This window comes from Myxococcus sp. RHSTA-1-4 (genome assembly GCF_020037125.1).
Classification (GTDB): domain Bacteria; phylum Myxococcota; class Myxococcia; order Myxococcales; family Myxococcaceae; genus Myxococcus.
The window spans coordinates 172,620-228,698 of the sequence record NZ_JAIQDG010000006.1 but is presented as its reverse complement, the minus strand read 5'-3'; the positions used below and the strand labels follow the sequence as shown (position 1 = coordinate 228,698).

The 56,079-nt window shown below is 70.7% G+C and carries 49 protein-coding genes (2 of these 49 running past the window's edge); 18 read left to right on the top strand and 31 right to left on the bottom strand.

Going from position 1 to position 56,079, the window contains the following annotated elements; genetic code table 11:
* The 3 genes from K8638_RS11660 to K8638_RS11650 all read left to right on the top strand — a co-directional run.
* Positions 1-1,387, top strand: partial view of a type I polyketide synthase gene (locus K8638_RS11660; protein WP_223754549.1) — the 3' portion only. Its footprint begins 2,510 nt before the window's first position; the window shows 1,387 of its 3,897 coding nt (coding positions 2,511-3,897); its start codon lies beyond the left edge, outside the window; the stop codon is at positions 1,385-1,387.
* Positions 1,387-1,785 (top strand): STAS/SEC14 domain-containing protein, encoded by a 399-nt coding sequence (locus K8638_RS11655; protein ID WP_223754548.1) that lies wholly within the window; start codon positions 1,387-1,389, stop codon positions 1,783-1,785. Before K8638_RS11660 ends, K8638_RS11655 begins: the two co-directional genes overlap by 1 nt.
* A 117-nt stretch (positions 1,786-1,902) precedes the next feature.
* Positions 1,903-3,531 carry a glycosyltransferase gene (locus K8638_RS11650; RefSeq protein WP_223754547.1) on the top strand — a complete coding sequence of 543 codons (1,629 nt, stop codon included), beginning with the start codon at positions 1,903-1,905 and terminating at the stop codon, positions 3,529-3,531.
* A 31-nt stretch (positions 3,532-3,562) separates the two neighbouring features.
* On the opposite strand, the gene K8638_RS11645 is transcribed toward K8638_RS11650, so the two are convergent.
* Positions 3,563-4,303 (bottom strand): M50 family metallopeptidase, encoded by a 741-nt coding sequence (locus K8638_RS11645; protein WP_223754546.1) that lies wholly within the window; start codon positions 4,301-4,303, stop codon positions 3,563-3,565.
* 145 nt (positions 4,304-4,448) lie between these two features.
* Between K8638_RS11645 and K8638_RS11640 the strand changes: the two genes are divergently transcribed.
* Complete coding sequence (locus K8638_RS11640) at positions 4,449-6,626, top strand: S46 family peptidase (protein ID WP_223754545.1); 2,178 nt, start codon at positions 4,449-4,451, stop codon at positions 6,624-6,626.
* Entirely contained in the window at positions 6,626-7,285 is a 660-nt protein-coding gene (locus K8638_RS11635; protein WP_223754544.1) for a hypothetical protein, read from the top strand. The genes K8638_RS11640 and K8638_RS11635 overlap by 1 nt, the downstream gene beginning before the upstream one ends.
* Before the next feature lie 54 nt (positions 7,286-7,339).
* Here K8638_RS11635 and K8638_RS11630 read toward each other — a convergent pair whose 3' ends face one another.
* The 21 genes from K8638_RS11630 to K8638_RS11530 form a co-directional block, all read right to left on the bottom strand.
* Complete coding sequence (locus K8638_RS11630; RefSeq protein ID WP_223754543.1) at positions 7,340-8,125, bottom strand: DUF6209 family protein; 786 nt, start codon at positions 8,123-8,125, stop codon at positions 7,340-7,342.
* A gap of 164 nt (positions 8,126-8,289) precedes the next feature.
* Positions 8,290-8,799, bottom strand: coding sequence for an RNA polymerase sigma factor (locus K8638_RS11625; protein WP_223754542.1), 510 nt, complete (start codon positions 8,797-8,799; stop codon positions 8,290-8,292).
* Between the two features lie 144 nt (positions 8,800-8,943).
* Positions 8,944-10,584, bottom strand: a complete 1,641-nt coding sequence (locus K8638_RS11620) for a sigma 54-interacting transcriptional regulator (RefSeq protein WP_223754541.1) — start codon at positions 10,582-10,584, stop codon at positions 8,944-8,946.
* Between the two features lie 94 nt (positions 10,585-10,678).
* Positions 10,679-11,650 carry a type II secretion system protein GspN gene (gspN, locus tag K8638_RS11615; protein WP_223754540.1) on the bottom strand — a complete coding sequence of 324 codons (972 nt, stop codon included), beginning with the start codon at positions 11,648-11,650 and terminating at the stop codon, positions 10,679-10,681.
* Between the two features lie 3 nt (positions 11,651-11,653).
* Positions 11,654-12,211: a type II secretion system protein GspM gene (gspM, locus tag K8638_RS11610; protein ID WP_223754539.1), complete on the bottom strand. Its 558-nt coding sequence runs from the start codon at positions 12,209-12,211 to the stop codon at positions 11,654-11,656.
* Positions 12,212-12,213: 2 nt separating this feature from the next.
* A complete protein-coding gene (gene pilM, locus K8638_RS11605; RefSeq protein WP_223754538.1) occupies positions 12,214-13,818 on the bottom strand; it encodes a pilus assembly protein PilM in 1,605 nt (534 codons plus the stop codon).
* A gap of 1 nt (position 13,819) precedes the next feature.
* Positions 13,820-15,202, bottom strand: coding sequence for a general secretion pathway protein GspK (locus K8638_RS11600; RefSeq protein WP_223754537.1), 1,383 nt, complete (start codon positions 15,200-15,202; stop codon positions 13,820-13,822).
* Positions 15,202-15,873, bottom strand: a complete 672-nt coding sequence (locus K8638_RS11595; protein ID WP_223754536.1) for a type II secretion system protein GspJ — start codon at positions 15,871-15,873, stop codon at positions 15,202-15,204. Before K8638_RS11595 ends, K8638_RS11600 begins: the two co-directional genes overlap by 1 nt.
* A complete protein-coding gene (locus tag K8638_RS11590; protein ID WP_223754535.1) occupies positions 15,870-16,778 on the bottom strand; it encodes a prepilin-type N-terminal cleavage/methylation domain-containing protein in 909 nt (302 codons plus the stop codon). Before K8638_RS11590 ends, K8638_RS11595 begins: the two co-directional genes overlap by 4 nt.
* Complete coding sequence (locus K8638_RS11585) at positions 16,775-17,512, bottom strand: prepilin-type N-terminal cleavage/methylation domain-containing protein (protein ID WP_223754534.1); 738 nt, start codon at positions 17,510-17,512, stop codon at positions 16,775-16,777. The genes K8638_RS11590 and K8638_RS11585 overlap by 4 nt, the downstream gene beginning before the upstream one ends.
* The gene (locus K8638_RS11580; protein WP_223754533.1) at positions 17,509-17,961 is read right to left on the bottom strand and encodes a type II secretion system protein GspG; all 453 of its coding nucleotides are present in this window, start codon (positions 17,959-17,961) and stop codon (positions 17,509-17,511) included. Before K8638_RS11580 ends, K8638_RS11585 begins: the two co-directional genes overlap by 4 nt.
* 42 nt (positions 17,962-18,003) lie before the next feature.
* Entirely contained in the window at positions 18,004-18,426 is a 423-nt protein-coding gene (gene gspG, locus K8638_RS11575; protein WP_223754532.1) for a type II secretion system major pseudopilin GspG, read from the bottom strand.
* A gap of 61 nt (positions 18,427-18,487) precedes the next feature.
* Complete coding sequence (locus K8638_RS11570; protein ID WP_223754531.1) at positions 18,488-18,640, bottom strand: hypothetical protein; 153 nt, start codon at positions 18,638-18,640, stop codon at positions 18,488-18,490.
* 14 nt (positions 18,641-18,654) lie between these two features.
* Positions 18,655-19,911 (bottom strand): type II secretion system inner membrane protein GspF, encoded by a 1,257-nt coding sequence (gene gspF / locus K8638_RS11565; protein WP_223754530.1) that lies wholly within the window; start codon positions 19,909-19,911, stop codon positions 18,655-18,657.
* 40 nt (positions 19,912-19,951) lie between these two features.
* Positions 19,952-21,772 (bottom strand): type II secretion system ATPase GspE, encoded by a 1,821-nt coding sequence (gene gspE / locus K8638_RS11560; protein ID WP_223754529.1) that lies wholly within the window; start codon positions 21,770-21,772, stop codon positions 19,952-19,954.
* Complete coding sequence (gene gspD, locus K8638_RS11555; RefSeq protein WP_223754528.1) at positions 21,769-24,369, bottom strand: type II secretion system secretin GspD; 2,601 nt, start codon at positions 24,367-24,369, stop codon at positions 21,769-21,771. The genes gspE and gspD overlap by 4 nt, the downstream gene beginning before the upstream one ends.
* 25 nt (positions 24,370-24,394) lie before the next feature.
* A complete protein-coding gene (gspC, locus tag K8638_RS11550; RefSeq protein WP_223754527.1) occupies positions 24,395-25,309 on the bottom strand; it encodes a type II secretion system protein GspC in 915 nt (304 codons plus the stop codon).
* A gap of 194 nt (positions 25,310-25,503) precedes the next feature.
* Positions 25,504-26,910, bottom strand: a complete 1,407-nt coding sequence (locus K8638_RS11545; RefSeq protein WP_223754526.1) for a sigma-54 dependent transcriptional regulator — start codon at positions 26,908-26,910, stop codon at positions 25,504-25,506.
* A 46-nt stretch (positions 26,911-26,956) separates the two neighbouring features.
* Complete coding sequence (locus tag K8638_RS11540) at positions 26,957-27,976, bottom strand: ParB/RepB/Spo0J family partition protein (RefSeq protein WP_223754525.1); 1,020 nt, start codon at positions 27,974-27,976, stop codon at positions 26,957-26,959.
* A gap of 100 nt (positions 27,977-28,076) precedes the next feature.
* A complete protein-coding gene (locus K8638_RS11535) occupies positions 28,077-29,423 on the bottom strand; it encodes a TldD/PmbA family protein (RefSeq protein ID WP_223754524.1) in 1,347 nt (448 codons plus the stop codon).
* 17 nt (positions 29,424-29,440) lie between these two features.
* The gene (locus K8638_RS11530) at positions 29,441-30,922 is read right to left on the bottom strand and encodes a TldD/PmbA family protein (RefSeq protein WP_223754523.1); all 1,482 of its coding nucleotides are present in this window, start codon (positions 30,920-30,922) and stop codon (positions 29,441-29,443) included.
* A 177-nt stretch (positions 30,923-31,099) separates the two neighbouring features.
* Here K8638_RS11530 and K8638_RS11525 point away from each other — a divergent pair, with 177 nt between their 5' ends.
* The 3 genes from K8638_RS11525 to K8638_RS11515 are packed head-to-tail and all read left to right on the top strand — an operon-like array spanning position 31,100 to position 35,052.
* A complete protein-coding gene (locus K8638_RS11525; protein ID WP_223754522.1) occupies positions 31,100-33,175 on the top strand; it encodes an FHA domain-containing protein in 2,076 nt (691 codons plus the stop codon).
* Positions 33,176-33,215: 40 nt separating this feature from the next.
* Entirely contained in the window at positions 33,216-34,547 is a 1,332-nt protein-coding gene (locus K8638_RS11520) for a cyclic nucleotide-binding domain-containing protein (protein ID WP_223754521.1), read from the top strand.
* A 7-nt stretch (positions 34,548-34,554) separates the two neighbouring features.
* Positions 34,555-35,052 (top strand): hypothetical protein, encoded by a 498-nt coding sequence (locus K8638_RS11515; protein ID WP_223754520.1) that lies wholly within the window; start codon positions 34,555-34,557, stop codon positions 35,050-35,052.
* Positions 35,053-35,059: 7 nt separating this feature from the next.
* Here K8638_RS11515 and K8638_RS11510 read toward each other — a convergent pair whose 3' ends face one another.
* Entirely contained in the window at positions 35,060-36,640 is a 1,581-nt protein-coding gene (locus K8638_RS11510) for a cellulose synthase (protein WP_223754519.1), read from the bottom strand.
* A 151-nt stretch (positions 36,641-36,791) separates the two neighbouring features.
* Here K8638_RS11510 and K8638_RS11505 point away from each other — a divergent pair, with 151 nt between their 5' ends.
* Entirely contained in the window at positions 36,792-37,763 is a 972-nt protein-coding gene (locus K8638_RS11505) for a homoserine kinase (RefSeq protein ID WP_223754518.1), read from the top strand.
* A 15-nt stretch (positions 37,764-37,778) separates the two neighbouring features.
* On the opposite strand, the gene K8638_RS11500 is transcribed toward K8638_RS11505, so the two are convergent.
* The 3 genes from K8638_RS11500 to K8638_RS11490 form a co-directional block, all read right to left on the bottom strand.
* Positions 37,779-38,252, bottom strand: a complete 474-nt coding sequence (locus tag K8638_RS11500) for a nuclear transport factor 2 family protein (protein WP_223754517.1) — start codon at positions 38,250-38,252, stop codon at positions 37,779-37,781.
* A gap of 74 nt (positions 38,253-38,326) precedes the next feature.
* On the bottom strand, positions 38,327-38,854 hold the full coding sequence (locus K8638_RS11495; RefSeq protein WP_223754516.1) for a DUF2505 domain-containing protein: 528 nt from the start codon (positions 38,852-38,854) through the stop codon (positions 38,327-38,329).
* A 66-nt stretch (positions 38,855-38,920) separates the two neighbouring features.
* Positions 38,921-41,287 (bottom strand): hypothetical protein, encoded by a 2,367-nt coding sequence (locus K8638_RS11490; RefSeq protein ID WP_223754515.1) that lies wholly within the window; start codon positions 41,285-41,287, stop codon positions 38,921-38,923.
* 25 nt (positions 41,288-41,312) lie between these two features.
* Here K8638_RS11490 and plpQ point away from each other — a divergent pair, with 25 nt between their 5' ends.
* The 4 genes from plpQ (at position 41,313) to K8638_RS11470 (ending at position 46,452) form a co-directional block, all read left to right on the top strand.
* Positions 41,313-41,711: a motility regulator PlpA gene (plpQ, locus tag K8638_RS11485; RefSeq protein ID WP_223754655.1), complete on the top strand. Its 399-nt coding sequence runs from the start codon at positions 41,313-41,315 to the stop codon at positions 41,709-41,711.
* A complete protein-coding gene (locus tag K8638_RS11480; RefSeq protein WP_223754514.1) occupies positions 41,708-42,268 on the top strand; it encodes a DUF192 domain-containing protein in 561 nt (186 codons plus the stop codon). The genes plpQ and K8638_RS11480 overlap by 4 nt, the downstream gene beginning before the upstream one ends.
* 118 nt (positions 42,269-42,386) lie before the next feature.
* Complete coding sequence (locus K8638_RS11475) at positions 42,387-44,732, top strand: PhoX family phosphatase (protein WP_223754513.1); 2,346 nt, start codon at positions 42,387-42,389, stop codon at positions 44,730-44,732.
* Positions 44,733-44,766: 34 nt separating this feature from the next.
* Complete coding sequence (locus K8638_RS11470; protein ID WP_223754512.1) at positions 44,767-46,452, top strand: hypothetical protein; 1,686 nt, start codon at positions 44,767-44,769, stop codon at positions 46,450-46,452.
* 55 nt (positions 46,453-46,507) lie between these two features.
* Here the strand turns inward: K8638_RS11470 and adhP are convergent, their stop codons facing one another.
* On the bottom strand, positions 46,508-47,530 hold the full coding sequence (gene adhP / locus K8638_RS11465) for an alcohol dehydrogenase AdhP (RefSeq protein ID WP_223754511.1): 1,023 nt from the start codon (positions 47,528-47,530) through the stop codon (positions 46,508-46,510).
* 209 nt (positions 47,531-47,739) lie between these two features.
* Here adhP and K8638_RS11460 point away from each other — a divergent pair, with 209 nt between their 5' ends.
* The 4 genes from K8638_RS11460 (at position 47,740) to K8638_RS11445 (ending at position 51,673) form a co-directional block, all read left to right on the top strand.
* A complete protein-coding gene (locus K8638_RS11460; protein ID WP_223754510.1) occupies positions 47,740-48,312 on the top strand; it encodes a hypothetical protein in 573 nt (190 codons plus the stop codon).
* A complete protein-coding gene (locus K8638_RS11455) occupies positions 48,312-48,659 on the top strand; it encodes a helix-turn-helix transcriptional regulator (protein WP_223754509.1) in 348 nt (115 codons plus the stop codon). The genes K8638_RS11460 and K8638_RS11455 overlap by 1 nt, the downstream gene beginning before the upstream one ends.
* A gap of 795 nt (positions 48,660-49,454) precedes the next feature.
* The gene (locus K8638_RS11450) at positions 49,455-51,290 is read left to right on the top strand and encodes a hypothetical protein (protein ID WP_223754508.1); all 1,836 of its coding nucleotides are present in this window, start codon (positions 49,455-49,457) and stop codon (positions 51,288-51,290) included.
* Entirely contained in the window at positions 51,287-51,673 is a 387-nt protein-coding gene (locus K8638_RS11445; protein ID WP_223754507.1) for a YHYH domain-containing protein, read from the top strand. The genes K8638_RS11450 and K8638_RS11445 overlap by 4 nt, the downstream gene beginning before the upstream one ends.
* Positions 51,674-51,707: 34 nt before the next feature.
* On the opposite strand, the gene K8638_RS11440 is transcribed toward K8638_RS11445, so the two are convergent.
* A complete protein-coding gene (locus tag K8638_RS11440) occupies positions 51,708-52,895 on the bottom strand; it encodes an EAL domain-containing protein (RefSeq protein ID WP_223754506.1) in 1,188 nt (395 codons plus the stop codon).
* Positions 52,896-53,003: 108 nt separating this feature from the next.
* Entirely contained in the window at positions 53,004-54,227 is a 1,224-nt protein-coding gene (locus K8638_RS11435; RefSeq protein WP_223754505.1) for a hypothetical protein, read from the bottom strand.
* Between the two features lie 72 nt (positions 54,228-54,299).
* On the opposite strand from K8638_RS11435, the gene K8638_RS11430 reads away from it, so the two are divergent.
* On the top strand, positions 54,300-55,328 hold the full coding sequence (locus K8638_RS11430; RefSeq protein ID WP_223754504.1) for a zinc-binding dehydrogenase: 1,029 nt from the start codon (positions 54,300-54,302) through the stop codon (positions 55,326-55,328).
* A gap of 9 nt (positions 55,329-55,337) precedes the next feature.
* On the opposite strand, the gene ybaK is transcribed toward K8638_RS11430, so the two are convergent.
* Both ybaK and purK read right to left on the bottom strand, forming a co-directional pair.
* Complete coding sequence (ybaK, locus tag K8638_RS11425; RefSeq protein ID WP_223754503.1) at positions 55,338-55,814, bottom strand: Cys-tRNA(Pro) deacylase; 477 nt, start codon at positions 55,812-55,814, stop codon at positions 55,338-55,340.
* 4 nt (positions 55,815-55,818) lie between these two features.
* A protein-coding gene (gene purK / locus K8638_RS11420) for a 5-(carboxyamino)imidazole ribonucleotide synthase (protein WP_223754502.1) crosses the window boundary here: on the bottom strand, positions 55,819-56,079 show its final stretch. Its footprint extends 882 nt past the window's final position; only the last 261 of its 1,143 coding nucleotides appear in the window; the start codon falls outside the window, past its right edge — the gene reads right to left on this strand; its stop codon occupies positions 55,819-55,821.

Sequence of the window (56,079 nt, the reverse complement as noted above, 5' to 3'; positions counted from 1 at the left end):
CGTCGCGGAAGCGCGGGAGGGCCACGCGGTGCTCTCCACGATGCGGCACCCCCAGGAGGACGTGCAGGACGACCGGCGATTGCTGGAGGTCGTGGGGCGGCTGTGGACCGTGGGCGTCAATGTCGATTGGAGCGGGCTGTATGGGGAAGCACGGCCCCGGCGGACCCCGTTGCCGACCTATCCGTTCCAGCGGCAGCGCTACTGGGTGGACGCCCCGGGCGTTTCCCAGGGGCGGGATGTTTCTCCAGCGGAGGCGCCAGCCGCTGAGCCCGTGCGCGCGGCGCCAGCCCTCGAGCCCTCGCGAGTGGCTCCGGTCGTCGCGCTCCGGACCGCCACCGAGCATCGCGTTGCGGAGGCATGGCGGTCGCTGCTCGGAGTGGAGTCGGTGGGGCCGCACGACAACTTCTTCGAGCTGGGCGGGCACTCGTTGCTGGCGCTCCTGCTCATGGCCCGGCTGAAGGACCTGCCCGGCGCGGCGAGGCTCACGCTTCGGGCCCTGCTCCAGGCTCCCACCGTCGCCGGGCTGGCCGCGCTCCTGGACGAGGGGACCGCTCCCACCGCGGAAACGAGGGGCTGGGTGCCATTGCATCCCGGGCGCGCGGGGGCGTCACCGTTGTTCCTCTCGCACGCAGCCGGTGGGCACCTGCTCTCCTACGAGCCGCTGGCGCGCAGGCTCGGCGAGCACCGGCCCGTGTATGGCTTCGAGGCCGTGGGACTGTCCGGTGAGGAAGCACCGCCGCGCCGGCTGGAGGACCTCGCCGCGCGCCAGGTGGAGGCGCTCCTGGCCGAGCATCCCCACGGGCCCTACCTGCTCGGAGGCAGCTCGCTGGGCGGTGCCACCGTCTTCGAGATGGCACACCAGCTCCTGGCCCGGGGCCACGAGGTACATGGCGTGTTCATGCTGGACACCCCGGGGCCCGAGCAGGGCGGGCCGGAGGCCGCGGATGAGGCGGAGACCGTGGCCTTCGCCCTGCGGCTGAAGGGCGTGGGGGGTGTCTCTCCGGAGGACGTGGAGGGCGCCGCGCCGGGGCAGCGGCTCGCGTACGTGGTGGAGCGGGGTCGAGCGGCGGGCCTGCTTCCCGGCATGTCCCTGATGGAGGCGCACCGGGCCATGCGAGTGCTCGCGGCGAACATGCGGGCGCTGCGGGAGTACCGGCCGCGTCCGCTGGACGTGCCGGTGTTCTTCTTCCGGGCTCGCGAGCAGCGGCCGGGGGACCCCGCGCGCGACGCGCTGCCCTGGTTCCAGTGGGCGGCGCGGGGAATGGAGGTCCACTCGGTTCCCGGTGACCACGACACGCTGTTGTTGCCACCGAATGTCGATGCACTCGCCAGGGTGCTGGAGCAATGCATCCAGCGCGTGGAAGCCCCTTCGAGGAGGGCAGGGTGATGACGCCGGCACGTGAATGGTCCATCGGGCCACGCCACCACTTCCGCTTGGAGGAGCCCGGCGTGCTGTGGCTGAAGGTCCGGGGCGAGACGACGCTGGAGGATGCCCACGGCACGGTGGCCACCTACCGCGAGCTGGGCACACGCAAGCCCTTCGTCTTCGTGGCGGACATCACCGAGGCGACGTCTCTCTCCAGGGAGGCGCGGCGCTATTCCGCGCGCCACCTTCGCGCGGAGTGGTTCCGGGACGTGGCGTACATCGGCGCGCGCCCGGGCATGAAGGTCCTGCTGCGGGTGCGCTTCTTCCTGCTCTCGCTCCTGCGCGGGTCGAGCGCCCGGGTCTTCTTCTTCGGCACGGAAGCGGCTGCCCGAGCGTGGCTGGGGCAGGGTTCTCGATGAGGGGCTGCGGGAGGTAGCAGGCGGGCAGCCCCTCCCATTGCCTGCTCCCTCCCCGCCAGAGACACGTGCCGGGCGCGACCGAGCGCGCCCATCTTCTTCATGCAGGGACTTCCCTGCATGACGCTGGAGGTCACCGGCACGATGGCGCGCGCGATTGTGAATGGAACGTCCGTTCCGGACGAGGAGGCGGGCCTCCGGGCGTTCCCCGACTACCCATGGGGGCGTGGCGGCATGCTGAAGCCCTCCGAGGTGCACGTCCGTGCCGAGCCCATCACCTGTTTCGAGCCGCTCCTCGGGGCGGCGGGCTGGCGTGCGCTCCAGGAGCGCGTCGAACAGGCGCGTGGCCGCATGGCGGGGCGCACCTTCTGGAACGTGAACTCCACCGCGCGGGGTGGAGGCGTGGCGGAGATGATTCCCCGGTTGCTGGCCTATGCGCGTGGAGCGGGCGTGGACGCGCGATGGATGGTGTTGGAGGGGACTCCGGACTTCTTCCGGGTGACGAAGCGGCTGCACCATGCGCTGCACGGCTTCACGGGGGACGGCTCGCCGCTGGGCCCGGCGGAGCGTGCTCTCTACGACGAGGTGCTGCGCGACAACGCGGAGGAGCTGCTCGCCCTGGTGCGGCCGGGGGACGTGGTGCTGTTGCATGACCCGCAGACCCTGGGGCTCGCGCCGGAGCTCGTCGAGGTGGGAGCTCGCGTGGTGTGGCGCAGCCACATCGGGTGTGACATCCCCAACGCCGAGGTGGAGCGCGGGTGGGCGTTCCTGGCGCCGGGGCTCGCCGCCGTGCACCTCGCGGTCTTCAGCCGTGCGGCCTACGTGCCGCCCCAGTGCGTGGACAAGGCGCTCATCATCCGGCCCTCCATCGACATCTTCGCGGTGAAGAACCAGCCCATGACGCCGGAGGTCGCGCGTGCCATCCTCGCTCACACCGGGCTGGTGCGGGAGGAGCCCGGCGCCGTCGAGCCTGTCTTCATCTGTGGCGACGGGGTGCCGGCCCGGGTGTCGCGCGGGGCGGACATCCTCCGGTTGGGCGCCCCGCCCGCGCAGGACACGCCGCTGGTGGTGCAGGTGTCTCGGTGGGATCCACTGAAGGACCCCATCGGGGTGCTGCGGGGCTTCGCGCTGCTCGCGCGCGCCAATCCGGGCCTGCGCGCGGAGCTGGTCCTCGCCGGCCCCGCGGTGACGTCCGTCGCGGACGACCCGGAGGCCGCGTCCGCCTTCAATGACGTCATCGTCCGGTGGCGGGAGCTGCCGCACCTGCTGCGCCAGCGCATCCACCTGGCGTGCCTGCCCATGGTGGACTCGGAGGAGAACGCCGCCATCGTCAACGCGCTCCAGCGGCACGCCACGGTGGTGGTGCAGAAGAGCCTGCAGGAAGGCTTCGGGCTCACCGTCACGGAGGCCATGTGGAAGGAGCGCCCCGTGGTGGCCAGCGCGGTGGGGGGCATCCAGGACCAGATTGTAGACGGGGACACCGGCCTGCTGGTGAGAGACCCGAGCGACCTCTCGGAGTTCGCCTCCGCGGTGCGCAGGGTGCTGTGTGACCACGAACTCGCCGCGCGACTGGGGGCGCGGGCCCACCAGCATGTGCTCGCCCAGTTCACCGGCTCACGGCACCTCACGGACCTCGCGCTCCTGATTGACCGGCTGGACGAGCGGGCCGCGGGCGCCGCTTCGCGCCGCGGTGGCGCGCCGACAGGTGCGCTCCCGGCTGGCGCGGCCGAGGTTCATGCCGCCTCATGATTCCCTCATTGATTCGGGTGGTGGAGGTTGCCTACACCCGCCGCGCCCGCGCGGACACCTTCGGCAGCTGTACCCCGCCGCGCGGCTTCGCGTGCATGGACCAGTACGCCGCCACGGCCAGCAGTCCCACGGCCAGCAGCGTCCACAGCACGGCCCACGCAAACGCGGGCACCCAGGTCAGCTCCGCCAGCAGCGCCGCATCACTCCGCGAGCGCACCGCGCTGTTCCACAGGTCGTCCCTCAAGTCGAACACCGCGTACAGCGCGGTGAACGCCGCGATGAACAGGTTCAGCACATCCACCGCGCCGCCGGGCAGGTACTTCGCGCCCAGCCCCATCACCAGCGCCGTACCCAGGCAGAAGAGCAGGGTGAACCCATCCCCCGCGTACAGCACCCCCATCACCCCCAGCCACACGCACGCGGCGCCCAGCACCCAGCGGCGGAACTGGAAGCGGAATGTCGCCAGCAGCAGCCCCGCCCCCGCCACCGCGCTCCCAAGGTAGCCCCCCGAGTACACGGCCACCTGCGGCAGGAAGCCCGGCGGCACCCGGGACAGGCAGGAGCCCGACTCGTTCGCCGCCAGGTGAATCTTGTCCACCGAGCCCCCCACCAGCAGGGTGGCCAGCGCGTGCCCGCTCTCGTGCATCATCACCACCAGCAGCTTCAGCGGCCAGAACACAGGCGAGTCCCAGAAGTACCACCCCACCCCCAGCATCAGGACGAGGAGGGCCAACCGGCCGAAATCAAGCTGCGCTCCGCTGGCCGTCTTCATGGCTCGCTCCCCTCCTGGGACACCCCAACACTTAAGCCCGGTCCCTCTTCCTGGAAAATCCCCGCCCCCCGTTGGCGCGGGGCGTTGAAGAAAGGGGGGATGGGGGGTCGCGTGCGGGCGCCGGACGGGGTAGGGAAGGGGCACCATGAAGAAGACACTCCTCCTCCTGTCGCTCGTGGCGGCTCCGGCTCTGGCCGGGGAAGGCAAGTGGACCCCCCAGCAGGTCCTGGAGCTGGACCCGGCGTGGCTTCGCGCCCAGGGCCTCCAGGTGCCTCCCAAGAAGCTCTGGGACCCCCAGCGCGGCACCGGTCTGCTCGCCGGCGCGGTGAACGTCGGGGGCTGCACCGGCGCGTTCATCGCCGCCTCCGGTCTCGTCATCACCAACCACCACTGTGCCTTCGGCATCATCCAGGAGCACAGCTCGCCCCAGCGGGACCTCATCACCGACGGCTTCCTCGCCTCCAAGCGCGAGGACGAGCTGCCCGGCAAGGGCTCCCGCGTGCAGGTCCCCCGCAGCTTCAAGGACGTCACGAAGGACGTCCTCGCCGCCGTGCCCGAGGGCGCCGACGACCTCGCGCGCTTCAAGGCGATTGAGCGCAAGCAGAAGGAGCTCGTCGCCGAGTGCGAGAAGCGCCCCGCCACCCGCTGCCAGGTGGCCTCCTTCGACGGTGGCCTCAACTACACGCTGGTGGACGCGGTGGAGCTGGCGGACGTGCGGCTCGTCTACGCCCCGCCCCGCGCGGTGGGCGAGTACGGCGGCGAGGAGGACAACTGGATGTGGCCCCGCCACACCGGTGACTTCGCCATCCTCCGCGCGTACACCGCGCCGGACGGCGCCTCCGCCCCCTACAGCGACAAGAACGTCCCCTACCGGGCGGAGTTCTTCTTCCCCCTGGCCACCGAGGGCGTGAAGCCCAACGACTTCGTCATGGTGCTGGGCTACCCGGGCAGGACGTACCGCGCGCTGCTCGCGGAGGAGATGGCGGAGCGCCAGTCCCGCCTCTACCCGCGCATGCGCGACGTGTTCGGCGAGGCCATCCGCATCCTCGAGGAGGAGGGGGACAAGGACGCCACCGGGAAGATTGCCGTCGCCTCCCTGCTCAAGAGCCTGCACAACGTCCACAAGAACGCGGGCGGGCAGCTCGCCGGCCTGAAGCGCGGCCGCATCGTGCAGAAGCAGCGCGACGCGGAGGAAGCCGTGGCCGCCTGGGCCCGGAAGGGCGCCGCCAAGTGGGAGCAGGCCCTGAAGGCCCGCGAGGCGCTGCTGGCCGACCAGGCCGCCACCGCGAAGGTGTTCGAGCGCGAGTTCCTCCTCGGCGCCGCGAGCCGGCTCGCCAGGGGCCCGGCGCTGGCGGTGACGGTGTCGCGCCTGGCCGCGGAGCGCGCGAAGCCGGACCTGGAGCGGCGCCCCGAGTACATGGACCGCGAGCTGGCGCGCCTCAAGGACCGCCTCGAGCGCGAGCAGAAGAACGTCTTCCTCCCCGCGGACAAGAAGCTCTTCCAGGCCTTCGTGCGCCGCGCGCAGGCGCTGGGCCCCGAGGAGCGCATCGCCTCCGTGGACAAGCACTTCGGCAAGACGTACTCGGAGAAGGACGTCGCGGCGAAGCTTGACGCCATGTACGCGGGCACGAAGGTGCTCACGCTCGCCGAGCGCATGAAGATGGCGGGCGAGACGGTGGCGCAGCTCGAGGCCCGCAAGGACCCGCTGCTCGCCTTCGGCCTGGACCTGGCGAAGGAGATGGCCGCGCTGGACGAGGTGCTGGACCGCCGCCAGGGCGCGGCGATGCGGCTGCGGCCGGAGTGGCGCAAGGCGGTGCTCGCGCACGCGGGCAAGCCCGTGGCCCCGGACGCCAACGGCACCCTGCGCGTCACCTTCGCCAGGGTGCAGGGCTACGCGCCGCGCGACGGCGCCGTGTACACCCCGCAGACCACGCTGTCCGGCCTGCTGGCCAAGCACACCGGCGAGGAGCCCTTCGACGTGCCGGCCAAGGTGTCCACCGTGGCCGAGGCGAAGCGCTTCGGCACGTGGATGGACTCGCGGCTGAAGGACGTGCCGGTCAACTTCCTGTCGGACGCGGACACCACCGGCGGCAACTCGGGCAGCCCCACCGTGAATGGCAGGGGCCAGCTCGTGGGCGTCAACTTCGACCGGGTCTGGGAGAACGTGGCCAACGACTTCGGCTACAACCCGGACGTGGCCCGCAACGTCAACGTGGACGTGCGCTACATCCTCTGGATGCTGGACCAGGTGGAGAACGCGGACGCCCTCCTGCGGGAGCTGGGCGTGCGCAAGGGCCCGCCCGTGGCGAGGGAGACGCGCTGATGTCGGACGCCGCGGACGGCTCGCCGCCGTTTCCGGTCTTCAAGCCGGACGAGCGGGTGTGCGCCAACTGCAAGCTGTTCAGCCCGCACTCGGTGGAGGAGCGCCGGGGGTGGGTGGGCGCCTGCCGGCTGCACTCGTGGCGCGGGCTGTTCCCTCCGTCCGCGCCCATCTGCGACAAGTACGTGCCCCGGGGGAGCGCCACGCCCCCCGCGGCCAGCACCCCCGCGCGTGAGAGGGCCGCGCGCAACGTGGCGCCGGTGGTGGTCCGGCGCCGCGTGGACCCGAATGAAGTGGTGGACCTGGAAGGGCTGAGCATGACGCGTGAAGAGCTGATGGACATCTTCCGGGAGGCGTCCGGCATGGGCGAGGCGCCGCCGCTGGCCAACAAGTGGGAGGGCGGCACGCTGCGGCTCGTCCCCGCCAACCCGGAGCTCCAGGCGAAGGACCTGCCCATCGACAACCTGTTCCACAAGGTCGTCATGGTGCGCGACAGGCTGCGCGTGCTGGAGCAGAAGCTCAACGCGCACCCCAAGCTGACGGACGCGGAGAAGGTGGAGCTGCAGAGCTACATCACCCGCGTCTACGGCTCGCTGACCAGCTTCAACCTCCTCTTCAAGGACAAGGCCGACCAGTTCGTCGGCTCCAAGGGCGACGAGTAGCCCAGGAGCCCGCGGGCCGCGGGGACGGCTTCCCCCGCGGCCCGGAGCCAGGCCTCACGGCACCAGCGTGAAGTGGTAGTTCTGCCCGTAGGCGGAGTCCCACTGGTGGCAGCCCTGCCAGTCGTAGCCGTGGAACCACATCTCCAGGTGGCTCGCACCGGCGGGCAGGGCGAGCGTGGCCGGCGCCTGCGCGCGCGTGTTGAAGCCCGACACCGGCGCCAGCGTCTTCGCCGGCTGTACCGCGCCGCCGTCGAAGCGGTACTGCACCTCCACGTCCCACGCGTCGTAGCCGTTCTTCGTGGCGCGGCAGTTGGACAGGCGGACGATTTCGTAGTCCACCACCACGTTGCCGCCCTGCTTCAGCGTCCCGTAGACGGTGGCCGCCCAGTTCGCGCTGAAGACGATGCGCGGGCTGCCCACGTCGAAGCGGAAGTTGTTGCCGTAGTTCGAGTCCCACTCACTGCAGCCCCACAGGCTGGTGACCTGGAACCACAGCGCCAGGCCGCCGTCCTCCGGCAGGTCCAGCACCGCCTCCGGTGACTGGCCGGGGTAGTTCGGCCGGCCGCCCGCGTAGAAGCTGCCCACGGTGCCGTCGTTGAGCTGGTAGTAGCCGGTGACGGCCCAGCCCGGGCCGCCGTCATTGGCGGTGCCCCGGCAGCCCGGCAGCCGGTCCGTGTCGTAGACAATCTTCACCTGCCCGCCGGGCACCAGCGGCGCGGACTGGACGATGCTCCAGTTCGCGGCCGCGTCGTTGAAGGTGAGGGTGGGGATGGACGTCTGCGCCACCGCCGCCGTGCCGAGGAGCAGCAGCGGGAGGAGCAGGAGCGAGGAACGGCGCATGGAGTGACTCCCGGGAAGCAGGGTGCGAGCCGGCCCGGGAGCCCCCGGGCCGGGAGGGCGGGAGGGCCGGGCTTCCCTCACCGGGGACCCACCGCTCCTTCACCCGCATGCTTAGCAGGAAGGGCCCACGTCCCACCCGGGGTGCGGCGCCACCCCACGCGGAGTCACGGCTGCTGGCCGCGCTCCTCCATGAGGGACAGCGCGCGCTGCCGGGCGCGGTGCAGGGTGCTCTTCACCGTGCCCTCGGGGATGCGCAGCAGGCGGGCAATCTCCGGGTAGCTGAGGCCGCGCACCTCGCGCAGGTAGAGCACCTGCCGCTGCTGCTCGTTGATTTCCTCCAGCGCGGCGCCGAAGTGGCGCTCCATCTCCGAGCCCACCGCCTGGACTTCGGGCGACAGCGGCTCCTGCGGCTCATGGCTCAGCCGCTCGCGGCGCTTGCGCGCGCGCAGCCAGTTGATGCTGCTGTTGACCATGACCCGGTGCAGCCAGGTGCTCCAGGCCGCCCGGCCTCCGAAGCCCGGCGTCCTGCGCGCCAGCCGTGCGAAGACGTCCTGCACCACGTCCTCCGCGTCGTCGGTGTCTCCGACGATGCGCCGGGCGATGGCGAGCGCACGCGGGCGGTGCTCCATGTAGAGCTGGGAGAGGGGAGGAAGCGAGACGAAGGCGGCGTGCATGACGGGTGGTCTCCTGGACACCCCGGATGGGGACAGGAGTGGGAACGGACCAGCCGCCAGAAAGGTCTATCGCCGCGTGGCAGAAGGGATTCTTCACCTGGCGTGTCGGGTGGCCGACACGCCCACCTCCCCCTCGTGCCGGTGCTACTCCTGCTCGTCCTGCTTCGTCAGGCCCCAGTCCTTCAGCCGCTTGAAGAGGGTGGAGCGGGCCACGCCCAGCTCGCGGGCCACGCGCTCGCGGTTGCCGTTGCACCGCTTCAGCGCCGCCTCGACAATCTGGCGCTCCAGCTTCTCCAGCATCTGCTCCAGCGTCATGCCCGGCGGCAGCTCCGGCACGGAGATGCCCGTCTCGCGGTTCACCTCCACGTCGAAGGACAGGTCACTCGCGTCGATGACGGGCCCCTTGCGCAAGAGCAGCGCGCGGTGCACCACGTTGCGCAGCTCGCGGATGTTGCCCGGCCACGAGTGCTGCTGCAGCCGCTCCAGCGCCGCCGGCGTGAGGCGCACCGCCTGCCCGCGCGGTGAGTACGTGCGGACGAAGTGCTCGGCCAGCGCGCCCAGGTCGCTCTTGCGGCTGCGCAGCGGCGGCAGGTGCAGCGGAATCACGCAGAGCCGGTAGTACAAGTCTTCGCGGAAGCGGCCCTCGCGCGCCGCCGCCAGCAGGTCCCGGTTGGTGGCCGCCACCACCCGCACGTCCACCTGGATGGGGCGGCTGGCGCCCACGCGCTTGATTTCACCGCCCTCCAGCGCGCGCAGCAGCTTGGCCTGGAGGTCCAGCGGCAGCTCGCCAATCTCGTCCAGGAAGAGCGTGCCCCCGTCGGCCTCCTCGAAGGCGCCCTTGCGCGCGCCGGCCGCGCCGGTGAAGGAGCCCTTCTCGTGGCCGAACAGCTCGCTCTCGATGAGCTCCTTGGAGATGGCCGCGCAGTTGACGGGGATGAGGGGCCGGTTCGCCCGCTGCGAGCAGGCGTGGATGGCGCGCGCCACCAGCTCCTTGCCGGTGCCGGACTCGCCCAGCACCGTCACCGCCGCGGACGAGGGCGCCACGCGCTCGATGAGCTCCGCGAGCTGCCGCACCGACGGGTCCGAGCCGATGATGCCGTGGAAGTCCGCCACCTCGCGGCGCGCCGCCGGGGCCGCGGCCTCCAGCACCAGCTCCGTCTCGCCCACGCGCAGCACGGTGGGCAGCGGCACCTCCGCCTCGAACACGCGCACCGGGCCCAGCCACGTGCCGTTGGTGGAGCGCAGGTCCACCACGTGGAAGACGCCGTCCCGCCGCGTCACCTTCAGGTGCCGGCTGGACGCGAAGCGGTCCTGCAGCACCAAATCGCACGCGGCATCCTTGCCCGCCGTGAAGCTGTCGCCCGTCAGCCGGTGCACGGACTCGTTGGGGCCCTGCTTCACCCGCACCTGCGCTGGCTGCCAGCGCGTGGCCCGAGCGTCCGGGGCCTGCACGGACGTGGTGTGCCCTACCTCGGTGGTGACGTCCGCGCCGTCACCACCCGCGCGCAGGCGGAACACCGCGCGCCACTGCCCCAGCGCCAGGTCCGCGCCGTCCGCCAGCTCGCCCTGGGTGACGGACTGGCCCGCGACGAGGGTGCCCTTGCCGGACAAGTCCTCCACCCGGCAGCGCTCTCCGTCCCACAGCAGGGCCACCTGCTGGCGGCTCACCTCGGTGTCGGGAATGGCGACGTCGCAGTGCTCTCCGCGCCCGAGCACCAGCCGGGCCCGCTCCACCGCCACCCGCAGCACCTCCTCGCCACGACGAAAGAACACCAGCTCCGGCATCCCAGCCCCTCCCGACAGGTCGGTACGCCAGCGCTTTACACGCCGGGTGTTCTCCTTTCAACCCCACGCCCCGGGTAGGGGGCGGGGGCGTGCTTCAGCGGCGCGGCAGGAAGGTGGGCCGGTTGAGGAAGCCGCCGAGCCGGGCGGCGCGGAAGCTGGGGTCCTTCTTGTCCGGCGGGAGGATGGTGACGCCCGCGCCGAGCAGGCCCAGCCGCTTCTGGAACTCGGGGTCCAGCTTGAGGTTCACGTCCATGCCGGGCTCGCTGTACGCCACCTTCTTGCCCAGCTTGAGCGTGCCGGTGGCCAGGGCCTCCAGGTCGTCGCTCTTCAGCCGCAGCGTCTGCACGGTGCCCAGGCCCTTCTCGAACTGGATGCGGCCGGTGAGGGCGCCCAGGTTGATGGCCGGCAGGTCCATGGGAACCGCCTGTCCGCCGCCCATGGGGAAGGCCACCTTGCCGCTCTTGATGACGAGCCCCTGCGTGTCCACGGTCAGCTCGCCGTTCGCCTGCGACAGGTCCGCCTGGCCGCCGTTGCCCGGCATCTTCAGGGAGAGGGTGGCGTTCAGCTCGCCATCCATGTCGATGCCGGTGAGGGCCGGCAGGTTGCCTCCGGACGCCTTGAGGCCGTCCACGTCGACGCGCACCTTCGTGTCTCCCAGCAGGCCCACGGACACGTCCACCGTGCCCCCCATGGCGTTGGCGTGCACCGCCACGCCGGGCGGGAAGAGGGCGGGGCGCACCGCCACGCTGTCGAGCACCAGCGCGTCACCCAGCTCCGCCGGGCCGAGCATGCCGCCCTCGCCGCTGGCCAGGGCCGCGAGGGTCTCCGCGCTCAGCGGCTGCGGCGGCTTGCTCAGGCGCACCTGGGTGGCGGTGATGCCCCCCAGCCCCGGACGCAGCGAGCCGATGCGCACGGCGAGCCCCTGCGCCGCGGCCTCGGTGACGATGCGCGAGCGGATGGCGTCGTACGGGAAGGTGATGAACAGGCCGAGGATGAAGGCCACCACCGCGAACGCGGCGTAGCCGAGGAAGACCTTCCAGCGGGCGGGCTTGGTGTCAGGAGGCATGGCTTATTGCTTCATCCGGTAGGTGGCGACGGTGGTCCACGCCGTCAGCGTGTCCGAGGCGGGCCTCGGCTCGATGCGCAGGTACTTCACCTTCACCACGCCCGGGCCGCTCTCCACCGTCTTCAGGAAGTCCGTCAGCTTGCGCAGGTCCACGTCCGTGAAGGTCAGCTCCACGGAGCTCTCGATGATTTTTCCGTCCCCCACGCCCATGTCGCCCTTGGGCGTCATGTTGGGCACCTGGAGGCCGGCCGCCGTGGCCTTGTCCTCGATGTAGCTGATGAGCTGCACGTTGCTGGAGGTGAGCTGCTGCTCCACGGACTGCCGCGTCGCCTGCGCCTCGCGGAAGCTGGCCGCCAGCGACTGCACCTCCTGGAGCTTCGCCAGCTTGTCCTGCGTGCGCTTCCGGTAGCCGGACGCGCTGTTGGAGAACGACACCACCACCACGAAGAGGAGGAACGCCAGGAGCGCCGCGCCGGCGATGGACACCATCTTCCGCTCGCGGTCGCTCAGCCGCTCGAACCACGTCGTCACTGGAGCGAAGACCTCTGAAATCCTGGCCATGACTAGCTCTCCCCGCCCTGCGCCCCGGGGCACTGGACCTCGACGTCCAGGCGGAAGGACACCTTGTTGCCGTCCCGCGTCTTCTCCACCTTGCCCTGCCGCACGTCCTTGAAGCAGGCGTGGCCCTTGAGCGCGTTGGACAGCGTGTCAATCTGCTTCGACGAGTCCGTCTCACCCTGGAGGATGACCCGGTTCAGGTCGATTTGAATCCGGTCGAACTTCACCGGCACCTCGTCCGGCACCCGCTGCGTCACCTCCGCCAGCAGGTTGACGGCCGTCATCCGGGGCAGCGCGGACGCCGGGCTCTCCACGCCCTTGAGCATGCTGAGCGCCCGGTTGTAGTCCTTCTCGCACTTGCCGAGGATGCGCTGGGTGGTGTCGCAGAGCACCGCGTCCACCTGCGCCTCGCGGCGCGCCAGCACCGAGTTGCGCACCACGCCGAAGGCGATGAGGAGCAGGAGGAGCGTGGCCGCGAACGAGGCCAGGAGCCCCAGCTTGTCCTTCATGTAGTCGAAGTCACCCTTGTAGGCGAGCTCGCCCCGGCGGAGGTTGAAGCGCGGCGCCTTCGCGCCCGCCGCGTTGCCCCGCAGCGCCAGCGCGTACGCCTGCGCCGCCGCCGGCTGCACCGCCGCGGGAATGGCCTCGGCCGTGTCCGCCGGCAGCGCCAGCACCCGCACCGGCAGGTTGAGGTCCTTCGAGAGCTGCTCGGCCAGCCCGGGCAGACGCGCGGTGCCGCCGCACAGCACCACCGCGCCCACCTGCTGGCGGGTGCGGGCGGTGAAGGCCTTCAGGGTGGGGCGCAGCTCGCGCAGCACGGGCTGCAGGCCACGCACGAAGGCGCCCGCGGCGCGCTCCGCGTCCGGGCCCTGCGCCGCGCTGGCCACCGCCCCGTGCTGCTCCTTCCAGTGGTGCGCTTCCGGCACCGACGTCTGGAACTCGTTGGCCAGGGCCTTGCTCAAGTCGCGTCCGCCGCCCGCGAAGGTGCGCGCGAACACCACGCCCTGGCCCGGCCGGCCAATGGACACCGAGGTGCGCTCGTGGCCGAGGTCCACCACCGCCACCGCGCCGCCCTCGCCCAGGCCCTCGAAGAGGCCGGGGTACTGCTGGAGCAGGTTCTGGTAGGCCAGCCCCGGGTGCGTGACGATGCGCGGGTCCACCTTCAGCTCCGCGAGCAGGGCCAGGAGCGACTGCAGCTCCTCCTTGCGCACCACGCCCACCAGCAGGTCGCTGGCCTTCTCCTTGGTGTCCGTCTCCTTCTGGCCCACCACCTGGTAGTCGTAGACCGCGTCGGAGATGTCGAAGGGCAGCTGGCTGCCAATCTCGAACGGCAGCGTGGCTTCGATGCGCTTGCCGTCGGAGAACGGCAGGCTCAGCGCGTGCGTGGTGAGGGACGGGCCGGGCAGGGCGATGACGACCTGGTCCGCGTGCCCCGGCGGCAGCTGGCCGAGCAGCTCCTGCACCGCGGCGCGCAGGGTGTCCGCGCGCTCTCCCTCCTGGGCGCGCCGCACCTCGGCGAACCCACGCACCATGTGTCCCTTCGTCTTCGCCTCCAGCACCACGCCCTTCACGGAGTGGCTGCCGAGGTCCAGGCCAAGAATGCGGGCCATGCTATTCCTCTCTCCAGTACAGGAGCCGTCCCAGCGTGTCGTCCAGCCGGACCACGGCGGTCAGCGTCTTCTGGACGTTGCCCGCCTCTCCCACGGATTTGATGGTGAACGTCTGACTCTTGTCGCCGATGAGGCGGTTGCCCGCCACGTTGGACTTCACGGCCGGGTTGACGGTAACGCCCGCCGCCTCGACCACGGCGACGAAGTCCTGCACGGACATGCCGAAGAAGCTGAACATGCGCGCCGCGCGGATACGGGTGATGAGCTCGTTGAGGAACACCGGGTCGTGCAGCCGCGGGTCCGGCCGCGCCGGGTCCGCCACCGACAGGATGGCCAGCCCCATCATCACCGGGTCGTCCGTGTTGATGTTGGGCCGGCGGTTGATGTCCGGGTACACCGTGAGCCTGTCCCTGAAGGCCGCCATGAACTGGTCGTTCACCCCGTGCACCCGGTACAGCTCGTCCAGGCTGTCGAAGCGCGCGTTCTTCGGCTCATAGCTCGGCTCGTAGCGGCTGTAGGGCGCGCCCTCGTCCGAGAAGCCGGACGGCATCGGGTTGACGGGGTCCGCCGGGTTGATGGCCGAGCCCGTCTCGTCGTCGTCCGCCCAGTCCTTGATGGCCAGCAGCACGTCCTGCGGGGTGCTGCGCACCTTGTTGGCGTCGTCGCGCTCCCAGAGGAACTCGAAGCGCTTGTCGTTCATCATGTCCAGCATCCGCTGCGCGGTGGGCAGCTGGTCGCCCGCGCCCGCGATGAGGCGGTGGACGTTGAGCTTCTCCTCCTCGTCGGAGATGGTGGCCAGGAAGCAGCCCTCGAAGCCGCCGAAGGAGCGCTTCGTCATCTGCGCCGCGACCTCGCGCGAGGCCGGGTCCTGCTCCCCGTCGTCCATCTTGAAGTTCTCGTCGTCCTCCGCCGCCTTCAGCGGCGCCGTCTCTCCGCCCTCGCCGCCGCCCTCCTCGCTCTTCACCAGCCCCCGGAGCATGTGGCAGTCCACGCGCGCCATCTTGTAGAGCTGGAGGTTGAGCGTGGACGGCTGCGCCGTCTGCTGGCCCTGCTGGGCCTGCTGCGGCATGAACTGCTTGAGCAGGTCCATGGGGTTGGGGATGGGCGTCTGGTCCACCTGCTTCTGGAAGCGCAGGAGCAGCCGCGACATGGCGATGCCCGAGCGCGCCATGTAGTACGCGCGCACCTCGTCCCGCTGGTTGGCCGCCAGCTGCAGGTCCACCCGGCTGTTGTAGGCGAACTCGGTGGCCACCACCGTGAGGATGGCGATGGAGACAATCGCGATGATGAGCGCCACGCCGCGCGAGCGCCGCTCCCGGCGGGCCGCGGGAGGCAGGCCCTTGCGGCGCCGGCGGGGCGCCAGTCTGGAAGAGAAGAGGGGCATCAGTACCTCGGCAGCTCCGTGTTGAGCATGATGCGGGCCTGGGTGGTGTACGTCGCTTCCTTCCCCGTCTCGTCCACGGCCGTGACGGTGATGCGCACCCGCGTCGGCAGCAGGGCCTTCTGCTCGGTGCGCCGCGTGTCCCACTCGTTGTCCCACTCCTTCTTCTCCGAATCCCAGTACGCGAACTCCAGCCCCTTCACTCCCTCGAAGAGCACGTCCGTGGAGCCGCCCCGGTCCATGCGGTCGTCCACGTTGGGGTTGACGCGCCGCTTGAGGTCCTGCCGCCCCTTCGCCTCGCGGTCGGTGGAGGCCTCCACGAAGTACTCCACCACCGCCTGGTCGGACTCCTTCACGTCCGTGTACAGGCGCTGATGGGAGAAGGTGGTGAACAGCAGCCTGTCCCGCTCGCCCACGAAGTTGGTGGGCCTGTCGTTCTGGTCGCGGAAGCGCTTCAGGTCATACCTGTCACTCACGAAGGCGGAGCCAATCTCCCGCGCCATGCGGTTCATGGCCACGCGCACCTGGCGGTAGCGGTCCGCGTCCGTCTCCACCGTCTCCTTCGCCGTCAGGCCCGTCTGGAAGGCCATGGCCACCACGGTGCCCATCAGGGCGGTGATGGCCACCGCCACCATGACCTCCATCAGCGTGAAGCCCCGGGAGCGGCGCCTCATTGGTTCCTCCTCAGGTTGGGGAACTGGCCGAGCGGGTTGCCGCCTCGCGGCGTGCCGCCCGGGACGGTTCCGCCCGTGCCCGGCTGGCCGCCGTTGCGCTGCTGGAGGAACTGGTCCCTCCGCATGAGCGGGGCGCGGGTCTGCGGGTGCAGCATGGTGCCGTTGGGGCCGGGAATGGGGTTCTCCACGATGAGGCCCGTGTTCGGGTCCACCCACTGGTTCTGCGCCTCGGGAGGCTGCTGGCCCTGCTGTTGCGCGAACGCGGCGCCGCCGTTGCGGTCCGAGCCCGGCCCCAGGGACACCACGTGCGTCACCAGGTCGATGCTCTCGACCTGCGTGCCCTCCTGCCAGTAGACGGTGAGGTGCACCTCGCGCACCGTCTGGGTGATCTGCTGCACCATCTGCGTGAACATCGGCTGGGCCATGCCCATGGCCGCGCCGCCCAGACCGCCCATGCCCGCGGGCTGCGGCCCGCCGGACGAGGCGCCGTCCTTCCCGCCGCCGCCCGCGCCACCCCCGAGCATGGCGGCGATGCCGGCCATCGGGTCTCCATCCGCGCTCTCGCCGATGGGCAGGTTGAAGATGGCGCCGATGAGCTGGTCCGGCGACACGCCGTCCAGCTTGGGGGCGATGATGCGCGCGCGCCACTTGAACTGGGGCCAGCCCTCGTCGGAGAAGTCTCCGGACTCCTCGTCGTCGTCGTTGGAGAAGCCGTCGTCGTAGAGCTTCTGCTCGATGTCCGTCATCTTCGAGCGGGCCAGCAGCGACGCCACGGTGAGCCGCTTGGTGTAGACGTGGTTGGCCACCGCGCCCGCGTTCAGGTCGAAGATGGCCATGAGCGCCAGCCCGAGGATGGCGAGCGCCACCACCACCTCCAGCAGGGTGAAGCCACGGTTGCGCCTCATCGCGGCACCTCCAGCGCCTCGGCCGAAATCTGCACCTTGCCGGTGAGGGGTGACACGTCCAGCGTCCAGACGTTGTCGCCCTGCTTCACGTACACGTAGGCCTTCTCCGTATAGCCCTGCGGGAAGAAGTAGAGGTACGCCACGCCGCTCTCCACCGGCTCGCGCTGCTGCCGCGTCCACACCGCCACCTTCACGTCCGCCGGCAGCTCTCGCGCCGGCACCTCTTCCGACGTGTAGGAGGAGAAGCGGGCCGCGTTCTCCACGCGCTGCTTCTCGCCCTCCAGCAGCTCCTGCGCGGAGGGCTGGTCACCGCCGGACACCAGGTAGTTGCGGCGCGTCTCGCCACTGTTGCCGCGGCGGTTGGAGCGCGCGTCCTGCTCACGCTCGCGGTTCTCCTCGCGCAGCGCCGTGTCCCTGTCCCGCGCCGTCGTCACCGCGCCCTCCGCGCACTCGGCGTGGTAGCGGGTGGGCTCCTCGCTCTTCGGGTCCGGAATCTCGAACACCAGCCGGCACGTCTGGCCGCGCAGCGCGGCCGAGTCGTAGAGCGAGCGGATGAGCCCCGCCAGCTCCCCCGCGGCGCCCTTCGCCTTGGCCCCGGTGATGGAGCCGATGCCCATCACCGCCGCGGAGAACAGCATCGCGACGATGATGATGGCGATGGAGATTTCGATGAGGGTCAGCCCGCGCTGCGCCCGGTGGGACGCGCGCCGGTGACGGCGGGTGGCGGGTGTCATGGCTGCTGCTCCCAGTGGGCGGCCAGCACACCGCCGCTGCTCAGGTCCGCGTCCACGCCCGTGCCGCCCGGCTTCCCGTCCGCTCCGTAGGAGACGACGGCGCCGGTGCTCCCATCCATCCAGTACACGTACGGGTGGCCCCAGGGGTCCACCGGAGGCGCGTCCAGCAGGCGGGCCCGGATGAGCGGCGTGAAGCCCTCCTCCTTCGAGGGGAAGCGGCCCATCAGCCGGTGGTGCGACTTGAAGAAGCCCTCCAGCTTGCGGATCTCCGCGCGGGCCCGCTGCTGCTCGCGGGTCAGCGAGGAGTCATGCGTCAGCCAGACCAGGAAGAAGGCCAGGCTCGTGGCGACCAGGAAGACGAGCCCCAGGATGAGCCGCCCCATCCGCTGCGGGCGGGACGTCCCTTCCTGGGGCGGCGGCGGGGCTGTGGTGGAAGCGTGCTCGTTCATACCCAAGGCCCCATTCAACACGCGCTGTGCGCTACTTCTTCACTACTTGTTGGCCGCGGCGGCGGCGTCCGCGGAGGAGATGTCCGCGTCATTGCCCTCGCCGCCGGCGGTGCCGTCCGCGCCGTAGGAGATGATGACGGGCTTGCCGCCCTCGTTGATGTACACGTAGTCGTTGTTCCAGGGGTCCTTGGGCATCTGCTCCAGGGCCTGCGCCTCCACGAGCGCCTGCAGGCCGGAGGCCGTGTCCGGGTACTTCCCCTTCTTCGTGTAGTACAGCTTCATCGCGCCCTGGATGTTCTTGATGTCCAGCGAGGCGCGGTCCCTGCGGGCGGCCTCGAGCTGCGGAATCACCGCCACGCCCACCGCCGCGGCGATGAGGCCGAGGATGGTGATGACCACCATGATTTCAATCAGCGTCATACCGCGGCTGCGACGGCGCTGCTTCCTCTGGGTCTTCTGGCTCATATGTCGTTCCTCTCTCGAGTGACTTTCTGGCACGCCACCCGTGGGTTTTCGTGTCGTCCTGTCAGGGAGTCCGGGGCCCGTCGGCCACTCCCGCCTCCGGGGGCGCCGGCTGGGGGCCGTACAGCCGGGCCCCCACCGTCAGCAGCGCCGCCGCGAGGGCAAGCATCGCCGCCAGGGTGACGCGCTGGATCCAACGGTCCATCGTGTCGTTCATCGTTCCGTCGCTCCTCAGCGGATGGCCGAGTTCACCTGCAGAATCGGCATCAGGATGGAGAGCGCGACGAATGCAATCACCGCGCCCATGAACACGATGAGGAGCGGCTCGAGCAGCGAGGTGAGGGCGCTGATGCGCACGTTCACCTGGTTCTCGTAGTTGTCCGCCACGCTGGTGAGCATCTCCTCCAGCTGGCCGGAGCGCTCACCGATGGCGACCATGTGGTACACCAGCGGAGGGAACTCCCCGGAGCGCTTGAGCGGGTTGGCGATGCTCTCGCCCTCGCGGATGGAGTCGCGGGCCTTCTCCACCACCTCCGCGAGGACGGTGTTGGTCATGATGGCCTTGACGATGTCCATGGCCGCCAGCAGCGGGACGCCGCTCTTGAGCAGCGTGGACAGCGTGCGGGCGAAGCGGGAGATGGACAGGAGCCGCACGAGGTTGCCGATGACGGGCGCCTTCAGCGTGAAGCGGTCCCACTTCGGCTTGCCCTTGGGGCTCTTCGTCCAGCGCATGAACAGCCAGCCGCCCAGCACCATCAGCGGGACGATGATGAACCACCAGGCCTGGAAGAAGTTGCTGGTGGCGATGAGGATGCGCGTGTTCAGCGGCAGCGTGGCCTTCATCGTCTCGAAGATCTTCGTCACCTTCGGCACCACGAAGACCATGAGGGCCACGAGGATGCCGCCGCCCACCACCATCATGATGGCGGGGTAGAGCATGGTGCTGAGAATCTTCTGCTGCAGGCGGGCCTGGTTCTCCGTGAAGTCCGCCAGGCGCGTGAGCACGGCGTCCAGCGCGCCGGAGGCCTCGCCCGCGCGCACCATGTTCACGTAGATGCTGGGGAAGATTTTCGGGTGCTGGCCCATGGCGTCCGCCAGGGACGAGCCTTCATTGACGCGCTGCTTGATGTCGGAGAGGGCGCGCTTGAAGCGCTCCTTCTCCACCTGGTCCACCAGCGCGCTGAGCGACTCCACCAGGGTGACGCCCGCGCCCAGCAGTGTGGAGAGCTGCCGGGTGAAGATGGCCACGTCGTCCGTGTTGACGCGGCCGCGGCCCAGCTTGCGCAGGTCGATGTCGCGCGCGACGAGGGACGCGTTGGCGCCCCTGGACACGGCGGCGCGGCTGCCCTCCGCCTGCGCCAGCACGTCCGTCAGGAAGATGCCGTCGGTGCGCAGCTTGGAGCGCAGCGTCTTGGGCGAATCCGCCTCCAGCAGGCCCTTGACCTGCTTGCCCGCGGAGTTGAGACCTCTGTACTCGAAGACCGGCATGGCTCGTGAACCCCGGCCCCTCCCAGGGAGGAGCTGTCGGTTACATGTCCTCCTGGGTAATGCTCAGCACCTCGGCGATGGTCGTCTCGCCCAGGGCAATCTTGCGCGCGCCGTCATCCAGGAGCGTCGTCATGCCCTTGCCCGTGGCGGACTTCTTGATGGTCGCCGCGTCCACGTTCTTCAGCACCAGCTGGCGGACGTCGTCGTCCACCGGGAGGAACTCGTAGATACCGGTACGGCCCCGGTAGCCGTTGCGGTTGCAGGACGGGCAGCCGGTGGCCTTGTAGATGCGGTCCGTCCCGTAGCGCTCCTTGAAGGAGGCGAGCGAGTGGCCCAGCTCCTTGAGCTCCGCGTCCGTGGGCGTGTAGGGCACGCGGCAGTCCGGGCACACCCGGCGCACGAGGCGCTGGGCGAGGATGCCGGTGAGCGACGAGGCCACGAGGAAGGGCTCCACGCCCATGTCCACCAGACGCGTCACCGCGCCCGCGGCGTCGTTGGTGTGCACCGTGGAGAGCACGAGGTGGCCCGTGAGTGACGCCTGGATGGCGATTTCCGCCGTCTCCTTGTCGCGAATCTCGCCCACCATGATGACGTCCGGGTCCTGGCGGAGGAACGAGCGCAGCCCCTGCGCGAAGGTGAGGCCAATCTTCGGGTTGATGGCCATCTGGCCAATGCCCTTGAGCTGGTACTCGACCGGGTCCTCGACGGTGAGGATGTTGAGGTCCGGGGTGTTGATTTTGGACAGGGCGCCGTAGAGCGTCGTCGTCTTGCCGGAGCCCGTGGGGCCGGTGACGAGGATGATGCCGTGCGAGCGCTTGATGACGGCTTCCATCTGCTCGAGCGTCCGCTGGCTCATGCCGATTTCCGCCAGGTCCAGCAGCGTCGCCGTCTTGTCCAGCAGACGCATGACGATGCGCTCGCCGTAGGACGTGGGGATGGTGGACAGACGGATGTCGATGTCGCGGCCGGCCAGCTTGATGCGGATGCGGCCGTCCTGCGGCAGGCGCTTCTCGGCGATGTTGAGCTGCCCCATCACCTTCACGCGGGACACAATCGCGTTCTGGTAGCGCTTGGGCGGCTTGATGACCTCCTGCAGCACGCCGTCCACGCGGAAGCGCACCAGCAGCTCGCGCTCCATGGGCTCGATGTGGATGTCGCTCGCGCGCTCCTTGGCGGCGCGGAAGAGGACGGAGTTCACCAGCCGGATGACCGGCGCCTCGTCATTGACGTCCAGCAGGTCCGTGGGCTCGTCCAGCTCGTGGGCGATGGCGTCCAGGTCCTGCGTCTCCATCTCGTCCACGAGCTGCTCGGCCTCGTTGACGGAGCGGTCATAGACGCTGTTGATGGCGTCGATGATGGTGGAGCCCAGGGCGATGCGCGGGCTGATGCTCTCGCCCAGCAGCACCCGGACGTGGTCCAGCGCGGACGTGTCCAGCGGGTCCGCCACGGCCACCGCCACCGCGTCACCCTCCATGGACAGCGGGAGGATGTGCGACTGCTTGGCGAAGTTGATGGGGATGCGCTTGACCAGCTCCGCATCCACCTCCTCGGTGAAGATGCGCGCCAGGAAGGGCAGGTCGAGCTGGTGGCCGAGGGCCTTGGCCACGTCCTCCTCGGTGACCGCCTTCATCCCCACCAGCACCTCACCGATGCGCTGGCCCTTCTCCGCCTGGACGGAGAGCGCCTCTTGAATCTTCTCCTCGGTGAGCGAGGGCACGAGCGCGCGGAGGATTTCCCCCAGCGGCCGTCCGCAGAGGAAGGCCTGGCCGTGGGAGACGACCTGGGTGGCGTCGTTGCGCGGGGCGGCCGCGCCGGGCGCGGCGGTGTCGGCGATGAGGGTGGGGTCGGCGGTCACGTTCATGGGCTCTGGTCCCCCGAGTCCGGCTGGACGCGCAGGCCCTCGGTGGACGCATCCTCGGGAGCCGGAGGGCTCTCGGGGGCGGGCGTTTCGGAAGGCTGCGGGGCCGGTGCGGCGGGCACTGATTCTTCGGAACCACCCGGGGGCGGCGCCACTTCCCGCACCGGGGGTTCACCCGCGGGGGACTCCTGCGCGGGGGCCTGGCGCTTGCCCGACGGGGCAGGGGCCGGGCTGGCGGGGCCGATGATGCGCTCGCCCGGCGCGCCGGGGCCGCCGTTCTCCGCGCGCTGCTGCGCCTTCAGCACGGTCTGGTTCATGCGCGACAGCGGGCCGGGCTTGCGGCTGAAGTCCACCGCCACGTCGTAGCCGGGCACCTGGCCGTAGAACTGCTCCACGAACTGCTGCCGCTCCCGCATCTTCCGCTCGAAGATGACGCGGAAGTCCTCCGGGCCGCGGATGATGTACGGCGTCAGGAAGAGCAGCAGGTTCGTCTTCGTCTTGCGGCGCGTCGTGTCGCGGAAGAGGTGGCCGAGGATGGGGATGTCACCCAGCACCGGCACCTTGCTGACGGACTCCAGGGTGCGGTCCTGCATGATGCCGCCCAGCACCACCGTCTCCTGGTCCTTGGCGATGACCGTCGTCTTCGCGCTGCGGCGCGCGGTGGTGGGGCCGAGCACCGGGTCCGTGGACGCGATTTCCTCCGTCTGCTCGGTGATGACGAGCCGGATGTAGTCGCTGTCGTTGATTTGCGGCTTCACCGTGAGCTTCAGCTCCACGTTCTGGCGCGTAATCGGCGCGTAGAGCGAGCCCAGGCCGCCGAGCGAGCCGAGGATGGAGGGGTTGAGGCCGCCCGTGGTGCCGCTGGTGCCGCTGACGGCGGAGCCCAGCGAGGAGGGCGAGAAGCCGGACTGGAAGGGCACGTTCTGGCCCACCGTGATTTCCGCCTCCTCGTTGTCGCTGGTGAGGATGTGCGGGGTGGAGAGGACGTTGACGTCCGAGCTCTGCTGCAGCGCGTGCAGCACCACGCCGAAGGCGGGGATGTCCAGGCCCAGCTTCTCCAGCTCGGGGATGACGGGGCCCTGGATGCCGGCGAGGAAGCCGCCGAACTGCGCCAGGCTGCCCAGCGACAGCGACGGGGGCAGGCCCTGGCCGCCGGTGTTGTTGGTGCCGATGATGCCCGGCACCGCGCCATCGTCCGTCTTCAGGGAGAAGCCGCTGTGCAGGTCGATGCCGAACTCGGCGTTGCGGTCCAGGTTGACCTCCATGATGACGGCCTCGACGAAGACCTGGCGGCGCGGCGTGTCGAGCTGCTGGATGACCTGGACGATGTTCTTGTAGTCGGCGGCGCTGGCGACGATGACGAGCGAGTTGGTGCCCTTGTCGGCCGAAATCTTCACCTCGCCGCTGAACAGCTCCGCGGCCTGGGTGCCGCCGCCGGGGCGCTGCACGCCGGCGGGGGGCTGCGGGGTGGGCGTGCGCGGGCGGTTGGCGGTGCCCTGCGCCAGTGACTGGAGCGTGCTGGCCAGCTCCTCGGCGTTGGCGTGCTCGAGGTTGTAGACGTTGATGCGGTTGCCGCTGGTGGTGGGGATGTCGAGCTGGGCCACCAGCTCCTGGATGCGGTCGAAGGCGGCGGGGCTGGCGACGATGATGAGCTTGTTGGTGCGCTCGTCCGGGATGATCTGCGACAGCGTCACCGGCCCGCTGGCGCCCTCCGGGCCGGCCTGCTGCGCGGCCTGGGCGGCGGCGGCCTCACCGGGCGAGGCGCCGGGGGACACGTTGCTCTGGAAGCCGCCGGGGCGCTGGCCGGGGCGGGCGCCCTTGGCCTCGAAGAGGCGCTGCACGGTGTTGGCCACGTCCTGGGCGGTGGCGTACTGGACCTGGATGACGCGCAGCTCGTCGCTGGCCGCGCGGCTGTCGAGCTGGTCGATGATGCGCTCCAGGCGGTGGATGTTGGAGCCCACGTCGTTGACGATGATGGTGTCCGGCGGGTACGGAATCGTGTCGCCGTCCTTGGACACGAGCTGCTGGAGCACGCCGCGCAGCGGCTCCACTTCCACGTTCTTGATGCGGAACAGCTTGGTCACCATCTGCTCGTTGGTGGTGTAGGGCTGTCCCTCCTCGACGATGGTGGGGATGGGGTTCTGCTTCGCCGAGCGCTTGTCGACAATCTTCAGGAAACGGCCGTGCTGGTAGACGGAGAGGCCGTTGGCGTCGAGCGCGGCGAGGAAGGCGGAGTAGAAGGCATCCGCGTTCACCTCCACGCGGCCGTTCTCCGGGCCGATGATGGAAATCTTCCCGCGCACGTTCTCCGGGAGGATGAAGGTGCGGCAGGTGGCGTCCGCCACCGTCTGGACGAGCTTCTCGATTTCCACCTTGTCGAAGTAGATGCCGTAGCGGGCATTGCGCCGGGCCTCCTCGCACGTGGGCGTGCGGCGGGGACCCTGGTTGGCATCCTCGGCGCCATCGGCGGGCGAGGCCTGGGGAGAAATCGTCCGCTCACCCGGCGTGGTGGTGCCGGGCGGCGGGGGGCGACGCTGGGCCAGCGCGGGGACGGCGAGCGCGAGGCACAGGCAGAGCATCCAGGACGAGAGCGTCTTCATGGAGGAGCGGGCGCTGCTGGGGTGATTAACGGACGTTGTACGACTTGCGGATCGGCGCTCCGTTGCGCTCGATCTCGATCTCGATACGGGATGCGTCCTTCATCTTCGAGTAGATCTCCAGCGCCTTCTCGGGGCTGTTCATGTCGAAGCCGTTGATGCGGCGGATGACATCGCCGTTCTGGACGCCAATCTTGGAGTAGATGGAGTTCGGGCGGATGGAGAAGAGCTTGAAGCCCACCGCCTGCCCATCCTTGAAGGCGGGAACGATGCGCGCCTGCATGGCCACGTCGTTCAGGTTGTTGAGCGTCTTGTCGATTTCCGCGCGCGGGACTTCGTACTCGTTGTCGCTGAGGGCGCGGATGCCGCTGCCGTCGTTGGCCGGCGGCGGCGCGGTGTTGGCCTGGGCCACGGGCGGGGAGGGCGGCACGAAGGCGCCGTCACCCGGCTGCCCGTCGATGAACTCGCGGCGGCCGTTGTTGAGGATGATGACGCGCTCGCGCTCGATCTCCTCCACGGTGGCGCCCTGGATGTTGTTGCCGACCATGTAGGTCTGCGAGCGCTGCGTCACCATGTCCTGGATGGACGCGAAGGACCACTCGGGGTTGGCCGCGACGAGCGTGCCCAGCAGCTTCACCCGCAGGCCGCTCTTCACCGGCGGCGCGTTGGGGTCCACCTGGGGCGTCTCCGGCTCCTTCACCGCCACCTCGGGCTCGGGAATCTTGATGCCCGTCAGCTTGGAGAGCCGGTCCATGTCCAGGCTCGCCAGTGCCGTCTCCGCCCCGCGCGGCTTGGACGGCGCGCGCGTGGCCGTCCCCGGAGCCGGGACTGGCGAGATGGCGGACTCGACGAACAGGTTCACCGTGCGCGCCGCCAGCAGGGCCACGAGCAGGATGAACAGCAGGTTCACGGTCCAGAAGTATTTTCGAAAGAAGAGTTCCATCACGCTTCCGGTAGAAAGCCGGGCTCGGGTTGAGCAAGTCAGGTGCCACTCCGCGCCAGGCAGCCAATCCAGGCCCAACGGGCCAAGGGCGCGAAATTATTCCGAAATGCCCGGCCGCCCCGGGCTTCTGGGCGGGCCGCGAAACCCCGCCGGACAAAATGTCAAAAGGGGGCGGGGGCCGGTGTGACGCCCTGTCAGTCGCCGGTGTCGGTGGCGGGGGCCTGGGCGGTGGGGGCCTCCCCCGTGGACTGCTCGCGCTCCAGCTTGCGGTAGATGGTGCGCGCGGCGATGCCCAGCAGGCGGGCGGCCAGCGTCTTGTCGCCCCGGGTGTGGCGCAGCGTCTCGTGGATCACCCGGCGCTCGATTTCCTCCATGGGCGTGCCAATGGGGATGACGAGCTGTCCGGCCGAGCCCAGCGGCCCCTTGCGGACCGACTCGGGCAGGTCGCTGGCCTCCAGCACCTCGCCCCGGGCCAGCACCACCGCGCGCTCCACGGCGTGCTCCAGCTCGCGCACGTTGCCCGGCCAGGCGTAGTTCTCCAGCACGCCCAGGGCCTCCTGGGAGAAGCCGCGCAGCACCTTGCCATTCTTGGCGGCGAAGCGGCGCAGGAAGGCGTCCGCCAGCAGGGGGATGTCCTCGCGGCGCGAGGCCAGCGCCGGCACGCGAATCTCCACCACGTTGAGGCGGTAGTAGAGGTCCTCGCGGAAGCGGCCCTCCGCCACCTCCTTCTGGAGGTCCTTGTTGGTGGCGGCCACCAGCCGCACGTCCACCTTCACCGTCTGCGTGCCGCCCAGGCGCTCGATTTCGCCCTCGGCCAGCGCGCGCAGCAGCTTCACCTGGGCGGACAGCGGCATCTCGCCGACCTCATCCAGGAAGAGGGTGCCGCCGCTGGCGCGCTCGAAGCGGCCCTCGCGGCGGGCCACCGCGCCGGTGAAGGCGCCCCGCTCCACGCCGAAGAGCTCCGCCTCGAGGATGTTCTCCGGCAGCGCGCCGCAGTTGACGGCGACGAAGGGCCCCTTCGCGCGGTTGGAGTACTCGTGCACGGAGCGCGCGGCCAGCTCCTTGCCGGTGCCGGACTCGCCCAGCAGGAGCACCGTGGCGGTGGAGGGGGCCGCCTGGCGGATGGTGTCCAGCATGGCGCGGAAGGCGGGGGACTGGCCCACCATGGAGCGCCCGCCCGCCGCGTTCATCTCCGCCAGCTTCGCCTTGAGGGACTGGTTCTCCGCCACCAGCGCCCGCTTCTCCAGCGCCTTCTGCACCGCCTTCACCAGCGCGTGGCGCTTGAGGGGCTTGGTGATGAAGTCGTAGGCGCCGTCCTTCATGGCCGCCACGGCCGTCTCCACCGTGCCGTAGGCCGTCATCAGCACCACCTCCACGTCCGGGCGGATGGCGCGCGCGGCGCGCAGCAGCTCCTGCCCGTCCATGTTGGGCATCATCAGGTCCGTCACCATGACGGCCACCTCCGGCCGGCGCAGCAGCTCCAGCGCCTCCGTGCCGTTGGCGGCGGCCAGGGTGGCCATGCTCTCGCGCTGGAAGATGCGGGTGACGGAATCGAGGTTGGCGCGGTCGTCGTCGACGACCAGGACCGTGGGGGATGTCATGGCGTTCAAAAGCTCCTGGGCCGCCGCGCCGTTGCAAGCGGCGTTCCTATGCGTGCTCCTCGTCCGGCTCCAGCGGGCCGCCGCCCATGCGGCCAATGTCCTCGCGGTTCACCTTGTCCACGTTGAACTTCCGGGCGCTGGCCAGCATCCGGTCCACGGTGGAGTCGAAGTCCGGCTTCCCGCCGTCCTTGCGGAAGCGCAGGAAGTTGATGCGGGCGACGACGAAGTTCTTGAGGTAGGGGCTCTGGAGGCCGCGCTCCTTGAGGGTATTGACGACGCCCACCACGGCGTCGTCCAGTTCCAGCAGCCGGTCCGCCCGGGCCTCGCGCAGGCGCAGGGCCTCACCCAGGGGCAGGTCCATGAAGTCCTCCACCACCTTGACGAAGGGGTGGTAGGCGCCCGCGGAGAAGCGGGGCCGCTTCTCGTACGCGGCGCCCAGGGTGATGAAGGAGGGCTCTTCGAAGAGGCGGCCGAAGTCCGTCTCCCTGCCCTGCCGGTCCGCGCCCACCAGGCCCCGGTACATGCGGATGACCTCCAGCGAGCGCTCCTTCAGGTTGTGGGCCTTCTCCGTGTTGAGGGCGAGGATTTGATAGGCCACGTCCTCCTCCGGCAGCACCAGGGCGACGATGGACTTCGCCCCCAGCAGCTTGCTGGCGTTCAGGCGGTGGTTGCCGTTGGGCGTCCAGTACACGCCGTCCTTGCGCACGGCGATGACGGGGTCCAGGAAGCGGTCCAGCCGCTCCATGGCGTTGGCCAGCCGCTTCACGTGGGGCTCGGACAGGTCCCGCTGGTACGGGGTGGGCACCACCTTGTCGATGGGGAGCACGGCGAAGATGACGGGGTGCCCGCCCAGCGGGTCGCGGTAGACGCCGACCACCTCGCCGCCGTCCGTGCGCACCGCCTCCATCAGGTCGGTCAGGTCAGCGGGGTACTCCACGGAGTCGCTGGCCACCTCCGCCGGGGACAGGCCCTTGGATTTCGGCTCCGCCTTCTTGCGGCGCGGCTTGCGGACCGTCGCCGGCTTCTTCGCGGTGGCGGACTTGCGTGTGGACTTCGCTGCTGCCATGGGCCCTCCCTCCTGCGCTGTTCCTCTCGGTTGTACCCGGGGCCGCTGACATGGGCACGGCCCCGCGTAGGTCCACGCTAGGGTGACGCGGAGGGTAGGGCTACTCTCCCGAGACGGTGAGCTGCCGGAAGCGGACAGTGGGTGCCCCCACCGGGCCTCCGCGGAACTGCAAGTCGCTCCCGATGCCGTCCAGGTCCTGGAGCATCTGGAGGAGGTTGCCCGCCACCGTCACCTCCTGCACCGGGTACGTCAGCTCGCCCTTCTCAATCCAGATGCCGTTGGCGCCGGCGGACAGCTCGCCCGTCACCGGGTCCGTGCCGTGGCCGAGCAGGGCCGTCACGTACAGGCCGCTGTCCACCTCGCCGATGAGCTCCCGGGGCGGCTTCGTGCCCGGCTCCAGGTACAGGTTGGTGGTGCCGATGGAGGGCAGGGCGTTGTACCCGCGGGACGCGTTGCCGGTGGTGCGCGTCTTCGCCTTGCGCGCGGTGAAGGCGTCATAGAGGAAGCCCGACAGCACGCCCTTGTCGAGGATGGGGGTGCGCCGCGTGGGCACGCCTTCTCCGTCGAATGGGGCGGTGGCCAGGCCGCGCGCCAGCAGGCCGTCATCCACCAGGGTGACGTGCGGGCCCGCCAGCCGCTTGCCCTTGAGCGCGGCCAGCACGCTGGCCTTCTGGTACACGGCGTTGCCGTTGGCCGCGGAGGCCAGGTCCGACACGAAGGACGAGGCCACCAGCGGGTCCAGCACCACCGGCACCTGCTGCGTCTTCACCCGCTTCGCGCCCAGCATGCGCACCGCGCGGCGCGCCGCCTCGCGGCCCACGGACTCCGGGGCCTCCAGGTCGTCCAGGAAGCGCCGGTAGTCCACCCAGTAGCCCGTCTGCAGGCCCGCCCCGTCCGAGGCCACCGGCATGGAGTACAGGTACACGTACGTGCCGGAGTAGGCGCCGGACAGCCCCTCCGTGGACGCCACGTAGACCTCGGAGACATGGTCCCCGGCGCCCACCCCGTTGAAGGCGACGACGCGCGAGTCCTCCGCCCGGCCCGCCCGCTCCATCTCCAGGGCGGCCTTTATCTTCCAGTCACCGGGCAGCTCCGCCACCTTCGTGTCGAAGAGGGGGCCGGTGTCCCCGTAGCGGCCCAGGTCCTTGCCGGACGGCAGGCCGTTGAGCTTGTTGGGCGCGGCGGCCCCGGCCAGCTTCAGCGCCTGGTCCACGATGTGGTCCAGGGCGGCGGGCTCGAAGTCCGACGTATAGGCGAAGCCCAGCCGGCCCTTGACGAGGACGCGTACGCCCACGCCCTTGCTGGTGGACTGGGTGAGGTCCTCAATCTGGCCCTGGTGCACGCGCACGCTGCTCTGGCGGCCCACCTCCAGGAAGGCCTCCGCCTGCTGGGCGCCCTTCTTCTTCGCGCGCTGGACGATTCTCTTCGCGAGCTGCTGGTAGTCCACGGTTGGCGCTCCCTCTCTCAGGCGACCTTGGTTCCACCGACGGTGACGTTGTCGATGCGCAGCGTGGGCAGGCCCACGCCCACCGGCAGCATCTGCCCATCCTTCATGCAGATGCCCATGCCGGGGTCCGGCATCGGGTCGCACCCCACGCGCGACACGTTCTTCAGGGCCTCCGGCCCCACGCCGATGAGCATGGCGTTCTTCACCGGGCGGCCCAGCTTCCCGTCTTCAATCTGGTACGCCTCGCTCACCTCGAAGACGAAGTTGCCGTTGGTGATGTCCACCTGCCCGCCGCCGAAGGTGGCGCAGTACAGGCCGCGCTTCACCTCCTTGAGGATGTCCTCCGGGGCATGGTCTCCCGGGGCCAGGAAGGTATTCGTCATGCGCGGCAGCGGCAGGTGCTTGAAGGACTCGCGCCGCCCGCTGCCGGTGGAGCGCTGGCCCATCAGCTTCGCGTTGAGGCCGTCGTACAGGTAGTTCTTGAGGACGCCGTTCTCGATGAGGACCTTGCGCTCACCGGGGTTGCCCTCGTCGTCGATGTTGATGGAGCCGCGGCCGCTGGACACGGTGCCGTCGTCGATGACGGTGACCAGGTCCGACGCCACCTTCTGCCCCAGCTTGCCGGCGAAGAGCGAGGTGCCCTTGCGGATGAAGTCCGCCTCCAGGCCGTGCCCCACCGCCTCGTGCAGGAGGATGCCGCTCCAGCCGGGCGCCAGCACCACCGTCTGCGGGCCGGCCGCGCACTCGACGGCGCCCAGCGTGGCCACCGCCTGCCGTGCCGCCTCGCGCGCCACGGCCTCGGGCGGGAAGGTGTCCCAGTGCGTGAAGAGCACCCGGCCTCCGCCGCCGTACATGCCGGTGCGCAGCTCGCCGCCCTTGCCCAGGGCCACGGCATTCACGGCCATGCGGCACAGGTCCTGGACGTCCTCGGTGTAGCGGCCGTCCGTGTTGGCGATGGCGATGCGGCGCGTCTGGTCCACGTACGAGGCGTTGACCTGCTTCACCCGCGAGTCGAACGCGCGGGCCGCCTTGTCCGCGCGCGACAGCAGGGCCGTCTTCAGCGACACGTCCACGTCCATCAGCGGGGTGGCCACGCGGTAGTGGCTGGGCACCGGGGCGCGGTGCACCGGGAAGCTGCGCTCGGCGCCGCCGCCCTGGGCAATCATCGCCGCGGTGGACGCCGCGCGCAGCAGCGCCGGCTCCTCCCAGTCGTCGGAGAAGGCGTAGCCCACCTTCCCGGCGGAGATGACCCGCACGCCCACGCCCTGGATGAGGCCCGTCTGCGCGCTCTTGATGCGCGACTCCTCCAGCACCACCGCCGTGGTGAGCGTGCGCTCCACGTACACCTCGGCGAAGTCTCCCCCGCGCTCCATGGCCACGGCGAGCAGGCGCTCGATGAGCGGCTGGGGGAGCAGCGGGGCGGCCGAGGGCCCCCGGACCATGGGGGGCGCGAGCTGCGAGGTGGGGGCGCGCCGCGGGGACGCAGAGGCTCGGGGCATATTTCGGAACTCCCTCAGTGAAGCCGTTGGGGTATGTGGGCACCTACATAGGAGGCGGCGCCGCCCGGAGCAACGCTCAAGGCCCTTCCTTCTTTCCCTGCTGATCGGCCTGTCCGCATTCCCACCGTGGGGACGGCGCTCTAAGATGGCCGCCGCTTCGAGACCGGAAACCACCCCATGCCTCCTCGTCCTCCCCCCTCCTCCCGTGCTGGTGCCGGCCGCTCTTCGGGCCGGAGCAAGCCCGCCCGTGACACGCCCTCGTCCGAGGACGAGGATTTCTCCGCGCCCGTCACCGGGGAGGAGGGGTACCCCGAGGACGGCCCTCCCAACCCGGAGCTGTATGGCGACATGGCGGGTTCGCCGCGCTCGCGCACCGACGAGACGCGGGTGGCCTCCGTGCGGGAGGTGGAGGAGGAGCGTTCCCGCGAGGACGAGGACGACAACCCGGACGCCACCCGCGCCGGCCCTCCGGTGCAGATGCTGGTGCTGGCGGGGCCGGACCGGGGCCGCAAGAAGCGCTTCCAGAGCGTGCGGATGGTCGTCGGCCGCGGCAAGGACTGCGACTTCGTCCTGGAGGACCAGTCCGTCTCCCGCCGTCACCTGGAGCTGGTGTACGGCGAGGGTGGGGTGGTGATGCGCGACCTGGGCAGCGTGTCCGGCACCCAGGTCAACGACCAGCGCGTGGACGAGTGCGTCCTCAAGCACGGGGACGAGCTGGCCATCGGCAAGACGCGGCTGCGCTTCGTGGACGAGGCGGAGCAGATCAAGGAGCTGCGCGCCCAGGCGGAGGCCCGCGAGGCCGACGAGAAGCGCGAGCGCGAGGAGGTGGCGGAGGAGCGCAAGTCCTCCGCCTCCGCCAGGCGCGGTGAGCTGGACCCGAGCGACCCGCGCCTGAACGAGGCCACCAACGCCAACTACAAGCTGTCCGACGTCCTGAAGAAGGAGGAGGGGAAGAACAAGGGCACCGTCGTGGTGTCCCGTCCCCGGCCCCCGACGCGGAGCGGACCGGCCAGGGGCAGCGGCGGGCTGAACGGCAAGCAGAAGCTGCTCATCGGCGTGGCGGGCTTCGTGGTGGTGCTGCTGGTGGCGGGGCTCATCTTCGTGCCCAAGGGCCCGCCGCCCCCGCCGCCGGTGGACCCGAACGTGGAGCGGGCGAAGCTGCTCATGCAGAAGGCGCGCGAGTCCGTGCGCGCGGACGACTACGCCAACGCGGTGCGGTTCGTCGAGGAGGCGGAGAAGCTGCTGCCCGGCGTGGACGAGGAGGGCCTGGGCCGCGCCGCGCGCAAGCAGCAGGAGGTGCTGGAGGCCTTCCAGGCGGTGCGCGCCCTCATGGACGAGAAGCAGTTCGAGGAGGCGCGCGCCAGGCTGTCCAGCGCCCCGGAGGGCACGGCGAAGACGGATGACATCCGCCGGAAGCTGGAGGCCGAGCTGGAGGAGAAGGAGCTGGCCTGGAAGATTCAGCAGGTGGAGGAGTCGTTCGCGTCGAGGGACCCGGAGGTGGTGCGCCCGCTGGTGGACGCGCTGCCCCCGCTGAACCGGCCGCCCTACGAGGAGAAGCTGGCGGACCTGGAGGCGGAGCTGGCGAGGGAGGCCGCGGACGCGGCGCGCCGGGGCCGCAACGCGCGGGAGCGCGCGGCGGAGCTGGCGAAGCAGAAGCGCAAGGAGTTCATGGAGGAGGCCTTCGTCGACGTGGAGCGGCGCTTCAACGGCGGCGAGTACCAGCGCGCGGTGCTGGAGTGCGACCGGGTGGTGGACCGGAACAAGGGGGACAAGGAGGTCCGCGACAGGGCCAACTCCCTCAAGCGCCTCATCCCCCAGTTCCAGCGCAGCCTGGAGGACGGGCAGAAGAAGCTGGAGTCCAACGCCCTGGAGGCCGCGGCGAAGCCGCTGCGCCGGGCGGCGGAGCTGTACCGGCAGATTGGCTTCCGCGGCTCGCTGGGCAACACCATCGACGAGCAGCTCGCGTCCTCGTCCGTGGCTGCGGGGCAGGCGGCCCTCAAGCGGGGAGACCTGGCGGCGGCGGGCTCCAACTTCCGCGAGGCCCTGCGGCTCAACCCCGGCGACGGCCGTGCGCGCGACGGGCTGGACACCTTGCAGAAGAAGGTGGAGGAGCTCTACCTGCAGGCCTACATCCAGCGGGACAGGGACCCGCAGGCCGCCGCGGAGAAGTTCAAGGTCATCATCGAGACCGCCTCCGAGGGCTCCGAAGTGAAGCGCAAGGCGGAAATGTATCTGGGCGAGCTGCAGCCGTGAGCCGTGGCGCGCAAACACCGAAGAGCCGTGGAGAAATGGGATGAACGAGTCGTCGCTGCGTGAGCTCGGAATGGACCTCATCGAGGAGCGCCAGTTCGAGCGGGCCCTGGCCGTGTTCGCCGAGGCGGTGCGCCGCGTCCCCGCGGACCATCGGTCCCGGATGATGGCGGCCCGGTGTCTGGCGGAGCTGGGGGAGCGCGAGCGCGCCGTCACCTGCTACCACGCGTGCGCGGAGGGCCTGCTGCGGCGCGACTACCTGCTGTCCGCCATGGCCGCGTGCAAGCTGGCGCTGGACCTGACGCCCAACGAGCGGCGGCTGAAGGACACGCTGATGCGGGTGCACGCCCGCGCGGTGCGCAACGCGCCGGGCCGCGCGGCCGTGCCGCCGCCGCTGCCGCCGGAGGTCCTCTACGACGGCAAGGTGGAGACGGACCTGATGGGCCTGCAAGGCGAGGAGCTGGCCAACCGCGCCATCGAAGTGCTGGCCGCGCCGGACCCGGGAGGCTCGGCGGACCCGAACAGCCGGCCGCCGCTGCCGCTGTTCTCGGAGCTGGACCGGGACGCCTTCCTGGACCTGGTGGGCCGCATGGCGTGGCGCCGGGTGAAGCCGGACGAGGTGGTGAGCCGCGAGGGCGAGCCCACGGACCACCTCTACGTGCTGGTGGCCGGCAAGGCGGAGGTGACGCGGCAGATGGAGGGCGAGGCGAAGACGCTGGGCTTCCTCGGCGGCGGCTCCATCTTCGGCGAGATTGCCCTGCTGACGGGCGCGCCCCCCACGGCGACGGTGACGGCGGTGTCGGACACGGAGGTCTTCGAGATTCGCCGCGAGCACCTCAACGCGGTGGCCAAGAGTCACCCGGCGGTGCCGCAGGTGCTGGCGGACTTCGCGCAGCAGCGCATGGCGCGAAACCTCATGGCCACCTCGCCCATGTTCCAGACGATGCCGGAGTCGGAGCGCGGCGCGCTCCTGCAGCGCTTCACCTTCCGGGCGCTCCCGACGCGGGAGAAGGTGCTGGTGGAGGGTGAGCACTCGCCGGGCCTGTTCCTCGTGCTTGCCGGAGAGCTGGTGGTGCAGAAGGAGGACCCGGCCGGCGGCGTGGTGACGCTGGGCGTGCTGCGCGAGGGCGACGTGGCCGGAGAGATTTCGCTGCTGACGGGCCTGCGCGCCACGGCCACGGTGGTGGCCGCGCGCAAGACGGCGGCGGCCTTCCTGGAGCGCTCCGCCTTCCACGAGCTGGTGAAGGGCTTCCCCCACATCCGCACGTACCTGGAGCAGCTCTCGGACCGGCGCCTGAAGCAGATTGGCGAGGCGCTGCGGCCCGCGGAAATCATCGACGCGGACGAGCTGGTGCTCGAGCCCGAGGCGGCGTGAGGCGGGCATGCTGACGCTCTCGCGCTCGAGGGTGATGGGGCTGGGACTGGCGCTGCTGGCGGCGGGCGCGGTGCTGTACTTCTGGCCGCGTCCGGAGCCCGGCGTGCAGGAGGCCGTCACCCGGCGCGTGGTGGAGATGACGCGCGCCGCGGAGGAGAAGGACGTGGGCGGGGTGATGGAGGCCGTGTCCGAGCGCTTCCGCTCCGTGGGCGGCGGCTGGGGCAAGAAGGAGGTGCGCGGGGTGCTGGCGTCGCAGGTGCTGCGGGGCCAGTGGGTCCGCGTCTTCATGACCAACCTGGAGGTGCGTGAGGTGTCCCCCACGCAGGGCGACTTCCAGGCGCGGTTCATCTTCGGCCGCTCGCAGGCGGAGAAGGTGCAGGACCTGGCCGCCGACAGCGTGCTGAACGCCTGGCTCATCGAGGGCACCTTCGAGAAGGAAGAGGACGGTGAGTGGCGGGTGGTGCGCGCGAAGCACCGCTCGCTCAACCCGGCGGACCTGCTGTAGCGGCGGCCTACTGCAGCAGGGCGCCCGTCTCCGTCACCCACGCCTTGGCCATGGCGGCCTGGCCCGCGGCCTCCAGGCTCTTCCGGATGCCTTCGATTCGCGCGGACAGCACCTCTCGCGGGGTGCCCTGGACGCGGGCGCGCACCAGCCCGAAGTAGTAGTGCTGGCAGCCGGCGGCGAACTCACCCTGGGCGAAGAGCAGGTCGCCCATGGCGGCGTAGGCCTCCGCCAGGGTGCCCGCGCCGCTGTCCGGCGCCACCAGGGACAAGAGCGCGCGAGCGCCCGCGTAGTCCTTGCGCGCCAGCAGCAGCGCGCCCTTGGCGTACTGGGCCCGGGCCAGTCCCACGCCGCGCGCGGTGATGGCCTTGTCATACGCGGCCAGGGCGTCGTCCTGGCGGCCCGCCGCCTCCAGCACGCCGCCGCGCGCCAGCCAGTAGCGGCCGTCCTGCTCCAGCAGGCTGACCTTCTTCCCGTCGGCGGTGGCCACCTGCACGGGGCGGAACGTCTTCTCGTAGGCGTCCAGCAGCGCCAGCGCCCCGGCGCCGTCACCGGCCCCCTGCAAGGCACGCGCGCCGTCCAGGTAGAGCAGGGGCGCGTTGCGCCGCTTCGCCACGGCGGCCTCGAAGGCCGCGCGGGCCTCGGGGGCCTTCTTCATGCCCAGCGCCCGGGCCCGGGCGAAGAGGGCGTAGTGCTCCTCCGGCCAGTCCTTCAGCGCCGCGTCCGCCGCCTGGAGGGCCTCGTCCGCCGCGCCCCGGGCCAGCGCCAGCTCCGCCTTCAGCGCCCCGGCGCGGGCCTTCAGCACCGGCGTCAGCTCGGCGCCGCGGGCCAGCACGTCCGCCAGCGTCTTCCGGGCTTCCTCCAGCTTCCTGCCCTGGTACACGTGCGCGAGCGCCGCGGACACGCGCGCCAGCAGGTGGTCCGGGTTGACGCTGGTGGCCTTGCCGAAGGCCTCCACGGCCGGGGCGTACTGGCCCTCGTCCAGCAGGGCCTCGCCGTAGGCGGTGGTGAAGCGCGGGTCCCTCCAGGCCGCCTCGGCGGCGCGGGCGAAGGCCTGCCTCGCGCCGGGCAGGTCGCCTCGCGCCTGGAGCGCCATGGCCAGGGCCAGGGTCAGCTTCGGATTGCTGGCGCCCTGCGCCTTGAGGTCCGCCAGGTACTTCTCCGCCTCGTCGGGCCTGCCCTCCGCGAGCAGGTGCAGGGCGCGCGCGCCGTAGCGCTCGCCGGAGCGGGACTCGAGCTGCTCGGCGCGCGTGAGGAACTCGCGGGCCTTCGCATCCGCGCCGGGCTGGCGGTGCTCCAGCCACAGCACCGTCTGGATGTCGGCGGCCAGCGCCTGGGCGTCGCGGGACTTGTCGTTGAGCTGGAAGACGGCCTCCAGCTCCTTCATGGCCCTCGCGAGGTCGCCCGGGTTGCCCCGCAGGGCCGCCGCGCGGGCCGCGCGCATGTGCTCCTCTGTCTGCTTCCGCACTCCGCCGCGGTGGACGAACCAGGCCACCGCGCCGGCGAGCAGCAGGGCCACCACTCCCACCTGCATCAGCGCGCTCGCGAAGCTCTCGCGCCGCTTCCAGTCCCTGCGCCCTTCGGTGCCCATGGGCCTGCCTCCCCCGCTGGAGTGGGTGTTACCGGACGTTCCCGCCCGCGTGCCGAGTATAGGGGCCGCGCACAGATAGGAACGGCTCCGCGCGGTGTCAACGGTGGGCCCCGGGTACGGCTGGTGCATACTGGCCCCGGAGGTGCGCGCAATGGCGGTACACACGGCGCTCCCGCCCGAGGCGTTCGCCCGGGTCGCGGAGGCGTATGGGCTGGGGCAGGTTCGGGAGGTGGCACCCATTCCCCAGGGGTCCATCAACACCAATCACCGGCTGGAGACGGAGGGTGGGCGCTACTTCATGCGCCACACCACCGTGCGCTCCCCGGATGACCTGCGCTTCGAGGCCGCGCTGCTGGCGCACCTGGCGGCGTACCACTTCCCCGGGCCCGTGCTGCTGCCCACGCGCGACGGCGCCCCCTTCCTGGAGCTGGAGGGCGGCCGTGTCACCGTCTTCCGCTGGCTGCCAGGAGAGGAGCTGCGCCACCCCCGCCTCACCGCGGACCACCTGGAGCGGCTGGGCGCGGAGCTGGGGAAGATGCACCGGGACACGCAGTCCTTCTCCGGCTCGCGGGAGAACCCCTACGGCCCGGACACGGTGCGCGGGTGGATTGAGGGGCTGTCACACCACCCGGACGCGGAGCTGTCCCGGGTGGCCGGCGAGCTGCGGCGCTACCTGGAGAAGTCCGAGGCGGTGCGCCAGGGGCTGGAGCCCCGTGGCGTCATCCACGCGGACCTCTTCATGGACAACGTGAAGTGGCTGGGCGACCGCGTGGGCGCCTTCTTCGACTTCGAGATGGCGTGCCGGGAGGCGTACGGCCTGGACGTGGCGATTACGCTCAACGCCTGGTGCTTCGAGGGCGGCGAGTACCTGCCCGAGCTGTGCCGCGCCTTCATCCGCGGCTACCAGGACGTGCGGCCCCTGGCCCCCGTGGAGCGGGCCAACCTCTTCGGCCATGCGCTCTACGGCGCGGTGCGCTTCACCGCCAGCCGCATCCGCGACTACCACCTGTCGCCGCTGCCCGCGGACAAGCTGGTGCGGAAGGATTACCGCACCTACCTCAACCGGGCCCGGCGGCTGTCCGCCATGGGGCCCGAGGGCCTGTCCGCGCTGCTGGGGCTGTGAGGCCCGAGGGGGCGCTCAGATGCCGGAGACGATCTTCCACTGGCCGTCTTCGCGCCGGAACACCATCTGCTCCAGCTCGGACTCGCGCTGGGGCCGGGTGTTGAGGCCCGGCATGCGCCAGTTCGCCTTCCAGTAGTAGATGGCGCCGGCCACGCCCAGGTCCTCATTTATCTGGATTCGGCGCACGTCCAGCTCCACCTGGGTGCCCTGGACCTGCTTGAAGAGGTTCTCCAGGTAGGGGCCGAGGTTGGCGGTGGTGAGGTCGTCATCGGGCTCGGACGGGGTGCCCGCGTCCTCGCGGAAGTCCTTGGTGACCAGGGCCTGGATGGCGGCGGCGTCGCGGTTCTCCAGCGCGGAGCGGTACTGCTCCATCACCTGGAGGATGGCGCGTGTGTCGGAGTTGTCGACGATGTCCGTGCCGGGGATGAGCTTCGGGGCGCAGGCGGCCAGCAGGGACAGGACGCTGAGGGCGAGGAAGCGTTGGGTCATGGCGGGGCCTTACGAGGACAACCGAGAGGAAGTCAACCCATTCCCCAGGCCCCGCCGGGCGGGCGGGCGCGCGGCTAGCCCTTGCGGATGACCTCGGTGATGAACCGGTTGAGCACCGGCACCTCGTTGTCGAGGATCTTCAGGCCCTCGGACTGGATGACCTTCTCGCCGATGAGGGCCAGCGGCTTCATCAGGAAGGGCAGCTTGAGGGTGATTTCGCCGTCCAGCGTGCGCTCCGTCTGCCCGCCGCCCAGGTCCTTCAGCTTCAGCACGCCCGTGTTCACCAGCATCTTGGAGATGGTGCCGGAGGTGGGCACGTTGCTGAAGGTCAGCTCCTTGCGGCGCTTGTCGTAGGTGGACGTCTCGACGAAGGCGAACCACTCGGGCGGCACCTGCTTGGGGCCGATGCTCTGGATGACGGGCTTGGGGCGGTAGCGCACGCGGCGGCGCACCACGTCACCCTCGGCCTTCACCTCCAGCGGCTGGAGCTCCAGCAGCACGCCGTGGTGCTTCAGCAGGAAGTCGAAGTAACGCTCGTCGAGGAGCGCGCGCTCCACCTCGTCCACCGTCCCCTGGATTCGCTGCCTCGTCTCGAACCGCATCCGACTCCTCCTTGGCTGTGCTGGAAACTCTCCGCTGTCGGGGCTCCTGCCTAGCGGAATCCCCGGCTAGCGGAAAGCCTGACGTGGCACCAGGGGGCCGCGGAAGGTCGTCTCCTCGAAATCACACCGCTGCCGCCACTCGTCGGCGGTGGCCCGGAAGGCGGCGCCGAAGTCCGGCAGCGCCCCCACCTCGTGGCGCACCGCGCCGCAGTCTCCGGCGAGGTAGGCGGACTCCACCCGCATGCGCAGGGCCTCCTTGCGCAGGGCCTCCGGCAGCGTCTCGTCCGCCAGGGCCCGCTGGAGCGGCTCGGCCGCGAGCGACGGGGCCCCCACCTGATGCAGCCTCCGGCCCAGGAGGTAGTTCAGGTACGGGTCGCCGGGGAGGGCGGAGAGGGCCCGTGACAGCAGCAACAGGCGCAGCTCGTCCTGGGTGGCGCGGAACCAGGCGTCAATGGGGGGACGGCGGGCGGGGGACTCCAGCGCGGCCAGCTTCACCTGGGCGGTGCGCGTCAGCTCTGGGCCGGCGTCCTTGGCCAGCACGGTGTCGAGGAAACCCCGGGCCGCGGCGGGCTGCTCGCGACGCAGCTCGACGTCCGCGCGCGCCATGGCCACCTCCGCCTCCAGAACGGGCTGGCCCTTCACGCGCTCCGCCTCCGCCAGCGTGGCCAGCACGGCGGCCGCGTCGTCGTAGCGCTCCAGGGTGCCCAGCGCGGCGGCCTCGCCCAGGCGGTAGGAGGGCTCCTCCGGCTGCAGCTCCGCGGCGCGGCGGTAGCGCCTCAGCGAGTCCTCCGGGTCGCTGGCCAGGGCCTCGCGGGCGGACTCGGCGAGCCGTGCCACCTCGCGAGCGCAGGCGCGGGTGAAGAGGCTGCCGGTGCGGAAGCGGGCGAAGGCGCGCGCCACCGCCGCGTCGTCCAGGGGCAGCGCGTCCACGTGCTGCTCCCACTCGGTGACGAGCTCGTCCAGGGGGCGGCCGTAGGCGCGCGGGAAGTCGCCGTCGGCGTAGACGGCGCGCAGCTTCGGGGCCCCGTAGGTCTCCGCGAGGTACAGCAGGAACGAGCCCGCCACGGTGTACGCGCGCGCGGGCGCGGACTGGTAGAAGCCCTCCGGCCCCATCAGCTTGCGCATGTCCGGGGCCAGCTTCTGCCGGCGCATGCCCGCGGCCCACTGGTGCAGCGTGAGGTCGCCCTGCACCGGGCCGTCCGCGGCCACCGCCAGCCCTTCGATGACGCCCATCAGCGGCCAGACGCCCCAGCGGGTGGTGACGCCGAAGGGGCCGCCGCCGGCCGGGGCCGCCATGACGTGCACCAGCTCGTGGTGCAGCACGGAGTGGGGGAAGGGGCGGTCCTGGATGTGCAGCGTGTGCAGCCAGGGCTTGGCGAACTGGGTGCGGCCGGCGCCCACCAGTTGCTGCTTCTGCTCCTCGTCCTTGTAGAGCCACACGATGATGCGCTCGGTGGGGGCCACACCGAGGAAGCGCTGCGTCTGCATCCAGCGGAACTCCATGTCCCGCGCCATCCGGTCCACGTCCTCGCGCGGCTTGCCCCGCCAGTAGTGGAGGCGGAAGTGCTCCGTCTCGCGCGTGCCGCCGAGCGTCTCGGCGAGGTAGTCGTCCGTCATCCGCAGGCCCAGCTCCGGGCCGCGTGTCTCCAGGAGGACGATGACGGTCAGAGGCAGGGCCAGCGCGGCCAGCAGCCCGGGGCGCAGGCCGGAGCGGCCCAGGCGGCCGGAGCCCGTGTCCAGCAGCGCGGCGGTGAGTCCCGCCAGCACCCCGGCCCACAGCAGCGTCTCCAGCCGGAACCAGGCCAGGGCGGGCGTCACCGCCAGGGCCTCGTCGTACAGCGGCCCGGGCATGTGCCCCAGGAAGTGATTGAAGGCGAACACCTGCGGCCCGGCGACGATGGGCCACACCGTGGGCACGGCCGAGACGAGGACCAGCAGCGCGTACAGCCCCACGGCCCGGGCCGGGCGCCGGCCCCGGAAGCCGCACAGCACGCCCGCCGAGGACGCCAGCACGGCCGAGGGGAGGGTGAGCAGGGGGAAGAATCCCACCAGGGCGAACGGGTCGCACGCGGTCCGCAGCCAGGCGAACAGGGTGGAGGCGAGGAAGGGGGGCACCAGCACGCCCAGGTTGAGGAGCAGGGAGGCGCCCAGGGCGTTCCTCACGGCCGCGCCGGGCGCCGTGACGCGGGTGGCACCGGGGGGGCGGGGGTCCACCCCCAGGAGGAGGCGCCGCTCCTGGGCGGCGGCGGCGATGCCCGTCCCCCCGCCGAGCAGGCCCACGGCGATGGAGAGGGCCAGGCTCAGCTCGAAGCCGGGCACGCCGAAGAGGGGGACGAGGACGAGCGCCGAGCCACCCCCGGCCAGCAGGAGCACGGTGGCCAGGACGGCCGGGCGGCGCAACAGGCCCAGGGCGCGGGTGAGGACTTGCCGCATGGCCTCCCCTATACTCCCGGCCAGCATGTCCGAACAGAAGACAGGTCCCGAGCACCGCCAGCACGGGCGGGCCCCCATCGAGCTGAAGGTCGACTACAAGAAGCTCAACTCGTTCTTCGCGGACTACACGAAGAACATCAGCAAGGGCGGCACGTTCATCAAGACGAAGAAGCCGCTGCCCATCGGCACGCGCTTCCTCTTCAAGCTGACGGTGCCCCACCGAGAGGCGCCCTTCGAATTGCTGGGCGAGGTGGTCTGGTCCAAGGCCGACGCCGAGGAGCCTGGCATGGGCATCCGCTTCATCTACAGCAGCGAGGCGCAGCGGGTGGAGTTCGAGACCGTGGTGGAGCGCCTGATGTCCGACAGCCTCGGCCCCGAGCTGACGGAGAAGCTGCTCAACAAGCCGCTGCACCCGCACCCATGAGGGCCTTCCTCCGGACGGCGGTGGTGGCCGTGCCGCTGCTCGTGGCCGGCTGCCAGCAGGAGGCACAGGGGAGCCCGCCGAAGTCCCCGTCACAGCAGGCGGCTCCGGCGCGCCGGCCCGTCACCGATGTCACCGCGGAGGACTACGCGATGCAGCCGCTGCCCCGGGGGTACGTGCGGCTCAAGGACGCCTATGGCGGCGTGCACCGGGTGGAGGTGGAGGTGGCCGCCACGCCCCAGGCGCGCACGCGCGGCCTGATGTGGCGCAAGGAGCTGGCGGACGGGAAGGGCATGCTCTTCCTCTTCCCTTACGAGGAGGTGCAGGGCTTCTGGATGAGGAACACGCTCATCCCGCTGGACATGCTCTTCATCTCGTCGGACCTGCGCGTCGTCGGCATCGTCTCGCGCGCGCAGCCGAGGACGCTCGACTCGCGCTCGGTGGGCGTGCCCAGCCAGTACGTGCTGGAGGTGCCCGGCGGCTGGACGGAGAAGGTGGGCGTGCGGAAGGGCTCCACCGTGGAGTTCGAGGGCGTGGCCGGGGTGGGCATCGTCCCCTGAGCCGCGGCCGTGATGAAGAAGTGACACACCTTCCAATGGGTTGCCACACTGCCTCCGCAGGATGCGCCCGCGCCCGCGCGTCCCCGTGCCGGCGATCAACCTTGGAGGGAGTGTTTCCATGTCTTCTCGTCTCTTGGGGCTCGCCACCAGCGCGATGCTCGTGGGCAGCACCGTGGCCGTCGTCGGCTGCGAGGGGGCGCAGGGCCCCGCCGGTCCGTCCGGCCAGCAGGGTCCGGCGGGGCAGGACGGCCAGGACGGCGCCAACGGTCAGGACGGGCAGGAGGGTGAGCAGGGCCCCGCGGGTCCTGGCTCGTCCGGCCAGCCCGGGCCGGGGGCCGTCACGCGCGCTCCCGGCGTGGAGCCGGGCACGGCGCTGTCGTCGGTCATCGCCATCACCTTCAGAGGAGACCTGGGCACCGGCACCACCAACGTGGCCGAATACGTGAAGGCGCGCGTGGACCAGGTGGTCGCCGGCACCCTGCCGACGCCCATGGTGTTCCCGCTGCCGTCGGCCTCGACGGACACCGTGCGCACGGTGCCGGGCCTGTTCTCCACCACGGTCATCAAGTGGATGGACCCCATCGGCTACGCGAAGACGAGCCCGCGCTTCGGAGGCAACGCGGACTACATCGCCTTCTTCGGCGACGGATGGTCCGCCAATGGCAGCGCGCCGTCCTTCAGTGGCAACGGCGGCGCGGGCTGGATGTGGGTCAACCACGAGTACGTCTCCGGCAAGAAGCCGAGCACGGGCACGGCCCCCATCGGTCAGCACCTGGACTTCGCGAAGTTCCTGCGCAACACCGGCGTGCTGTCCAACACCGTGACGGACGGCACCACCTGGCAGGCCGATCAGCTCGTCACCTACAACCGCGAGTGGAAGAAGCAGGTGGGCGGCTCGTGGATTCGCGTGGTGCAGGACCCGGCCACCGGCGAGTGGGCCGTGGACCGCGCCGCCGCCAACAAGCGCTACGACGCCACCAGCGCCACGCTGGCGAAGGTGGTGGGCGTGCTCCTGTCCGGGACGGACCGCGACGACAGCGGCGCCGCGCTGGAGGCGAACGTGGTGCCCGGCACCCACTCCAACTGCTCCGGCGGGCAGACGCCGTGGGGCACCATCATCTCCGGCGAGGAGAACACCCAGAACGCCTACGGCGACCCGGAGAACGCGCTCTGGGAGGGGAACGACTGGAGGGCCGGTGCCGTCGGTTTCGCGCCGGGCGCGCCCATCTCGCCGGACTTCTCGGCCCCCACTTCGGGTGACTTCATCAGCGCGGATGCCAACTCGAGCCACCTCAAGGACGGGTACGGCTACCTGACGGAGCTCGACCCGGGCCAGCCCGGGGACCTCTGGTACGACAGGGACGCGGCGAAGCCGGGCGCGGGTCACCGCAAGCTGGGCGGCATGGGCCGGGCTCACTGGGAGAATGCCGCCTTCGTGGTGGGCGCGGACTGGAAGCTCATCCCCAACCAGCCCATCGTCATGTACGGCGGCGACGACCGCCGCGGTGGCCGCATCTACAAGTTCGTCTCCAGCGGCAACTACACCGAGGGCATGACGAAGAAGCAGGTTCGCGACCTGCTGAACGACGGCAAGCTCTACGCCGCGCACTTCGCGGGCCTGGACAACAGCACGGGTGACACGCTGGTGGGGGGCGCGATTCCCTCCGAGCAGGCGCCGGGCCAGGGCCGCTGGGTGGAGCTGGGCCTGGACAGCCAGGACCTGGTGCCCAACGGCGAGGCCTTCGGCCAGCCCACGCTGACGGTGGGCGCGGCGCTGCGGGACGCCAGCTACAACGCCATTGGCGGCTTCACGACCGACGACCAGGTGCGCAAGCTGCTCTGGACCGTCTCGAACAAGCTGGGCGTGATGGAGCTGAACCGCCCCGAAGACCTGGAGTGGAACCCGAAGGACCCGAGCGGCACGCCGCTGCTGTACGTGGCCTTCACCGAGCACGGTGACAAGACCGTGCTGGACCAGCAGGGCCGCATCACCACCGCCGAGCGGAACGCGGAGGGCGTCTGGGTGAAGAAGAGCCGCGGCGCCACGGACAACCGCTCCGTCGACAAGGTGGGCTCCATCTTCGCCATCCGGGAGTCGAACACCGCCGCGCCGGGCGGCTCGAAGACGTTCGCCTGGTTCCGCGTGTGGAAGGGCGAGACGGCCTCGCTCAGCGCGGAGCCGGAGTACTCGGCGGCCAAGCCGGACAACCTCGCCATCGACCGCGAGGGCGGCGTGTGGTTCGGCACCGACGGCAACTTCGGCGTCAACAAGGTGGCCGACAGCGTCTACTACCTGAACCAGAGCCCGGCCCACCGGGGCAGCGCGTACTACCGCAAGGCGTTCCGCGTGCTCTCCGTGCCGAGCGACGCGGAGGCCACCGGCCCGGCGTTCAGCCCGGACATGAAGACCCTCTTCGTCAGCGTCCAGCACCCGGGCGAGGACAACTTCAGCGTCTGGCCGTAGCCGGCGTCTCGCGCGGTAGCGGAGGTTGAATCGGATGTCCCCGGTGTCGAAGGGAGTCGTGCGGGGGGCCCTCATCGGGCTCCTCGCGCTGGGACTGGTGGTGTCGGCCGTTGGCGTGTGGCGGGCCCGTGGCCGTCCGCTGCCGGAGCCTCCCTTCGACCCGCTCGCGCAGGCGCTGGCGAGCGGCAGCCGCGTGGACAACCGCGAGGCCCCCATTCCGTCCATGTGCTACACGAAGACGGAGGGGGTCTCCAACCCGTGCTGGACGTGCCACACGGGCGGCGTCGGCGACAACGTCATGGACGACGAGGCCTTGCAGGCCGAGTACGCGTTCAGCGACGTGGGGCAGACGAACCAGTGGACGAACCTCTTCACGGACCGCTCCGCCGCCATGGCGGACATCTCCGACGGAGAGGTGCTGGAGTACATCCGCCAGGACAACTACACGCCGCTGCGGGCCGCGCTGCTGGGGCGCCCTGGCGGCTTCAAGGGCTGGGTGCCGGACCTGGACCTGGCCCGGGGCTTCGACGCGGACGGCTTCGCCCGCGACGGCAGCGGCTGGCGGGCGGTGCGCTACAAGCCCTTCCTGGGCACCTTCTGGCCCACCAACGGCAGCACCGATGACGTCTTCATCCGCCTGCCGGAGCCCTTCCGGCGGGACACGGAGGGCCATCCGTCGGTGGAGGTGTACCGGCTCAACCTCGCCGTCCTCGAGGCGGCGATGACCGTGGACCCGGCGCTTCAGGACGTGAAGCAGGGGCGGCGCCGGGTGGAGCCCGTGGACGAGCGCGTGGGTGGCGTGGACCTGGACGGGGACGGGGTGCTGGAGGCCGGGGTGGAGGAGGTGCGCGGGCTGCCGTCGCACTACGTGGGCGGCGCGGCGAAGGTGGCCGTGCGCAAGCACTACTACCCGGTGGGGACGGAGTTCCTCCACACGGTGCGGTACGTGGACCCGGACGCGCCCACACTGCTGTCCATGCGAATGAAGGAGGTCCGCTACTCGCGCAAGGACGAGGAGCACCAGGACCTGCGCGTGCGGAGCTTCTACCAGGAGGAGCGCGAGAAGAAGCTGCAAGGGCGCCTGCCCGTCTTCGCCGGCAACCCCGAATTGGGGCTGGTGAACGAGTTCGGCTGGCGCCTGCAAGGCTTCATCGAGGACGCGCGCGGGCGGCTGCGCGTGCAGACGATGGAGGAACACACCTTCTGCATGGGTTGCCATACCAATCTGGGCGTGACGGTGGACCAGACGTTCGGCTTCCCGCGCAAGGTGCCGGGGAAGGAGGGCTGGCGGCACCAGGACCTGCGCGGCATTCCCGACGTGCCGCAGGCAGGCCACGCGAAGCCGGAGGTGCTGACGTACTTCGAGCGCGTGAAGGGCGGCGACGAGTTCCGCGCCAATGACGAGCTGCTCTCGCGCTTCTTCGCGGGTGGCGCGCTGGACGAGGCGTCCGTGCTCCGCGCGGCGAAGGGAGGGGACAGGGACCTGGCGTGGCTGGTGACGCCGTCACGTGAGCGGGCCCTGGCGCTGGGCCGGGCCTACATGGCGCTGGTGCGCGAGCAGGGCTTCACCAAGGGGCGGGACACGCTGCTCGCTCCGCCGAGGAACGTGCTGCCCCGAGTGGAGAACGGCTCCACCGGGCTGGAGGACGCCGGCCTCATCTTCGAGGACGGCCGGCTGCACCTGGCGTGGGAGCCACCGGGGCCTCTCACCGGCGGATGATGCGCACGCCGTGGCCCGAGCAGGGGAGCCACGGCGTTTCCAGAGGACGTGAGCGTCAGAGCGAGAGGATGACGCGTCCTTCCAGTGCTCCGGACTTCATCCTCGCGAAGATGTCATTGATGGACTCCAGGGGCGCCTGGGTGAAGGTGGTGTGGACCTTGCCCTCCGCTCCGAACTGGAGCGCCTCGGCGAGGTCGGCGCGCGAGCCCACGATGGAGCCTCGAATCGTCAACCGCTTGAGCACCACGTCGAAGATGGGCGCCGTGAAGCTGCCCGGAGGAAGGCCGACCAGCACCACCGTGCCCCGCCGGCGGACCATGCCAACGGCCTGGGTGAAGGCCTGCGGAGAGACGGCCGTGACGAGCACCGCGTGGGCGCCGCCGAGCTCGCTCGCCACCCGGTCCACGGGGTTCTCCTGCCGCGCGTTGATGGCGAGCTCGGCGCCCAGGCGCCGGGCCAGGGCCAGCTTGGATTCCGCCACATCCACCGCGGCCACGTGCAGTCCCATGGCCCGGGCGTACTGCACCGCCATGTGGCCCAGTCCGCCGATGCCGGAGATGACGACCCACTGGCCCGGACGCGCTTCCGTCTCCTTGAGTCCCTTGTAGACGGTGACTCCCGCGCAGAGCAGAGGCGCGCCCTCGGCGAAGCCCAAGCCCTTCGGCAGATGGCCCACGTACTGGGCATCGGCCAGGATGTATTCGGCATAGCCCCCGTTGACGGAGTAGCCGGTGTTCTTCTGCTCCGGGCACACCGTCTCCCAGCCGGTGACGCAGTACTCGCAGTGCCCGCATGCCGAGTAGAGCCAGGGCACGCCTACCCGGTCCCCCTCGCGCACCGCCCTTACGCCGGGCCCCACCGCGACCACCGTCCCGGCACCCTCGTGCCCTGGAATGAAGGGGAGGGAAGGCCTGGCCGGCCAGTCGCCTTCCGCCGCGTGCAGGTCCGTATGACAGACGCCGCACGCGGAGACCTTGATGAGCGCCTGCCCCAGTCCGGGCTTTGGCGTGGGAACCTCCTCGATGACCAGGGGCTGACCGAACTGGTGGACGACCGCGGCCTTCATCGTGTCGGGCATGGCGCACCTCTCTCCATGACTGGGGCCGGACCGCGCGGCGGGCAACGCACCCGAGGAAGGACGGGCGGGGGGCGAGCGGCCCGTTGGCCCCGTCGCTGACCGGCCTGCTCCGCGCGCCGGCCATCCAAGGACGAGGCTCGAGATTGCCTTGTAATCGTGTGCATCGAAATGCATATGTGCATTCAAATGCACGCGTCCAAGGAGGAGCCATGGGCCCCAACCTCGTTCTCGCCTCCACCGTCCTGCTGAGCGCCTTCGTCCTTCTCTCGGCCTTCGATGGGCTGTACCTGCACCTGTGGCGCTACCGGCTCCATGCGCGCTCGGAATCGCAACGGGAGCACTGGCTGCACACGGTCCGTGCGCTGCTTTTTCCGCCCATTCTCGCGACGCTGTTCCTCGCCCCACCGAGGGGGAGTGTGCTGTGGCTGGGCCTGGCGCTGGTCGCGGTGGACCTCGTGGTCGAGCTGTTCGACACCTTCTCCGAGCGGGATAGCAGGGCCGCGCTCGGGGGGCTGAGTTCCTTCGAGTACTCGCTCCATGTGGTGCTCACGACACTGCGGGTGGCTGCGCTGGCGCTCGCGCTCGCGGCCGTTCCGCCGGAGGCCTGGAGCTTGTGGGCGCCCACCGTCCCCGTGCGAGAGCACCCTGTCTGGGTCCGCTCGGTGGTGGAGGTCCTGCTGCCGGGGACCGTCCTCGCCGCGGGCGTTCATGTGTGGCTGGGGTGCCGGTGGGCGGTCACCCCGATGTGCCGCTGGGCTCGGGTGTGGGGGAGGGCGGGGTGATGGCGGCGCAACGTGCGACGGATGCGCGGGCCCGGAGTGTGGACGAGCTGATCACGCTCCTGGACTCCGCGTTCCTACGGGCGCTCACGGAGCCCGCCCGGCTGGAGCTCCTGAAGGTGCTGCTCCGCCATGGCCCCGCGGATGTCGGGGCCATTGCCGCCCGACTGCCGCAGGACCGCTCGGTCATCTCACGCCACCTCAAGGTGCTGCACGACGTCGGTGTCGTCCGTGCGCGCAGTGAGGGGCGACACCGCATCTACGAGGTGGACGGGCAGTCGTTCCTCTCCTCATTCGAGGGACTGCTCTCTCGTGTGCGGGAGCTGGCGCCGGTGTGTTGCCCACCGTGAGGGTTCCCGGGCTGGGACGGGGGACTGGAAAACGCCGGGCTCAGCTTCGAGGAATGCCGGCCGCCCTGGACCTGTGCTTCGCGACACCTCGCGTGGCCTCAGGAATCTTCCTTTGCTTGACATTGCTGGGACAGGTGGTTCGTGTCTACCACCCGGGAGGGATTGCCGGCTGCGGTTTCCCTGCCATCCCATGCGGAGCGTACGCCGCCGCGATTCCTCTCCATCCTGAGGAGGCACCGCGGTCGGACGTGACGTGGAGGAGGCCGCACGATGCAGGCGGAGGAACTGGAGCGGAAGGCCAGGGCCGCGGCTGTTGGGTGGTCTCGTTGGCGCCTGGGGCCCGCGAGCTTCCGCGACCTCATCACCCGTGTCGACGTCGAGACGCTGCGCTATGGGCGCCTCATCACGCGCTACGCGATTCGCTCGGGAACCTGGGTGGAGGAGCCCTTCACGGGGGGAGCGAACACGTTCGGTCATGCCAGGGAGTTCGAGTCACTGGACCTCTGGATCGGGACGCCCGAGGAACTTGCGGCGCGGACCTCTCACCTGACGAGCTGTGGCAGGTGCTCTGGCAGTGGGCAGGTGACGTGCCCCTCCTGTAACGGCACCCTGCGTGCGGCCTGTTCGGGCTGCGGCGGCAGCGGGCGGCGGATGAGCCGGGCGCGCAAGAGCTACCGGATGGTCAACTGCTCGGCGTGTCGCGGCAACGGACAGAAGAAGTGTGTCCGTTGCTCGAATGGACGCGTGGGCTGCTCGGCATGCCGGGGCTCGGGTCGCATGCGCCGGTGGTTGAAGGTGACGACCGCGCAGCACACCCAGGTGAGCGTCTGGCCCGATGACCCGCGTCTTCGCGCGCATCCGGGCCTGACGCAGGGCTCGCCGGTAGCCCTCCAGTGGCGAGGCGCGCGGACGCTGGAAACGCGAGAGCACGACGGGCCGATTCCGACCGCCCGGCTGGGGCCGGAGGCTGAAGCCTCCGGCTTCCTTTCCGTGCGTCCTTCCTTGGAGCCGAACCTGGACCCCCTCCGGGCCCGTGTTCTCTCCCAGAACCTGGAGGTGTTCGAGGCTCCATCCGCGACCGTCCATTACACATTCGCCGGCAGTCAGGGCTTCATCAAGCTGCTGGGCAGCGACTTCCGTCCAACTCCGGCCCGTGACACCCGTCCCTTCATCTACCGCTTCGCATGGCTGTTGGGCGTGTTCTTCACGAGCTTCTTCGGCGCCGTCTTCCTGGTGAACGCGTTCGCGGGTCGCCATGACTTCTACCGGCGTCATCCTTCGGCGGGGCTCGTCGCGTTGGCCTCGTTGGGCCTCGTGCCGGGACTGTGGCTGATGGCCGCGAGTTGGTTGCGGCGGCGCCGGGCGGATGGCTCGAAGTCGGCGAGACGGTGGCATGACAGGCTCGGTCTCGGCATCACGGGGCTCTGTGCCCTCACCGTCCTGGGCTGCTTCGTGTTCGTGAGTCCTTCGACCCAGGCATTGAGCCGGCTGACCGCCTCTGGCGCGCTCGACATGGCCGAGCTGCATGCGAGCGCACTGCAGTCTGAAGGAGACACGTCCCCCGAGTTCGTCGAAGCCCGGAATGCCTTCGTGCTGGCTCGCATCGCCGGCATGGAGAACCGCGACGCCGTGAAGCTCATCACTCACTACGCGAGCACGAAGGTGGGCACGGAGCCCCTGGAAGTGGAACGCCGACGCTTGCGTGAGGTCTGGATTGTCTCGGCGCTCTCCGGGGACCAGGACGCAGAGATCGAGCAGGAATTGATGGCCCTTGCGGACGAGGGAGCGCCGACGGCCCTTGTTGACGGGCTTCGCGCGCGGCTCGAAAACCAGCGGCTCGAACAGGGCAAGGCCCTGCTCGCGAAGGGGCAGGTGGAGGATGCGCTCAGCACCCTGCTGCGCATCCGGGCTCCCGCGCTTGCCGCGGAGCCGCCCGGTCCTCTGCTGTCGCATGCCTACCTTCGGCGGGCCCAGAACTGCCCGCCAGAAGGGCTCCGTTGCCGGGCCCACGCTCTCAAGCTCGCGGTGGAGGCCGATCCTGGCGAAGCCGCCCGGACGGCGCTTGCGACCTTCCGTTCGGCGGAAATCGCCCGGATCGGGAGGATGACCCGTCCCGCCGGGGGGCTTGGCCCCACGCTGCGAGCACTTCAATCCGCGGAAGTGGATGCGGGTGTGCTGCTCTCCGTGCTCGACGGAGACGCCCAGCTGACCGAGGTGCACGACGGCCTGCTCCAGCGACGCGAAGCCCTGCTTCGAGACCGCCGGCCGCTGGGGGAGCCCGTGGAGGTTGCACAGGCTTTGCTGGGGCACTCGGGACTGGAGGAGAAGCGCCCCGGAGTGCTCTCTATTCGCGAGGTACCTCCTGGCACGCTCGTTCATCTCTTCGTGAGCCAGGGCGTTACGCGTGGAGTCCATGTCACCGCCGTGAACCATGGGCGCGAAGCCCTGGCCACGGACGCACTTCAACAGGTGGCCCGGCGCCTCACGGGGCAGACGTTCGCGGCGAAGGACCTGGCACGTACCGGGACCGGGGTGGCCCATGTCCCGGCGCGTCTGGGGGCGCATTCCGCATTGCTGGGCTGGCAGGACGGAACGCTCGTCGAGGCCCTCATCGGGAAGGTGGAGCCATGAAACAGGGGAAGCGGGTGCTGGTCGCGGCGGGAGTCGTGATGGGCTTCGTCGCCGCCCGCGTCGCGTGGGCGCATCCGGGGCGGACCAACAGCTCGGGCTGCCACAACAACCGGCGCACGGGCGACTATCACTGCCATGGCGGAGGCAGCTACTCGGGAGGGTGGAGCGCGCCAGCAGCGGAGCCGACGCGGCTTCAGGTGGTCGCCATTCCGCGCGCTCGCGTCTGGATCAACGACCAATTCGTGGGGCTGTCCCCGACGCGCGCCATCAAGGTGGACAGCGGGAAGGTGAAGGTCAGGCTCGAGCACGTCGCGCTGGGCGCGCATGAGGTCACGGCAACCGTCACGGCTGGGGAGACGACAGCGCTCACGGTTCGTTGGTGAGTGCGCGATACAGTGAGGCAGCGGGCCGCCCGCCTCACCGCTGCGCGCGGCGCTCCAGCAGCTCCGTGGAGCGGTGGATGAGCTGCTTCATCGTCACCGTGCCCAGGAACCGTCCCTGCGCGTCCGTCACCACCACCGGGTCATAGAGGAACTCCGGTGAGCGCTTCATGGCCAGCCGCGCCAGCGTGGTGATGGCCATGCGCTCCTCGACCACCAGCGGGTTCTTGTCGGGCGTGTGCGCGCGCTGCCGCATCACCAGCGCCCGGGGCCGCTCCGCTCCGTCCAGCATGACGACGTGGTCGAGCTGGGGCGCCTCGTGGAACAGGCCGTCCAGCTCCCGCGACGCCATGCTCGCGTCCACGCACATGCGGCGGATGACCATGCTGCCCACCGTCTCGTCTTCCTCGCCGTCGGGGAAGTCCAGGGCGCGCATGGCCTGGTGGCGCCGCTCCTCGAAGTCACCCGCGGGGCGCACGGGCACCGACGCCGGACGCGCCACGAGGTAGCCCTGCACGTGCCGGATGCCCAGCCGCAACAGCACGGCCAGCTCGTCCCACGTCTCCACGCCCTCGGCGATGAGGACGGCGTCCACGCTGCGCGCGAAGTCCACCAGCGACTTCACCAGGTGCTGCTGGTAGCTGTACCGGTGGATGTCCCGCACCAGCGCCTGGTCCAGCTTGATGAACTGCGGCGCGCTGTACACCAGCGTCACCAGCCCGGAGTGCCCCGCGCCGAAGTCGTCCAGCGCAATCCCGAAGCCCTGCGCCGTGCACTGGCGCGTCAGCCGCTGAATCAGCTCCGTGTCCTCGAAGGCCGCCTTCTCGGTGATTTCCAGCACCAGGTTCCGCGGGTTCAGCCCGTAGCGCGCCAGCAACTCCACCGTGGAGCCGTCCCCGAAGCGCGGGTCGCTCAGCACGTCCGGGCTGACGTTGAAGAAGAAGGGCGCGCGCCGCTGCTCGTCCGGCAGCGTGGAGATGCAGCGCAGCGCCGACGTCCAGCACGCGCGCTCCAATTCCCACGTGAAGCCCTCCACACGCGCCTGCGTGAAGAGGACGTGCGGCTCGCGCCACACGCCGGGACCACGTGACAGCACCTCGTGGCCGATGACTTCGCCATGACGGAGGTCGACGATGGGCTGGAAGACGGACGTGACGCTGGGCTCATCGCCGTTCCACAACCAGGATGGAGCTCGAGCAGAGATGCGGGAGGGGGAGCCGCTCATGTGAGGAAAGTGTAGCTCATGCGGCCGACGGCTTCAGGCCACCCGCGTGAGTACCGCGCGACACCCCCATTACGGCCGGGCAACGGAGGCGCCACTCGCCCCCCCGGCTCAGGATTCCCGGACTTTGGGAATTTCCTCAGAGGGCGTTGTGGCCGTTCCCGCCGCGAGCGGGTCCACGGGAGGCGGAGCCACGGCCGGCGTCACCGACAGGGCGGCCTGGGTGGCGACCGCGTCCAGGGACTGTCCCTCCTCCCACTGCACGGAGGACAGGGCCCGGAACCGGCGGGCGAGCGCGGACAGCTCCGCGGCCTTGAGCTGGGCCTGCCCGCTGCGCAGCGACAGCAGGGCCACGCGCGCCCGCTCCAGCAGGGCCACCTCGGCGCGGAGCCTCGCGAGGATGCGCTCCCGCCGCTGCTTCAGCTCGCCCAGCCGCTCCACCTCCTCCGCCAGTGAGGCCGCGGCCAGCTCGAGCTGCCGCCTCGCCACCGCGTCCGTGCTGGCGCGAGCGCTGCGCTCCAAATCCTCCCGCTCCGCCTGCAGCTCCGCCTGCGCGCGCTCCTCCAGCTGCGCCTCCACGCCCGCCCACTCCGAGGCCAGCTCCACCGCGTCGCGCGTAATCCGTGCCAGGGTGCGGGCCAGCTCCTCGCGGGCCGGCTCGCGCGGCAGCAGGGCGAGCGACTGGCCGCACTGCCGGTAGAGCGCGAGGGCGCGCTCGGACAGGGTGCGGAAGTCGCCCGCCAGCCGGGGGAGCAGCTCCTCGGCGCGGGCCTCCACCGGGTCCGCGGACAGCGCCAGGTGCGCCGCCGCCGCGCTCAGCCCCATGAAGAGGCCGAGGATTCCCCCCACCAGGCCCACCCGCAGCAGGGCCGGCGTGGCCAGGTCCAGCAGCCGCGCGGAGAAGACCTGCGCCACCTCGAGCCCGGCCAGCGTGAGCCCCGCGCCCAGCGCGGCCCCCAGCCCGAAGTGGACGAGGGTGGGGCGGGCCTCCGCCACCTGTCCCTCCTCGCCCCGCTCGTTGAGCCGCGCGCGCACCAGCAGCGCCCCCGCCGCCGCCGCGCTGCACGCCACCGTCCATGCCGGCGCCATGCCCAGCGCGTACGGCAGCGCGGTGAGCAGCACGCCCAGGCCCCCCAGGAGGACGCGGTCCCACTTGTCTCCCCGCGCGCACGCCACCACCACGGCGGCGGGAACCAGCCACGACAGCGGCAGGGGCAGGCCCACGCGCAGGGTGACGAGGTGCACGAGCCCCGCACCGGCCCCCGCGGCGAGGGCGCGCGTGACGGTGCGCTCGAAGGCTTCACGGTGGTGGAACTGCAAAATGGTGGCGCTCATCGACTCCCCTCGGACACGGGCCGGGCCGGGAATTCCCCCTTTCACGCGCGGGCGAATAAAAAGGTCTTCCGGATGAGACCTCCTCCCATTCCCGAGACGATGCGAGCGCTGGTCCTCACCGCCTATGACGGGCGGCGGGAGTCCCTCCGGGTGGAGACGCTGCCCGTGCCGTTTCCCTCACCGGGCCAGGTGCTGGTGCGGGTGGCGGCCTCCCCCATCAACCCCTCGGACATGCTGTTCGTCCGGGGGCTGTACGGGGCGAAGCGGCCCCTGCCCGCGGTGCCGGGCCTGGAGGGCTGCGGCACCGTGGTGGCGGCGGGCGGTGTCACGGGACGGCTGCTGGTGGGCCGGCGCGTGGCCTGCGCGGCCCACGCCGAGGGGGACGGGATGTGGGCGGAGTACGCGGTGGTGGGGGTGTCGCGGTGCCTGCCCCTGCGCGCCCACATCTCCGACGAGCAGGGGGCGGGCCTCATCGTCAATCCCTTCACGGCGTGGGCGCTGATGGAGCGCGCGCGCGAGGGCGGGCACGTGGCGCTGGCCCAGACGGCGGCGGCGAGCTCGCTGGGGCGCATGCTGCTGGCGCTGGCGAAGCGCGCGAAGGTGCCCATGGTGAACGTGGTGGGGCGGCCGGAGCAGGTGGAGCTGTTGCGGAAGCTGGGCGCCGAGCACGTGCTGAGCAGCCACGAGTCGGAGTTCGAGGAGCGGCTGCGGCTGATGTGCCACCACTTGAAGGTGTCGCTCGCCTTCGACGCGGTGGGTGGACGGCTCACCGGGCAGCTCATGCATGCCCTGCCCGAGGGTGGCACCGTCATCGTCCACGGCCTGCTGTCCGAGCAGGAGTGCCGCATCCACCCGGGCGACTTCATCTTCGGCGACAAGAAGGTGGAGGGCTTCTCGGTGGAGCGCTGGGCGCGCCAGGGCTTCGGGAAGGAGAAGCTCAAGGCGGGCATGGTGGTGCCCTCGCTGGTGGGCCGCGTGCTGGAGACGCCGGTGCGAGCGCGCCTGCCGCTGGAGTCCGCGGGCGAGGCGGTGCGCATCGCCGCGTCGGACATGACGGCCGGCAAGGTGCTCTTCATGCCGGGGCAGGGCGCCCCGGCATAGGCCGGCGCCTCAGGCCTTGTCGCGGGAGATGGGGCCCACCTTCGCCTTGGTGACGCGGAGGTAGTCCGCGGGCGCCAGCACGAGCTGCGTGCCGCGCACGCCGGCGGACACCGCCACCACGTCGAACAGCTCCAGCGTCTCGTCGACGAAGACGGGGTAGTCCTTCTTGCCGCCAATGGCGGTGCAGCCACCGCGCACGTACCCGGTGAGCGGCTGCAACTCCTTGAGCGGCACGGTGTCCACCTTGCGGTCGCCGGTGAGCCGGGCCAGCGCCTTGAGGTCCAGCTCCGCGTTGCCGGGCACCACCGCCATCAGCACGCCCGTGCGGTCTCCCCGCGCCACCAGCGTCTTGAAGACCTGCTCCGCGGGCATGCCCACCTTGGCGGCCACCGTCTCCGCGGACAAATCCTCCGGGTCCACCTCGTAGTCGCGCAGCTCGTACTTCACACCGAGCGAGTCCAGCAGCCGGGCGGCGTTCGTCTTCACGGTGTCACCCCCCCAGGGCGGTGGCCGCGGCCTTCACCCGCGCGAGCGCGTCCTCGGGCGTGGTGCCCACCGCGGACAGGTGCCCCATCTTCCGGCCCTTGCGCGCGTCCCGCTTGCCGTACAGGTGCAGCCGGACGCCGGGCATGGCCAGCACCTCCTCGAAGCGCGGGCCGCCCTCCTTCAGCCACAAGTCCCCCAGCAGGTTGACGATGGCCGCCGGGCGCACCACCTCCACCGAGCCCAGGGGCAGGTTGCACACCGCGCG

Coding starts and splice junctions, on each gene's coding strand:
- K8638_RS11655 (WP_223754548.1), top strand. CDS start 1,387: ATGACGCCGGCACGTGAATGGTCCATCGGGCCACGCCACCACTTCCGC.
- K8638_RS11650 (WP_223754547.1), top strand. CDS start 1,903: ATGACGCTGGAGGTCACCGGCACGATGGCGCGCGCGATTGTGAATGGA.
- K8638_RS11645 (WP_223754546.1), bottom strand. CDS start 4,303: ATGAAGACGGCCAGCGGAGCGCAGCTTGATTTCGGCCGGTTGGCCCTC.
- K8638_RS11640 (WP_223754545.1), top strand. CDS start 4,449: ATGAAGAAGACACTCCTCCTCCTGTCGCTCGTGGCGGCTCCGGCTCTG.
- K8638_RS11635 (WP_223754544.1), top strand. CDS start 6,626: ATGTCGGACGCCGCGGACGGCTCGCCGCCGTTTCCGGTCTTCAAGCCG.
- K8638_RS11630 (WP_223754543.1), bottom strand. CDS start 8,125: ATGCGCCGTTCCTCGCTCCTGCTCCTCCCGCTGCTGCTCCTCGGCACG.
- K8638_RS11625 (WP_223754542.1), bottom strand. CDS start 8,799: ATGCACGCCGCCTTCGTCTCGCTTCCTCCCCTCTCCCAGCTCTACATG.
- K8638_RS11620 (WP_223754541.1), bottom strand. CDS start 10,584: ATGCCGGAGCTGGTGTTCTTTCGTCGTGGCGAGGAGGTGCTGCGGGTG.
- gspN (WP_223754540.1), bottom strand. CDS start 11,650: ATGCCTCCTGACACCAAGCCCGCCCGCTGGAAGGTCTTCCTCGGCTAC.
- gspM (WP_223754539.1), bottom strand. CDS start 12,211: ATGGCCAGGATTTCAGAGGTCTTCGCTCCAGTGACGACGTGGTTCGAG.
- pilM (WP_223754538.1), bottom strand. CDS start 13,818: ATGGCCCGCATTCTTGGCCTGGACCTCGGCAGCCACTCCGTGAAGGGC.
- K8638_RS11600 (WP_223754537.1), bottom strand. CDS start 15,202: ATGCCCCTCTTCTCTTCCAGACTGGCGCCCCGCCGGCGCCGCAAGGGC.
- K8638_RS11595 (WP_223754536.1), bottom strand. CDS start 15,873: ATGAGGCGCCGCTCCCGGGGCTTCACGCTGATGGAGGTCATGGTGGCG.
- K8638_RS11590 (WP_223754535.1), bottom strand. CDS start 16,778: ATGAGGCGCAACCGTGGCTTCACCCTGCTGGAGGTGGTGGTGGCGCTC.
- K8638_RS11585 (WP_223754534.1), bottom strand. CDS start 17,512: ATGACACCCGCCACCCGCCGTCACCGGCGCGCGTCCCACCGGGCGCAG.
- K8638_RS11580 (WP_223754533.1), bottom strand. CDS start 17,961: ATGAACGAGCACGCTTCCACCACAGCCCCGCCGCCGCCCCAGGAAGGG.
- gspG (WP_223754532.1), bottom strand. CDS start 18,426: ATGAGCCAGAAGACCCAGAGGAAGCAGCGCCGTCGCAGCCGCGGTATG.
- K8638_RS11570 (WP_223754531.1), bottom strand. CDS start 18,640: ATGAACGACACGATGGACCGTTGGATCCAGCGCGTCACCCTGGCGGCG.
- gspF (WP_223754530.1), bottom strand. CDS start 19,911: ATGCCGGTCTTCGAGTACAGAGGTCTCAACTCCGCGGGCAAGCAGGTC.
- gspE (WP_223754529.1), bottom strand. CDS start 21,772: ATGAACGTGACCGCCGACCCCACCCTCATCGCCGACACCGCCGCGCCC.
- gspD (WP_223754528.1), bottom strand. CDS start 24,369: ATGAAGACGCTCTCGTCCTGGATGCTCTGCCTGTGCCTCGCGCTCGCC.
- gspC (WP_223754527.1), bottom strand. CDS start 25,309: ATGGAACTCTTCTTTCGAAAATACTTCTGGACCGTGAACCTGCTGTTC.
- K8638_RS11545 (WP_223754526.1), bottom strand. CDS start 26,910: ATGACATCCCCCACGGTCCTGGTCGTCGACGACGACCGCGCCAACCTC.
- K8638_RS11540 (WP_223754525.1), bottom strand. CDS start 27,976: ATGGCAGCAGCGAAGTCCACACGCAAGTCCGCCACCGCGAAGAAGCCG.
- K8638_RS11530 (WP_223754523.1), bottom strand. CDS start 30,922: ATGCCCCGAGCCTCTGCGTCCCCGCGGCGCGCCCCCACCTCGCAGCTC.
- K8638_RS11525 (WP_223754522.1), top strand. CDS start 31,100: ATGCCTCCTCGTCCTCCCCCCTCCTCCCGTGCTGGTGCCGGCCGCTCT.
- K8638_RS11520 (WP_223754521.1), top strand. CDS start 33,216: ATGAACGAGTCGTCGCTGCGTGAGCTCGGAATGGACCTCATCGAGGAG.
- K8638_RS11515 (WP_223754520.1), top strand. CDS start 34,555: ATGCTGACGCTCTCGCGCTCGAGGGTGATGGGGCTGGGACTGGCGCTG.
- K8638_RS11510 (WP_223754519.1), bottom strand. CDS start 36,640: ATGGGCACCGAAGGGCGCAGGGACTGGAAGCGGCGCGAGAGCTTCGCG.
- K8638_RS11505 (WP_223754518.1), top strand. CDS start 36,792: ATGGCGGTACACACGGCGCTCCCGCCCGAGGCGTTCGCCCGGGTCGCG.
- K8638_RS11500 (WP_223754517.1), bottom strand. CDS start 38,252: ATGACCCAACGCTTCCTCGCCCTCAGCGTCCTGTCCCTGCTGGCCGCC.
- K8638_RS11495 (WP_223754516.1), bottom strand. CDS start 38,854: ATGCGGTTCGAGACGAGGCAGCGAATCCAGGGGACGGTGGACGAGGTG.
- K8638_RS11490 (WP_223754515.1), bottom strand. CDS start 41,287: ATGCGGCAAGTCCTCACCCGCGCCCTGGGCCTGTTGCGCCGCCCGGCC.
- plpQ (WP_223754655.1), top strand. CDS start 41,313: ATGTCCGAACAGAAGACAGGTCCCGAGCACCGCCAGCACGGGCGGGCC.
- K8638_RS11480 (WP_223754514.1), top strand. CDS start 41,708: ATGAGGGCCTTCCTCCGGACGGCGGTGGTGGCCGTGCCGCTGCTCGTG.
- K8638_RS11475 (WP_223754513.1), top strand. CDS start 42,387: ATGTCTTCTCGTCTCTTGGGGCTCGCCACCAGCGCGATGCTCGTGGGC.
- K8638_RS11470 (WP_223754512.1), top strand. CDS start 44,767: ATGTCCCCGGTGTCGAAGGGAGTCGTGCGGGGGGCCCTCATCGGGCTC.
- adhP (WP_223754511.1), bottom strand. CDS start 47,530: ATGCCCGACACGATGAAGGCCGCGGTCGTCCACCAGTTCGGTCAGCCC.
- K8638_RS11460 (WP_223754510.1), top strand. CDS start 47,740: ATGGGCCCCAACCTCGTTCTCGCCTCCACCGTCCTGCTGAGCGCCTTC.
- K8638_RS11455 (WP_223754509.1), top strand. CDS start 48,312: ATGGCGGCGCAACGTGCGACGGATGCGCGGGCCCGGAGTGTGGACGAG.
- K8638_RS11445 (WP_223754507.1), top strand. CDS start 51,287: ATGAAACAGGGGAAGCGGGTGCTGGTCGCGGCGGGAGTCGTGATGGGC.
- K8638_RS11440 (WP_223754506.1), bottom strand. CDS start 52,895: ATGAGCGGCTCCCCCTCCCGCATCTCTGCTCGAGCTCCATCCTGGTTG.
- K8638_RS11435 (WP_223754505.1), bottom strand. CDS start 54,227: ATGAGCGCCACCATTTTGCAGTTCCACCACCGTGAAGCCTTCGAGCGC.
- K8638_RS11430 (WP_223754504.1), top strand. CDS start 54,300: ATGAGACCTCCTCCCATTCCCGAGACGATGCGAGCGCTGGTCCTCACC.